Origin of the sequence: Teredinibacter sp. KSP-S5-2 (assembly GCF_032773895.1) — a bacterium.
In the GTDB taxonomy this organism is placed as follows: domain Bacteria; phylum Pseudomonadota; class Gammaproteobacteria; order Pseudomonadales; family Cellvibrionaceae.
The window spans coordinates 2,965,221-3,022,891 of record NZ_CP120416.1 but is presented as its reverse complement, the minus strand read 5'-3'; the positions used below and the strand labels follow the sequence as shown (position 1 = coordinate 3,022,891).

At 43.0% G+C, this 57,671-nt stretch carries 55 protein-coding genes and 4 pseudogenes (2 of these 59 cut by a window edge); 51 read left to right on the top strand and 8 right to left on the bottom strand.

Annotated features, from left to right (window positions below; genetic code table 11):
• The 13 genes from P5V12_RS13000 to P5V12_RS12940 form a co-directional block, all read left to right on the top strand.
• Nucleotides 1–360 carry the end of a MinD/ParA family protein gene (locus tag P5V12_RS13000; protein WP_316953511.1) on the top strand. Its footprint begins 477 nt before the window's first position, so the window shows 360 of its 837 coding nt (coding positions 478–837); its start codon lies off the left edge, out of view; its stop codon occupies nucleotides 358–360.
• 13 nt (nucleotides 361–373) lie between these two features.
• A complete protein-coding gene (locus P5V12_RS12995; RefSeq protein WP_410483293.1) occupies nucleotides 374–1,129 on the top strand; it encodes an RNA polymerase sigma factor FliA in 756 nt (251 codons plus the stop codon).
• A 178-nt stretch (nucleotides 1,130–1,307) separates the two neighbouring features.
• Nucleotides 1,308–1,694, top strand: coding sequence for a chemotaxis response regulator CheY (gene cheY / locus P5V12_RS12990; RefSeq protein WP_316953510.1), 387 nt, complete (start codon nucleotides 1,308–1,310; stop codon nucleotides 1,692–1,694).
• A 20-nt stretch (nucleotides 1,695–1,714) separates the two neighbouring features.
• Nucleotides 1,715–2,500, top strand: a complete 786-nt coding sequence (locus P5V12_RS12985; protein WP_316953509.1) for a protein phosphatase CheZ — start codon at nucleotides 1,715–1,717, stop codon at nucleotides 2,498–2,500.
• 10 nt (nucleotides 2,501–2,510) lie between these two features.
• Nucleotides 2,511–4,805 carry a chemotaxis protein CheA gene (locus P5V12_RS12980; RefSeq protein ID WP_316953508.1) on the top strand — a complete coding sequence of 765 codons (2,295 nt, stop codon included), beginning with the start codon at nucleotides 2,511–2,513 and terminating at the stop codon, nucleotides 4,803–4,805.
• A gap of 45 nt (nucleotides 4,806–4,850) precedes the next feature.
• Nucleotides 4,851–5,963 carry a chemotaxis response regulator protein-glutamate methylesterase gene (locus tag P5V12_RS12975; RefSeq protein WP_316953507.1) on the top strand — a complete coding sequence of 371 codons (1,113 nt, stop codon included), beginning with the start codon at nucleotides 4,851–4,853 and terminating at the stop codon, nucleotides 5,961–5,963.
• A 16-nt stretch (nucleotides 5,964–5,979) separates the two neighbouring features.
• A complete protein-coding gene (locus P5V12_RS12970) occupies nucleotides 5,980–6,720 on the top strand; it encodes a flagellar motor protein (protein WP_316953506.1) in 741 nt (246 codons plus the stop codon).
• A gap of 29 nt (nucleotides 6,721–6,749) precedes the next feature.
• Nucleotides 6,750–7,649, top strand: coding sequence for a flagellar motor protein MotB (locus tag P5V12_RS12965; protein ID WP_316953505.1), 900 nt, complete (start codon nucleotides 6,750–6,752; stop codon nucleotides 7,647–7,649).
• Between the two features lie 150 nt (nucleotides 7,650–7,799).
• Nucleotides 7,800–8,561, top strand: coding sequence for a ParA family protein (locus P5V12_RS12960; protein WP_316953504.1), 762 nt, complete (start codon nucleotides 7,800–7,802; stop codon nucleotides 8,559–8,561).
• A gap of 25 nt (nucleotides 8,562–8,586) precedes the next feature.
• Nucleotides 8,587–9,462, top strand: a complete 876-nt coding sequence (locus P5V12_RS12955; RefSeq protein ID WP_316953503.1) for a chemotaxis protein CheW — start codon at nucleotides 8,587–8,589, stop codon at nucleotides 9,460–9,462.
• Between the two features lie 159 nt (nucleotides 9,463–9,621).
• On the top strand, nucleotides 9,622–10,107 hold the full coding sequence (locus P5V12_RS12950; RefSeq protein WP_410483292.1) for a chemotaxis protein CheW: 486 nt from the start codon (nucleotides 9,622–9,624) through the stop codon (nucleotides 10,105–10,107).
• A 3-nt stretch (nucleotides 10,108–10,110) separates the two neighbouring features.
• Nucleotides 10,111–10,542: a DUF2802 domain-containing protein gene (locus tag P5V12_RS12945; protein ID WP_316953502.1), complete on the top strand. Its 432-nt coding sequence runs from the start codon at nucleotides 10,111–10,113 to the stop codon at nucleotides 10,540–10,542.
• A gap of 27 nt (nucleotides 10,543–10,569) precedes the next feature.
• Entirely contained in the window at nucleotides 10,570–11,130 is a 561-nt protein-coding gene (locus tag P5V12_RS12940; protein WP_316953501.1) for a hypothetical protein, read from the top strand.
• A gap of 6 nt (nucleotides 11,131–11,136) precedes the next feature.
• Here P5V12_RS12940 and P5V12_RS12935 read toward each other — a convergent pair whose 3' ends face one another.
• Genes P5V12_RS12935 through P5V12_RS12920 form a run of 4 tightly spaced genes read right to left on the bottom strand, consistent with a single transcriptional unit; the run spans nucleotide 11,137 to nucleotide 14,691 of the window.
• A complete protein-coding gene (locus tag P5V12_RS12935) occupies nucleotides 11,137–11,910 on the bottom strand; it encodes a YciK family oxidoreductase (RefSeq protein ID WP_316953500.1) in 774 nt (257 codons plus the stop codon).
• 10 nt (nucleotides 11,911–11,920) lie between these two features.
• Complete coding sequence (locus tag P5V12_RS12930; RefSeq protein ID WP_316953499.1) at nucleotides 11,921–12,592, bottom strand: HAD-IA family hydrolase; 672 nt, start codon at nucleotides 12,590–12,592, stop codon at nucleotides 11,921–11,923.
• 29 nt (nucleotides 12,593–12,621) lie between these two features.
• Nucleotides 12,622–13,338, bottom strand: coding sequence for a bifunctional 2-polyprenyl-6-hydroxyphenol methylase/3-demethylubiquinol 3-O-methyltransferase UbiG (gene ubiG, locus P5V12_RS12925; protein WP_316953498.1), 717 nt, complete (start codon nucleotides 13,336–13,338; stop codon nucleotides 12,622–12,624).
• 27 nt (nucleotides 13,339–13,365) lie between these two features.
• Entirely contained in the window at nucleotides 13,366–14,691 is a 1,326-nt protein-coding gene (locus P5V12_RS12920) for a TRZ/ATZ family hydrolase (protein WP_316953497.1), read from the bottom strand.
• A gap of 289 nt (nucleotides 14,692–14,980) precedes the next feature.
• Here P5V12_RS12920 and gyrA point away from each other — a divergent pair, with 289 nt between their 5' ends.
• The 37 genes from gyrA to P5V12_RS12735 all read left to right on the top strand — a co-directional run bounded on the left by gyrA (nucleotide 14,981) and on the right by P5V12_RS12735 (nucleotide 55,140).
• Nucleotides 14,981–17,557: a DNA gyrase subunit A gene (gene gyrA, locus P5V12_RS12915; RefSeq protein WP_316953496.1), complete on the top strand. Its 2,577-nt coding sequence runs from the start codon at nucleotides 14,981–14,983 to the stop codon at nucleotides 17,555–17,557.
• Between the two features lie 22 nt (nucleotides 17,558–17,579).
• Nucleotides 17,580–18,683: a prephenate dehydratase gene (gene pheA / locus P5V12_RS12910; RefSeq protein ID WP_316953495.1), complete on the top strand. Its 1,104-nt coding sequence runs from the start codon at nucleotides 17,580–17,582 to the stop codon at nucleotides 18,681–18,683.
• A gap of 3 nt (nucleotides 18,684–18,686) precedes the next feature.
• Entirely contained in the window at nucleotides 18,687–19,280 is a 594-nt protein-coding gene (gene cysC / locus P5V12_RS12905; RefSeq protein WP_316953494.1) for an adenylyl-sulfate kinase, read from the top strand.
• A gap of 23 nt (nucleotides 19,281–19,303) precedes the next feature.
• Nucleotides 19,304–21,535, top strand: a complete 2,232-nt coding sequence (locus tag P5V12_RS12900; RefSeq protein WP_316953493.1) for a bifunctional prephenate dehydrogenase/3-phosphoshikimate 1-carboxyvinyltransferase — start codon at nucleotides 19,304–19,306, stop codon at nucleotides 21,533–21,535.
• Between the two features lie 113 nt (nucleotides 21,536–21,648).
• Nucleotides 21,649–22,542, top strand: a complete 894-nt coding sequence (cysD, locus tag P5V12_RS12895) for a sulfate adenylyltransferase subunit CysD (protein WP_410483291.1) — start codon at nucleotides 21,649–21,651, stop codon at nucleotides 22,540–22,542.
• A 213-nt stretch (nucleotides 22,543–22,755) separates the two neighbouring features.
• Entirely contained in the window at nucleotides 22,756–24,174 is a 1,419-nt protein-coding gene (cysN, locus tag P5V12_RS12890) for a sulfate adenylyltransferase subunit CysN (RefSeq protein ID WP_316953491.1), read from the top strand.
• Between the two features lie 130 nt (nucleotides 24,175–24,304).
• Nucleotides 24,305–24,655, top strand: coding sequence for a ComEA family DNA-binding protein (locus tag P5V12_RS12885; protein ID WP_316953490.1), 351 nt, complete (start codon nucleotides 24,305–24,307; stop codon nucleotides 24,653–24,655).
• A 139-nt stretch (nucleotides 24,656–24,794) separates the two neighbouring features.
• Nucleotides 24,795–25,505: an orotidine-5'-phosphate decarboxylase gene (gene pyrF / locus P5V12_RS12880; protein ID WP_410483290.1), complete on the top strand. Its 711-nt coding sequence runs from the start codon at nucleotides 24,795–24,797 to the stop codon at nucleotides 25,503–25,505.
• Nucleotides 25,505–26,194 (top strand): (d)CMP kinase, encoded by a 690-nt coding sequence (gene cmk / locus P5V12_RS12875; RefSeq protein WP_316957429.1) that lies wholly within the window; start codon nucleotides 25,505–25,507, stop codon nucleotides 26,192–26,194. The genes pyrF and cmk overlap by 1 nt, the downstream gene beginning before the upstream one ends.
• Nucleotides 26,195–26,500 carry a hypothetical protein gene (locus P5V12_RS12870; protein WP_316953489.1) on the top strand — a complete coding sequence of 102 codons (306 nt, stop codon included), beginning with the start codon at nucleotides 26,195–26,197 and terminating at the stop codon, nucleotides 26,498–26,500.
• A gap of 3 nt (nucleotides 26,501–26,503) precedes the next feature.
• Nucleotides 26,504–27,679 carry a lipopolysaccharide assembly protein LapB gene (gene lapB / locus P5V12_RS12865; protein WP_316953488.1) on the top strand — a complete coding sequence of 392 codons (1,176 nt, stop codon included), beginning with the start codon at nucleotides 26,504–26,506 and terminating at the stop codon, nucleotides 27,677–27,679.
• 198 nt (nucleotides 27,680–27,877) lie between these two features.
• Complete coding sequence (gene rpsA, locus P5V12_RS12860) at nucleotides 27,878–29,563, top strand: 30S ribosomal protein S1 (RefSeq protein ID WP_316953487.1); 1,686 nt, start codon at nucleotides 27,878–27,880, stop codon at nucleotides 29,561–29,563.
• A 210-nt stretch (nucleotides 29,564–29,773) separates the two neighbouring features.
• Nucleotides 29,774–31,048, top strand: coding sequence for a Vi polysaccharide biosynthesis UDP-N-acetylglucosamine C-6 dehydrogenase TviB (tviB, locus tag P5V12_RS12855; protein WP_316953486.1), 1,275 nt, complete (start codon nucleotides 29,774–29,776; stop codon nucleotides 31,046–31,048).
• A 13-nt stretch (nucleotides 31,049–31,061) separates the two neighbouring features.
• Nucleotides 31,062–32,081: an NAD-dependent epimerase/dehydratase family protein gene (locus P5V12_RS12850; protein WP_316953485.1), complete on the top strand. Its 1,020-nt coding sequence runs from the start codon at nucleotides 31,062–31,064 to the stop codon at nucleotides 32,079–32,081.
• Between the two features lie 57 nt (nucleotides 32,082–32,138).
• Nucleotides 32,139–33,566, top strand: coding sequence for a mannose-1-phosphate guanylyltransferase/mannose-6-phosphate isomerase (locus P5V12_RS12845; protein WP_316953484.1), 1,428 nt, complete (start codon nucleotides 32,139–32,141; stop codon nucleotides 33,564–33,566).
• 48 nt (nucleotides 33,567–33,614) lie between these two features.
• Complete coding sequence (wecB, locus tag P5V12_RS12840) at nucleotides 33,615–34,739, top strand: non-hydrolyzing UDP-N-acetylglucosamine 2-epimerase (protein WP_316957428.1); 1,125 nt, start codon at nucleotides 33,615–33,617, stop codon at nucleotides 34,737–34,739.
• 42 nt (nucleotides 34,740–34,781) lie between these two features.
• Nucleotides 34,782–35,075, top strand: a complete 294-nt coding sequence (ihfB, locus tag P5V12_RS12835; RefSeq protein WP_316957427.1) for an integration host factor subunit beta — start codon at nucleotides 34,782–34,784, stop codon at nucleotides 35,073–35,075.
• Nucleotides 35,076–35,212: 137 nt separating this feature from the next.
• Nucleotides 35,213–36,217, top strand: a complete 1,005-nt coding sequence (locus P5V12_RS12830) for an undecaprenyl/decaprenyl-phosphate alpha-N-acetylglucosaminyl 1-phosphate transferase (protein WP_316953483.1) — start codon at nucleotides 35,213–35,215, stop codon at nucleotides 36,215–36,217.
• A gap of 124 nt (nucleotides 36,218–36,341) precedes the next feature.
• The gene (locus P5V12_RS12825; RefSeq protein WP_316953482.1) at nucleotides 36,342–37,346 is read left to right on the top strand and encodes a Wzz/FepE/Etk N-terminal domain-containing protein; all 1,005 of its coding nucleotides are present in this window, start codon (nucleotides 36,342–36,344) and stop codon (nucleotides 37,344–37,346) included.
• Nucleotides 37,347–37,385: 39 nt separating this feature from the next.
• Nucleotides 37,386–39,086 (top strand): capsule biosynthesis protein, encoded by a 1,701-nt coding sequence (locus tag P5V12_RS12820; RefSeq protein WP_316953481.1) that lies wholly within the window; start codon nucleotides 37,386–37,388, stop codon nucleotides 39,084–39,086.
• Nucleotides 39,087–39,101: 15 nt separating this feature from the next.
• Nucleotides 39,102–39,797, top strand: coding sequence for an acylneuraminate cytidylyltransferase family protein (locus P5V12_RS12815; protein WP_316953480.1), 696 nt, complete (start codon nucleotides 39,102–39,104; stop codon nucleotides 39,795–39,797).
• Nucleotides 39,766–40,038, top strand: a complete 273-nt coding sequence (locus P5V12_RS12810; RefSeq protein WP_316953479.1) for a UxaA family hydrolase — start codon at nucleotides 39,766–39,768, stop codon at nucleotides 40,036–40,038. The genes P5V12_RS12815 and P5V12_RS12810 overlap by 32 nt, the downstream gene beginning before the upstream one ends.
• A gap of 16 nt (nucleotides 40,039–40,054) precedes the next feature.
• On the top strand, nucleotides 40,055–41,221 hold the full coding sequence (locus tag P5V12_RS12805; protein WP_316953478.1) for a UxaA family hydrolase: 1,167 nt from the start codon (nucleotides 40,055–40,057) through the stop codon (nucleotides 41,219–41,221).
• Nucleotides 41,222–41,232: 11 nt separating this feature from the next.
• Nucleotides 41,233–41,979, top strand: a complete 747-nt coding sequence (locus P5V12_RS12800; protein ID WP_316953477.1) for an NAD(P)-dependent oxidoreductase — start codon at nucleotides 41,233–41,235, stop codon at nucleotides 41,977–41,979.
• Entirely contained in the window at nucleotides 41,976–43,286 is a 1,311-nt protein-coding gene (locus tag P5V12_RS12795; RefSeq protein WP_316953476.1) for a glycosyltransferase, read from the top strand. Before P5V12_RS12800 ends, P5V12_RS12795 begins: the two co-directional genes overlap by 4 nt.
• A 36-nt stretch (nucleotides 43,287–43,322) precedes the next feature.
• On the top strand, nucleotides 43,323–44,525 hold the full coding sequence (locus P5V12_RS12790; protein WP_316953475.1) for a hypothetical protein: 1,203 nt from the start codon (nucleotides 43,323–43,325) through the stop codon (nucleotides 44,523–44,525).
• On the top strand, nucleotides 44,491–45,333 hold the full coding sequence (locus P5V12_RS12785) for an FkbM family methyltransferase (protein WP_316953474.1): 843 nt from the start codon (nucleotides 44,491–44,493) through the stop codon (nucleotides 45,331–45,333). The genes P5V12_RS12790 and P5V12_RS12785 overlap by 35 nt, the downstream gene beginning before the upstream one ends.
• A gap of 121 nt (nucleotides 45,334–45,454) precedes the next feature.
• Nucleotides 45,455–46,246, top strand: coding sequence for a hypothetical protein (locus P5V12_RS12780; RefSeq protein ID WP_316953473.1), 792 nt, complete (start codon nucleotides 45,455–45,457; stop codon nucleotides 46,244–46,246).
• Nucleotides 46,247–46,370: 124 nt separating this feature from the next.
• Nucleotides 46,371–47,282: a hypothetical protein gene (locus P5V12_RS12775; RefSeq protein ID WP_316953472.1), complete on the top strand. Its 912-nt coding sequence runs from the start codon at nucleotides 46,371–46,373 to the stop codon at nucleotides 47,280–47,282.
• A gap of 19 nt (nucleotides 47,283–47,301) precedes the next feature.
• Nucleotides 47,302–48,195: a hypothetical protein gene (locus P5V12_RS12770; protein ID WP_316953471.1), complete on the top strand. Its 894-nt coding sequence runs from the start codon at nucleotides 47,302–47,304 to the stop codon at nucleotides 48,193–48,195.
• Between the two features lie 85 nt (nucleotides 48,196–48,280).
• Nucleotides 48,281–48,946, top strand: a complete 666-nt coding sequence (locus P5V12_RS12765) for a WecB/TagA/CpsF family glycosyltransferase (RefSeq protein WP_316953470.1) — start codon at nucleotides 48,281–48,283, stop codon at nucleotides 48,944–48,946.
• Complete coding sequence (locus tag P5V12_RS12760; protein ID WP_316953469.1) at nucleotides 48,943–50,061, top strand: glycosyltransferase family 4 protein; 1,119 nt, start codon at nucleotides 48,943–48,945, stop codon at nucleotides 50,059–50,061. Before P5V12_RS12765 ends, P5V12_RS12760 begins: the two co-directional genes overlap by 4 nt.
• 167 nt (nucleotides 50,062–50,228) lie before the next feature.
• The gene (gmd, locus tag P5V12_RS12755; RefSeq protein ID WP_316957426.1) at nucleotides 50,229–51,347 is read left to right on the top strand and encodes a GDP-mannose 4,6-dehydratase; all 1,119 of its coding nucleotides are present in this window, start codon (nucleotides 50,229–50,231) and stop codon (nucleotides 51,345–51,347) included.
• Between the two features lie 43 nt (nucleotides 51,348–51,390).
• Complete coding sequence (locus P5V12_RS12750) at nucleotides 51,391–52,359, top strand: GDP-L-fucose synthase (protein WP_316953468.1); 969 nt, start codon at nucleotides 51,391–51,393, stop codon at nucleotides 52,357–52,359.
• 124 nt (nucleotides 52,360–52,483) lie between these two features.
• Nucleotides 52,484–53,464, top strand: coding sequence for an SDR family NAD(P)-dependent oxidoreductase (locus P5V12_RS12745; RefSeq protein WP_316953467.1), 981 nt, complete (start codon nucleotides 52,484–52,486; stop codon nucleotides 53,462–53,464).
• A gap of 15 nt (nucleotides 53,465–53,479) precedes the next feature.
• On the top strand, nucleotides 53,480–54,208 hold the full coding sequence (locus P5V12_RS12740) for a sugar phosphate nucleotidyltransferase (protein ID WP_316953466.1): 729 nt from the start codon (nucleotides 53,480–53,482) through the stop codon (nucleotides 54,206–54,208).
• Nucleotides 54,199–55,140: an NAD(P)-dependent oxidoreductase gene (locus tag P5V12_RS12735; RefSeq protein WP_316953465.1), complete on the top strand. Its 942-nt coding sequence runs from the start codon at nucleotides 54,199–54,201 to the stop codon at nucleotides 55,138–55,140. Before P5V12_RS12740 ends, P5V12_RS12735 begins: the two co-directional genes overlap by 10 nt.
• Before the next feature lie 94 nt (nucleotides 55,141–55,234).
• Here the strand turns inward: P5V12_RS12735 and P5V12_RS12730 are convergent.
• Nucleotides 55,235–55,491, bottom strand: a pseudogene (locus P5V12_RS12730) (IS481 family transposase); the annotation flags it as partial.
• Between the two features lie 73 nt (nucleotides 55,492–55,564).
• On the opposite strand from P5V12_RS12730, the pseudogene P5V12_RS21785 reads away from it, so the two are divergent.
• Nucleotides 55,565–56,216, top strand: a pseudogene (locus tag P5V12_RS21785) (transposase); the annotation flags it as partial.
• 12 nt (nucleotides 56,217–56,228) lie between these two features.
• Here the strand turns inward: P5V12_RS21785 and P5V12_RS12715 are convergent.
• The 3 genes and pseudogenes from P5V12_RS12715 to P5V12_RS12705 all read right to left on the bottom strand — a co-directional run.
• Nucleotides 56,229–57,330, bottom strand: a pseudogene (locus tag P5V12_RS12715) (IS3 family transposase).
• Nucleotides 57,331–57,378: 48 nt separating this feature from the next.
• Nucleotides 57,379–57,501, bottom strand: coding sequence for a transposase (locus P5V12_RS12710; protein WP_316953463.1), 123 nt, complete (start codon nucleotides 57,499–57,501; stop codon nucleotides 57,379–57,381).
• A gap of 71 nt (nucleotides 57,502–57,572) precedes the next feature.
• Nucleotides 57,573–57,671 (bottom strand): annotated as a pseudogene (locus P5V12_RS12705) (IS481 family transposase) (its annotated part continues 54 nt past the right edge of the window); the annotation flags it as partial.

Below are 57,671 nucleotides of genomic sequence, written 5' to 3'. Positions count from 1 at the left end.
TTGATAAAACTGCTCAATAAAGAGCACGGCCTGTATCGCTTTCGAGTGGTGGCGAACATGACACGTACCTCCCAGGAAGGTATGAACCTGTTTAATAAACTCAATACCGTGTGTGACCGGTTTCTGGATGCATCACTCCACTATATTGGTGCAGTTCCTTTTGATGAGAACGTGAGAAAGGCGGTACAAAAACGCAAAGCCCTTTTGGAATACGCGCCAAGAGCGAAAGCGGCATCCGCAATTCGAGTCATTGCACAAAAAATTGATCAGTGGCCGGTACAAACCGGAGCACGAGGACACCTGGAATTTTTTATAGAGCAACTCCTGCAAGCGCAAACAGCAAACGTGAGCGGGATATGAAAGTAGCACGAGCATGTCGGTATCCGTGGCAGAGAACTTAATGGCATACGAACAGGCAGCGGACGCAAGTAACAACGTCAAGGTTGAGGATTACGCATTTTTGGTGAAGCGCATTGCCCACCATATGATGGCGAGGGTCCCGTCTTGTGTGCAGGTTGAAGACTTGATTCAGGCGGGCATGATTGGGTTGTTAGAAGCCGCACAAAAATATGATGGCAGTAAAGGTGCGAGTTTTGAAACCTACGCCGGCATTCGTATTCGGGGCGCGATTGTTGACGAAATGCGCCGAGGGGATTGGGCACCGCGTTCTGTTCATCGCAATGCCCGACGTGTTGCCGAGGCAATCAATACCGTCGAATCGCGATTGGGACGTGACGCCAAAGATTATGAAATTGCGGAAGAGCTGGGAATTGAACTGGACGAATATCATGAAATTGTGAAGGACAGTGCTTCTACCCGACTATTCAGTTACGAAGATACTTTCGAAGAAGACGAATCCAAAATTGCACCTTCCGTGAGCGGTGTTTCAATCCGAGGCCCGTCCGAAGTTGTGCACAAGGCTGCGCTGCAAAAAGCACTAGCGGAAGCGATTAGACACCTTCCAGAAAGAGAGCAGCTCGTCTTGTCATTGTATTACGAGCAAGAATTGAATTTAAAAGAGATTGGCCAGGTACTTGGGGTGTCCGAGTCGAGAGTGAGTCAAATTCACAGCCAGGCGGCCTTAAGGCTTAAGTCCCGATTGTCTGACTGGGAGTCGCCGGCTGTATAAATAAGTGTCGCATTGGTTAAAAGTTCAGCATGCTTTATAGCAAGTGGTTTTGGCGGCTTCTCAAGAAGTCATAAAAACTGGCTGACTGAGATCAACCGACTAGACTAGATATGAAGGGACAGAGAATTATACCTGTTACTTAGATGTTCTAATCCTGTATTGGGATGCGGAGGTTGCATTGGATAAAAACATGAAAATCTTGATTGTCGACGATTTCTCGACGATGAGGCGCATAATAAAAAATCTGTTGCGAGACCTGGGGTTTACCAACACCCAAGAGGCCGATGACGGCTCAACGGCGTTACCGATGCTAAAAAACGGCGACTTTGATTTTCTGGTTACTGACTGGAATATGCCGGGCATGACCGGAATTGATTTATTAAAAGAATGTCGAGCGGATGCGAAATTGGCTTCGCTTCCGATTTTGATGGTGACCGCAGAAGCGAAACGAGATCAGATTATTGAAGCCGCCCAGGCTGGCGTTAATGGATACGTGGTTAAACCATTCACTGCTCAGGTGCTCAAGGAAAAAATAGACAAGATATTTGAGCGCGTAGACGGGTAATTATCCATTAAGGTTATTCGATGGACAGTCAAGTTCCTCTTCATGAGAATCAACAATTTCAACTTGAGCTTCAGCTATGCGCTAAGCAACTGGTTGATACGCTGCAAAACGATAATTTTGAAAAAGCCTCCCAGCTAATTCATGATTTAATCGAAGCAAGAGATAGCCATATTTTTAATTCGGTAGGTCAACTTACCCGAGCATTACACAGTGCTATTGTCAATTTCCACGTCGATGCCGTTCTTGAAGAGCCACCGGAAAAAAATTCGGATATCCGGGATGCTTCTGATCGTTTGCACTACGTTATTTCGCTGACTCAAAAAGCCGCAGACCAAACCATGGATAAAGTGGAAGCCTGTGCGCCCATCGCCATGAATTTAGGCCTGGAAGCGGAAAAATTAAAGGAAGATTGGAGCAAGTTGAGACGGCGGGAAATGAGCAAGGATGAATTTAAAGAACTTTATACCCGTGTCGATGACTTTCTGGAGCAGCTAAGTGGTGGAACCAGTTTGTTGAACCAAAACCTTCAGGAGATCATTCTCGAGCAAGGGTTTCAGGATCTTACCGGGCAAGTGTTGAAAAAAGTCATCGGACTGATTACTGACGTAGAAAAAGAGTTGGTGAGTTTGATGCGTATTGCGGATCAGGTCGAAAAAGTTACCGGCTTGACGGGCGATGATCAAGAAGCTCTGGATACCGCCGATAACGTTACTGCAGAGGGCCCACAAATTCATGCAGAAAAACGAGAGGATGTGGTGAAAAGTCAGGATGACGTTGACGATTTATTATCTAGTTTAGGGTTTTGAGGAGTATTGAATGGCGTTCGGGGATGACGAAGATATTCTTCAGGATTTCCTTGTAGAAGCCGGAGAAATCATTGAACAATTGTCTGAGCAACTGGTCGATCTTGAACAGAGGCCCGATGACAGAGATCTTCTCAATGCAATTTTTAGAGGCTTTCACACTGTAAAAGGTGGTGCCGGTTTTTTGCAACTCAATGCAATGGTCGATTGTTGCCACGTTACGGAAAATTTATTCGATATTCTTCGCAATGGTGAGCGGGAAGTCACCGCCGAATTAATGGACGTAGTCCTACAGGCGTTGGATACCGTTAATTCTCAGTTTGCACAAGTTTCCAGTCGGGAAGAACCTTCACCCGCAGCGCCGGAGTTAATTGCGGCACTTGAACGTTTGGTTTCATGCCAGGATTTATCAGAAACCGCAGATGATTCCGCTGTTACGGAATATATCGAAGAAGTTTCTGTTGATGGCGCTAACGCAGTAGACACGCCATCCAATCAAATTGATATTACCGATGATGAGTTTGAAGGTTTCCTCGATGCAATTACCGATGAGACTGCTGCACCAATGGAAACTGCAGAAGACAGTGCCGCGGATATTTTAACCGGGCAGGACACGGATGAAATAACTGAAGAAGAGTTTGAGCAGCTTCTGGATAAGTTACACGGCCAGGGTAAAGGTCCGGGTATGCTGAAAGCGGCGGCTTCGAGTCCTTCTCCTTCAGTAGGTAAAGCTTCAGAGGAGATTTCTGAAGACGAGTTTGAAGACTTATTGGATCAGCTTCATGGTGTGGGAAAAGGTCCGGGAGCACCGGGAGCAAAAGCTGAAAGCAGTTCAAGCGTTACATCAGCAAAACCCTCGTCACCTCCACCGCCTTCTTCTCCAGGTAAAAGTGCAGATTTAATTTCTGACGATGAGTTTGAAGATCTACTCGATCAGTTGCATGGAAAAGGCAAAGGGCCGACGATTGCAGGAAAACCGGAACCTGTTCAAGAAATTTCGGTGGAACCGCAAAAAACTTCTGCGTCACCCTCGCCAGCTCAGGCAAAACCTGCTGCACCCAGTCAGGCGAAACCAGCAGCACCAAAACCACGGGAAAACAATGCCGGTGGTGGGGGTGGTGGAGCGTCTCCTGTCAGTGGTGAAACCACCGTTCGGGTTGATACTCAACGTCTGGACGACATCATGAATATGGTTGGGGAGTTGGTGTTAGTACGTAACCGTCTGGTACGGTTAGGGAATGAATCCTCAGACGAACAAATGCAGAAAGCGGTTGCTAATTTGGATGTGGTCACAGCAGATTTGCAATCGTCTGTAATGAAAACCCGAATGCAGCCAATTAAAAAAGTGTTCGGTCGTTTCCCACGAGTTGTTCGTGACTTGGCGAGAAATCTGAAGAAAGAAATTAACTTGGAATTACTTGGTGAAGAAACGGATCTTGATAAAAACTTGGTGGAAGCTTTGGCTGACCCGCTGGTTCACTTGGTAAGAAATTCGGTAGATCATGGTATTGAGTTGCCTTCTGATAGAGAGGCAAAAGGTAAGCCCAGAGTTGGAAAGGTGATTCTTGCTGCAGAGCAGGAAGGAGATCATATCTTGCTTTCTATCAGTGATGACGGTGGTGGTATGGATGCGGACCGTTTGCGCAGTATTGCCGTGGAAAAAGGCATATTGGATACGGATGCAGCACAACGTCTTTCGGATAGTGAGGCATTTAATTTAATTTTTGCACCAGGCTTCTCCACCAAAAAAGAAATTTCTGACGTGTCTGGCCGTGGTGTTGGCATGGATGTGGTTAAAACAAAAATCACTCAGCTTAACGGTTCGATCGATATCGAATCCAAATTGGGTGAAGGCACAAAAATTGTGATTAAAGTGCCGTTGACTTTGGCCATTATGCCAACTCTGATGATTATGGTTGGTGAGCAAGCCTTTGCTTTGCCTCTGGTCAGTGTCAATGAAATTTTCCATATGGACCTTACCCGTACCAATATCGTGGATGGTCAGGAATGCATCACTATTCGAGAAAAGGCAATTCCAATTTTCCATCTTAAACGCTGGTTGATTCGCAACGGCTATTCACATTCTGATCCGAAAGAAGGACATGTAGTGATTGTCACTGTGGGTACTCAGCGTGTTGGTTTTGTGGTTGACCAATTAATTGGCCAGGAAGAAGTGGTAATTAAGCCTTTGGGAAAAATGTTGCATGGTACTCCAGGTATGGCGGGTGCAACTATTACCGGAGACGGTACCATCGCGTTGATATTGGATGTCCCCAGTATGTTAAAACGTTACGCCGGAGCGGCTTAAATACATTAAGTCTCTGCGCATGAATGATAATAAATCGGAGGGGTCGTGCCCTACAAAGTTCTTGTCGTAGATGATTCTAGTTTCTTTCAAATGCGCTTGAAAGAAATCATCAGTGAACATCAGGATTTACAAGTCGTCGGTATTGCATCAAATGGACAGGAGGCTATTGAGCTTGAGGAAGAGTTACGTCCCGATATTATTACCATGGACTACGAAATGCCATTTATGGATGGTGTATCTGCTGTTCGTGCCATTATGGCTAAACGGAAAATTCCGATATTGATGTTGTCCTCAATGACCTATGAGGGCGCGCGTATTACCCTGGAAGCATTGGATGCTGGTGCTGTGGATTTTATGCCGAAAAATTTTGCGGAGGTATCAAAAAGCTCCGAAGGATTAAAAAAACGGCTCCACGAAAAATTGTTAACCTTTCTTAAAGGAAGCTCATTTCAGCCTGCCGCGACGAGTGTGAGGCCAAAGCCTGCTGTTGATACACGTCCATCGTTAAGGTCCACACCTTCTGCCGCTCCATTATCTCGGGGTGGGGCAGATGCTGCACCTGTTGCACCGAGCAAGTCGTCGGCTCGGTTTAAAGGAAAACTGAAGATAGTTGTCATTGGCGCTTCGACAGGAGGGCCAGTCGCTATTACGGATATTATTACCAAGCTACCGGCAAATTTCCCTGTACCTATCGTTATTGTGCAGCATATGCCGGAGAACTTTACCAAGGCATTTTCCGAGCGGTTGGATCGGCAATCACAGTTATCAGTTGTGGAAGCCGAAAATTCCATGCGCATCGAGTGTGGTAAAGTGTATGTCGCTCCCGGTGGAAAGCAGTTAATGTTTGACCGAAACGGCAGTTCAATAAAAATTGTTCCCGGCGATGAACGTGTTAATTACAAACCATCCGTGGACATTGCTTATGCTTCCGCAGCCAATGTTTTCCGTAACAGCGTGCTGGGTATTGTTCTGACCGGAATGGGAGCCGACGGATGCGAAGGTGCCCGCTTGTTAAAACAGAGTGGTTCCTATATTTGGGGGCAGGATCAGGCGTCCAGTGTTGTTTATGGCATGCCGGCTGCTGTTGCAAATGCGCGATTAACGGATGCTGTGATTCCGTTGTCTTCAATCGCGGAAAAAATGATTTCCGACGTCTAGAGGCATTTATTCTTATATGGATGTTTTAAGCGTTATTGGTGTCATTGTTGGTTTTGCCGCATTGCTTGGTGGGAACTTCCTGGAAGGGGGAACCCTGCATTCGCTGGCAAACGGACCCGCTGCGATTATTGTTATTGGTGGCACCGTCGGTGCTGCAATGTTGCAAACTCCCCATAGTTCACTCAAACGAGCACTGTCGTTGTTTCGTTGGATATTTCATCCCCCGCGAAGTCAATTTCAGGTCGGTATTGATCAAGTCGTCAAGTGGGCGGTATCTGCTCGAAGAGACGGTTTGCTGGGGTTAGAAAATATTTCCGAGTCGGAGCCGGATAAATTTTCAAGGAAAGGCTTACAGCTGTTAGTCGATGGCAGTGAACCGGATGTGATTCGCCATGTATTGGAAACAGATTTAATTATTATGGAGCAACGTGATCATGACGCTGTTCAGTTTTACGAAAGTATGGGCGGTTATGCTCCTACAATAGGCATCATTGGTGCAGTGATGGGGCTAATTCATGTTATGCGACATTTAGCCGAACCGTCTGAACTGGGCGCGGGTATCGCCGTTGCCTTCGTTGCCACTATTTATGGCGTTGCGTTTGCCAACTTATTTTTACTGCCTGTGGCAAATAAACTAAAAGCGTGCATTAAAGATCAATCTCAATATCGAGAGCTTATTATCGAAGGTATTATTGCTATCGCAGATGGTGAAAACCCGAAAGCAATCGAAATGAAGCTTTCCGGCTATTTACACTAGTCGACCAGTTTCGTATTAAAGGTGTTTAAATGATCAAACGACCTTCGATTGAGACCAAAATCAACCATGAGCGCTGGTTAGTTTCTTACTCTGATTTTATTACTCTGCTCTTTGCCTTTTTTGTGGTGATGTATTCCGTCTCCCAAGTGAATGAGCAGAAGTATCAGCAGTTGTCCGAAACCTTGTCTGAAACTTTCAAAACCGAAGATCGTATCAGACCAAATGAAAGCCAGAATGCTCAACAGGTTTCCCGCGCAGCAGATTTAAAAAAGATGGCAGCAGAATTGTCTGACGTATTGGCGGATCTAATAAAAGACAACAAAGTGACCGTCGAAGGCAACGAACAATGGGTGGAAATCGATGTTAACGCCAACCTGATTTTTTCATCCGGTAGTGCCGACCCGAGCCAGGAAGCGGAACAGGTTTTTACGGATGTGGCTAAGGTTCTCTCTGATTACGATAATCGTATTTCTGTTGCTGGGCATACTGATAATGTTCCAATCAAGAATGCACAGTTCCAGGATAACTGGGCGCTGTCAGCTGCGCGTTCTGTTTCTGTTGTCAATCTTCTTGCTCGTCATGGCGTAGCGCAAAACCGACTTTCTGCAGTTGGCTATGGAGAACATCAGCCTGTGGCCGATAATACTTCTGAAGAAGGGAAGGCTCGGAATCGTCGGGTGGTATTGCGCGTAGCCCAAACCTTGGCTCCACCGCAGGTACAGTCCGTCGATACTCTGCAAACAGAGGAAAAACCGCTATCGGAATCAGAGATTAGCCAAGAGCTAGAGAATGATTCCTCCAGCGATGGGGTCGAAGAAGCCGATGAACAAGCTATTCAGCCGTATAAATTAAAGGATGGTGGTTTGTTGTTTACCAGTGATCCTGATTCCCCCAGGCTTCAAAGCGAAGAAAATCGAGAGTCGAAATAATTGGCGCGAGATTTGCCTCTGTTTATATTGGAATAGATTTTTCTGCCGGTGCGGCAACAATACCTATTAGTTTGTTTATATATTCGTCAATCAATAGGAAGGTTTTCACCGCACGGCAATAAACCATTATGAGGCGCGTAGGTTAGTTTTTTGATTACTTGGACTGTAGCAAATCAGAAAGGTGGTGTGGGTAAGACCACAACAACTGTTGCTCTTGGTGGGTTAGCTACTGAGCAGGGCAAGCGGGTGTTGTTAGTCGATATGGACCCACACGGCTCTCTGACATGCTATTTTCGGTTAAACCCTGAAAATATCGAAGCCAGTGTTTTTACCTTGTTCGAGCAGCGTTCTCAATTATCTGAAGCACTTGTTGGGCAAATTCTGACTCCAACTCCCTATGCCAATTTGTGTTTATTGCCCGCTTCTATGGCTCTGGCAACTCTTGAGCGTAAAGCTATTGGTGATGGCATGGGGCTAGTGTTGCTGAATACCCTTGCGCAGATAAAGGACAGTTTTGACTTGGTTATCATTGACTGCCCCCCGCAATTGGGTGTGTTGATGATCAATGCGTTAGCGGCCTGCAATCAATTGCTCATTCCGGTACAAACGGAGTTTCTCGCTTTAAAAGGTTTGGATCGAATGTTACATACCTTGACTATGCTGGGTAAATCTCGCAAGCAAGAACTGAAGTACTGTGTGGTGCCAACCATGTTTGATCGACGAACTCAGGCTTCAGTATCCAGTTTGAGAACGCTGAGAAATGACTATAGTAATGTTGTATGGCCAGGAAAAATTCCGGTGGATACCAAGTTAAGGGATGCTAGTAAAGCCGGCGTGCCGCCCAATTTGTTTGATCCAGAGGGGCGAGCGATGGAAGCATACAAGTCGTTGTATAAATATATGCAGGAATAAATGATATTTGGTGTGGTAATGGTTTATGTCTGGAGATAGTGCAAAAACAGCGTTAGAAGATTACTTCGCGGATTTATTACGTGAGGATGATCCTGCTGCACAGTCGCAAGAGCTATCTCCGAAACCTTCGTTAGCTGAACACACCCCACCAGCGGAGATCAGTTCTCAGCAGGTAGTGCCGTCTGCCAAGTTGGCACCGAAGGTTTCCCCCAAGCCTCAGGCTGAAGTTGAGATAAAACCTGTTCAGGAAAAGCTGGAGAGGGAAAAGCGTGAGCAATTACAGGCGCTACTGAATACCCGGCCGTTGCAAATAAAGCCTCGGGTCGAGACAAAAATTAAAACAGAAGTTGTTGTTGAACCGGTTGTTGAAAAAATAACGGAAACGGTACTTGATGACCTCCACCATGTGAACCAAATGCTTGAGTGGGGTGAGAATGGACGCCCCATGTGGGCTCAGGGACGGTTCGATGCGCTGTTGTTTCAGGTTTCAGGCTTAACATTGGCGGTGCCCTTGATTGCGTTAGGCCAGATTCAGCCTTTAACCGATGAGCTGACGCCAATTTTTGGTCAGTCTGACTGGTTTATGGGGATCCTGCCGACACCCATTGGACAAATCAAAACGGTCAATACTGCATTGTTTGTGATGCCAGAAAAATACAACGATTCTTTTTTAAAAACGGCTAAATATGTTATGACCATTGATGGTTTACCCTGGGGATTGGCGGTGGATTCTGTCAATCAGCCGATCACGTTAAATACTGAAGATGTTAATTGGCGTACCCAGCGAACCAAGCGTCCATGGTTGGCTGGCACGGTGAAATCTGCCATGTGTGCCTTAATCGATATTCCTCAAATGGGTAAGCTTTTATCGGATTCCGAAAAGTCCAGAAAGCCCCATTGATCTTCCTTGTTTATATCAAATAGCCCGGTAAATTCCCTATTGGAGCTGGCATAAAATCTGCTCTTAACTATATTAATGATATATAAACTGCAGAAGAGTGGCTGATTTTTGACACGCCCCTGATCTGAATGAATGTGAGACTGTTGTGAGGACTCCTCTATGGCTGGAAATATGGCAAACAACGCCGCAAGTGATGACCCCGTATTGCAGTGGGTTACCTTTAAGTTGGCAGGGGAGACCTATGGAATCAACGTGATGCAGGTTCAGGAAGTGCTTCGTTACTCCGAAATAGCACCTGTTCCCGGTGCGCCGCATTACGTTTTAGGGATTATAAACCTGCGTGGAAACGTCGTTACAGTAATAGATACTCGTCATAGGTTTGGCATTGAACCTGGCGAAATTACAGACAATACACGCATTGTTATCATAGAAGCTGACAAACATGTCGTCGGAATACTGGTCGATAGCGTGGCAGAGGTAGTATACTTGCGCCAGTCTGAAATTGAGACGGCGCCCAATGTTGGTAATGAAGAAAGTGCCAAGTTTATACAGGGTGTATGTCACAAGAATGACGAACTGCTTATTCTTATCGAACTAGATAAATTGCTCACGGATGACGAGTGGGCAGAACTTGAGGGTGTTTAATTAATGATTCCAACGGTAAATCTTGATCCGGCCTCTTTGGTTCCTCTTCTTTCTATTATGGGTTGCTTTGTAATGCTATTTATACAAATGTACTCTTCTCGTAAGAATGAGGATGCTGTGGAGCGCTTGGAAAAGCTTGAGAAACAGCTCAACATCATTACTTCTGGCTCATTGGGAATGGGTCAACGTATGGTGGCTTTGGAAAACCGTCTCAGTGAATTAAAAAAACAACAAGAACAAATTTCACACAGCGACTCCGATTTTTCCTATACCCAGGCGCAAAAGCTATTAGCCCAGGGCGTATCTTTGGAAGCTATCGCTGCCAATAGCGGTTTATCCCATTCGGAAGTGAGTTTGATGGAGCTATTGCACCGTCACACACAAAAACAGGCGAATGGTTCTTCCAACGTTATGCCGATTAAACAAGGAATGTAATCGTGTTCGGAGGCGTATAAAGTCGTTATGTCTCCAGTCAAAACATTGCTTTATTCCTTTTTTGTAGTCAGCGTTATCGCTGGCTGCACAGTTTCTGATCGTGCCGAATTTACGGATAGTGAAGCTGAAATATCTGACGATTTCTTTGATCGCATACAAGAAAATGTGACGACTAAGCACTGGATTGTTTCTCAGTTGGGTGAGCCCTTCAGGGTGATTGAAGGTGATGATAATCAAGAAATCTATACCTATGAATTTACCAAGGCTTATTATCGCCGCGCAACGTTACTCATATTATTAAGGTATAGCGGTGTCAGTCGCGACGAATCCTATTTCCATGTGTTATTTCAAAAGAATGTGGTGAAAAAACATTGGCACTCGAAAGAGCCGGTTGCGGATGTCGGTCGCTTCTTGGTCAGTTCAAATGAAGATACTGTGGAAGGTGAGGTATCGTCAGAGCCGGCTTCGAAGCCAGATAATAAGAGTGCTGGGCCTTCTTCCACTGAAGGTGAAGGAAGCAAGGATTTGCCCCCTCCTGTTGATGAGGCAAAGCCCCAGTCCCAGCCAACCTCTACACCGATGATCTGACGTGTGTTATCTGGGTTGAGCGTCGAACTGTTGACCGTTGATAAGCTGACTGTCTTTACCCATCAAAAATAAATATCTATTCATAATATCTTCTGGTGTGGTCACTGTTGAAGGGTCTTCCGCAGGGTAGGCTGTTGCACGCATTTTGGTTCGTGTGGCCCCGGGGTTAATGGAGTTAACACGAATATTGGATGTTCCGTCCAGCTCGTCGGCAAGTACCTGAACCAGGTTTTCTATTGCCGCCTTTGATACGGCGTAGGCTCCCCAGTAGGCTTTTCCTTTTAAGCCAACACTGGATCCAGTAAATATGATGCTCGCGTCTTGGGATTTCTCCAGTAATGGCAGGAGAGATTTTGTCATCATAAAAGGAGCGGTGACATTTACATGCAGTATTTTTTCCCACTCTTCAACTTTGTAGTTGGCGATGGGGGTTCTTGCACCCAGTTCGCTCGCGTTGTGCAATATGCCGTCTAGTACACCAATTTCATTTTCTATGGCATCTCGCAGGGCGTCATAGTCATGCGCGGTAGCACCTTCGAAGTTCATCGGGAAAATAGCTGGCTGGGCACCACCTGCTGCTTCAATTTCATCGTAAACTGATTCCAGCTTGGAGAGTGTGCGACCAATGAGTATGACGGTTGCACCGTATTTGGCATATGTCAGGGCTGCTGCTCGGCCGATACCGTCGCCAGCACCAGTTACTATGATGTTTTTGCCCTTGAGTAGATCTTTTTTGGCCTGATATTGGGTTAAAAATTCAGAGTCAATGGTGGTGGTCACTGAGCATTCCTCAACTTGCTTGCACATATTTATTTATTATTGGCCATAGCTGGCTGGCGTGCTCAACACTGTGTGTTGCCCCCCAGCGTGTATGGTCTTGTTCATTACTTATATAGCCGTAACCGACTGAAATTGTACTGGTTCCGGCATTGGTGCCACATTCGATATCACGTAAATGGTCGCCAATATAAATGGCCTCTGATGGCTGACATCCGCTCTGTTCGCAGGCCAGTAATAGCGAGTCTGGCGCTGGCTTTTTGTGGCGAACATGATCCGGGCAGACGATAGTGCGTGGGCGACTGGCAAAATCGAACCTTTCTATTAACGGTTCGGTATATGCCCATGGTTTGTTGGTTACAATGCCCCAATCAATATTGCTATAGGTTAATTCTGAGATCAGCTCTTCTATTCCTGGATAAGGGCGGGTATGGGTCGAAAGATCTTCCAGATATAAATCGAGTAGTTGCTGGCGCAGTTCGGCAAAATTTTCGTCTTTGGGTGTGACATTAAATGCCAGTTTGAGCATGGCGTTGGCACCATCAGAAACGATTTCAGTAATCTTTTCCACTGGCAGAACGTCTATGCCTTTTTGATGTAGCAAACGATTGAGTGCGTGTGCTAGATCAGGTGCAGTGTCCAGAAGTGTTCCGTCGAGGTCAAAAAATACGGCTCGCAAACTCATAAGCTTTATCGTGTCGTTTTTGGGGAATTTTATAACGGCTTTCTTACATGAATAAGATAATTCACGTCCACGTCATCTGGGTTTAGCCGGTAACGTTTTGTTAAAGGGTTATAGGTAATGCCGGATACATCGTGAAGCTCGAGGCCTGCTAGCCTTACCCAAGACGCAAGCTCAGAAGGGCGAATAAATTTTTTATATTCATGGGTTCCTTTGGGGAGTAGCTTCAGCAGGTATTCCGCTCCAACAACCGCCATACCATAGGATTTAATATTTCTGTTGATGGTGGAGAAAAACAGGTGTGCGCCTGGTTTTGCCAGTTGGGCGCAGGCGTATACGACTTGAGCAGGGTCTGGAACGTGTTCCAGCATCTCCAGACAGGTCACTATATTGAAGCTCTCTGGTTGTTCTTCGGCTAATTGTTCAACGGTTTTTTGTTGATAATCGACCGTCACGCCAGATTCAAGGCTGTGCAATTTGGCCACTTCCAATGGGGCGGCCCCCATATCAATGCCTGTTACCATTGCGCCGCGTTGTGCCATGGCTTCGCAAAAAATGCCACCGCCACAGCCAATATCGACCAGTCTCTGCTCGGCTACTGGTGATCTGGCATCAACGTAATTGGCCCGAATTGGGTTGATTTCGTGCAGAGGTTTAAATTCGCCATTTAAATCCCACCAGCGATTGGCCATACGCTCAAACTTGCTGATCTCTGATGGGTCGACGTTAAGTACTTTTTCCTGGCTCATATCAGATGTTGTCTTGGTCGTGGGAACTTATTTCCGGTTAATTCTGCTATGCCAGAGTTGGGCTTTTTCGCGCAGACCGGCTTTAGATATCTTACTAAAACCGGTATTTTGATATAGCAATTTACCTGCAACCCAGGTGTGGCTAACTTGAGTACTTTTGGCTGCATATACCAACTGACTAAGTATGTTGTACATGGGCAAAGTGTTTATGGCTGACATGTCTACCGCGATCATATCCGCTTGTTTACCTGGAGTCAGTGATCCAATCAGCGATTCCATGCCTAAGGCTTTGGCACCGTTGATAGTGGCCATTTCCAGTACTGTTGTTGCGTCCACAGCAGAAGGGTTGTTTGCTTGTAGTTTACCGATAAGTGCAGTAGTGCGCATTTCTCCAAATAGATCGAGATCGTTGTTACTGGCAGCGCCGTCGGTTCCCAGGCAGACATTAATTTCCGCATCGATAAGTTGTTGGGTTGAGCAAATACCATTGTTGAGTTTCAGGTTGGACTCTGGGCAATGGATTATGTGACTGCCTGAGGCCTTTAATAGTTCGATGTCTTGTTCGTTGCTTTGGGTGAAGTGAACACATTGGGTATTTGGTGTCAGCAGTCCCAAGTCATATATCCTCTCAATAGGGCGCTTGCCATAGCGTTCGACTGACTCGTTTATTTCATGGGCGGTTTCGTGAAGATGAATTTGAATCGGAGCTTGTAGTTCCTCCGCACAAACTGCGACACGTGATAATGCTTCATCGGAAACGGAGTAGGGAGCATGGGGGCCAAAGCCAACGTTAATCAGGTCGTTACTTCGGTAATCATCATGGAGTTTCAACCCCTTGTGAATATAGTCGTCAGCTGTTTGCGCCCAGTTTGAAGGGAAATCCAGAATTGGAAAGCAGAATTGCGCTCGCATCCCCATTTCTTTAGTAACCGCAGCGGCTTCTTCCGGGAAAAAATACATGTCTGAGAAACAGGTGGTGCCACTGGATAGCATTTCTGCAATGGCCAGTTGTGTGCCGTCGCGAACAAATTCTTCACTTACCCACTGTTTCTCTGCTGGCCATATATGGTCTTGCAGCCAGGGTTCCAGTGCCAGATCATCGGCATAGCCACGCAATAGGCTCATAGCTAGGTGGCCATGCACATTAATTAGACCTGGAAGCAATGCGTGGCCTTTGAGTTCTATATGCTCTTTGGCTTGATATTTTTTTTCAACTTCATGGGTGGGGCAGATTGATTGAATAACCCCTTGATCAACAATGAGGCTACAGCCCTCTATGATTCTGCCGCGAGGGACGATTGGCACAATCCAGCGTGGACTGATGATAAGTTGAACAATTTGCCTGGATTCCATCTGGAGAGTCTGTACCTTTTTATGTCTGTGACGGTTTAATGCGCGAGTATACCCGCTTATAAGTCCCAGCAATACCGCCTTGCAGAGGGGGGCAGAGTCGGAATTACAAAGTATCGCTATCTAATTGATAAATTTGTTCTTTTTCAAGCCAAAGCCTATGTCTTTTTTGTGGTATGATTCGCTGTTTGTCGAAAAGCGGCCTTGGGGGTCTAACTGGCTGTTGTTTCGATGCTACCCGTAATTTTGTTTTACATCACCTTGACCGAAAAATAAGGATTGCCTTGATCTTATGGGCGACATAGCAAAAGAAATTTATCCAGTAAATATCGAAGACGAGCTCAAACAGTCCTACCTTGATTATGCGATGAGCGTAATCGTTGGGCGGGCTCTCCCCGATGTCAGAGACGGTTTAAAGCCTGTGCATCGTCGAGTTTTATTCGCTATGAGTGAACTCAACAATGATTGGAATAAGCCGTACAAAAAGTCTGCCCGTGTAGTGGGGGACGTAATCGGTAAATACCATCCGCACGGCGATTCTGCTGTTTACGATACGATTGTTCGTATGGCTCAGCCTTTCTCACTTCGCTATACCTTGGTGGATGGTCAAGGAAACTTCGGTTCTATTGACGGTGATGGTGCAGCGGCCATGCGTTATACCGAAATTCGGATGGAGAAGATTGCTCACGATCTTCTCGCGGATTTGGATAAGGAAACCGTTGATTTTGTACCTAACTATGACGGTACAGAGCTGATTCCTGAAGTGTTGCCAACGCGGGTTCCTAATCTGTTGGTTAATGGTTCTTCGGGGATCGCTGTGGGGATGGCGACCAATATTCCCCCTCACAACCTGCGAGAAGTTGTAAAAGGTTGTATTACTCTCATCGATAATCCGGCGATAACCATTGATGAGTTGATCGAGGTGATCCCAGGCCCTGATTTCCCCACCGGGGGGATTATTAATGGTCGTGCAGGTATTCTTCAGGCCTATCGCACTGGCCGCGGACGAATTTACGTTCGAGCAAAGGCCGATATTGAGACCGATGAGAAAACCCACCGTGACACCATTATTATTAACGAAATCCCCTATCAGGTTAACAAGGCTCGATTAATTGAAAAAATTGCTGAGCTGGTAAAAGAAAAGAAAATCGAGGGTATTTCTGAGATCCGAGACGAATCGGATAAAGATGGTTTGCGTGTTGTTATCGAATTGAAGCGTGGTGAGCAAGGCGATGTGGTGCTCAACAACCTATACGCACAAACCCAGTTACAAAGTGTTTTCGGCATCAATGTTGTGGCATTGGTGGATGGTCAGCCGAAGCTACTTAATCTGAAGCAATTACTGGAGTACTTTGTTCAGCATCGCCAGGAAGTGGTGACTCGCCGTACTGTTTATCTATTGCGCAAGGCTCGTGAGCGAGGCCATGTATTGGAAGGCCAAGCGGTTGCCATTGCCAATATTGATGAGGTGATTGCTGTGATTAAAGCATCACCAACACCTGCAGAAGCAAAAGAGGCGTTGTTGTCTCGCGGTTGGCCTGTCGGTGCTGTCAGTCAGTTCCTGGAAAGGGCTGGCGCCGACGCCTGTCGACCCGATGATATTGGCCCTGAATTCGGTTTGCAAGATGGTGGGCAGTACTACTTGTCGCCTGTTCAGGTTCAAGCCATTCTTGATTTGCGACTACACCGCCTCACCGGGATGGAGCACGATAAATTATTGGCTGAGTACGAAGAAAAGCTCGCACAAATCGCCGATTTTCTCGATATCTTAGGCCATACCTCCCGTCTTATGTCCGTAATCCGTGGTGAGTTGGAAGAGGTTGTTGAAGCCTACGGCGACGAGCGACGTACAGATATTCAAGAGTCCATGCAGGATTTAACCGTTGAAGATTTAATCAACGAAGAAGACCGAGTGGTGACGATCTCCCATGGCGGTTACGCCAAAACCCAGCCGTTAGATGCCTACCAGGCACAGCGTCGAGGCGGAATGGGTAAAGCTGCAACCTCGGTCAAAGATGAAGATTTTGTTGAACATCTTCTGATTGCCAATACCCACGACTATATCTTGTGCTTTACCAATGCCGGTAAGGTGTATTGGCTTAAGGTATATCAGATTCCTGTTGCGGGAAGGCAGTCTCGTGGACGGCCTATCGTCAACTTATTACAGCTGGAAGAGGGTGAGCGTATTACCTCTATTCTTCCGGTAAAAGAATTTGATGATCAACACTTTATTTTCATGGCAACTTCTCAGGGTACTGTGAAGAAAACGCCATTGTCCCAGTTTTCCCGCCCAAGAAGTTCAGGGCTGCGTGCCATTGAGTTGGTTGACGGGGATCACTTGGTTGGTACTGCCGTAACCGATGGTAAGCAGGATATTGTGCTCTTCTCTTCTTCTGGTAAAGCAGCGCGCTTTGCGGAAGAGCAAGTTCGTTCGATGGGGCGAGCCTCGCGAGGAGTACGCGGTATTCGGTTGAATGAAGATCAAAAAGTGATTTCGATGGTTGTGCCCGTCGAAAATGGCAAGGTATTGACTGTCAGTGAAAATGGTTACGGTAAACGTACTGATGTTGTTGATTTCCCCACTAAAGGTCGTGGATCTCAAGGGGTTATCGCTATGCAGTGTTCTGAACGAAACGGTGCTTTAGTTGGCGCAGTGCAAGTCCTTGATGGTGAAGAAATTATGATGATTTCTGATCAGGGAACACTGGTTCGAACTCGTGTGGAAGAGGTTTCGGTATTGAGCAGAAATACGCAAGGCGTTCGTCTGATTAAAGTAAGAGAAGGCGAGCATATTGTTGGTATTGAGCGCATCGAAGAGCCAGAAGAAAGTGAAGATGGCGACGACGGTGATGCACCAGTCGAAGATTAATTAATTCTCTTGTGGGACTACTGTGACAGACCAAAACGACAATATTTCTCTTGTTTCATTGCGTGATCAAATTGATGAAATTGATCAGCAAATCGGAGATCTCATTAGTGCCAGGGCACAATGTGCAATAAAAGTCGCTGAAGTTAAAAAGCGTGAGTCGGGCGGCCAGCCGATTAATTTTTATCGCCCGGAACGTGAAGCCCAGGTTTTGCGTAAAGCGATGGAGCGAAATCAGGGGCCCTTAAGTGATGAAGAATTTGCGCGGTTGTTTCGGGAAATTATGTCCGCATGCCTGGCCTTGGAAAACCCAATTAAGGTTGCCTATTTAGGGCCGGAAGGCACATACACTCAGCAGGCAGCATTAAAACATTTTGGTCACTCGGCAGTAGCTGTCGCTTTATCCGCTATTGATGAAGTGTTTCGTGAGGTGGAATCTGGTGCTGCACAATATGGTGTGGTGCCGGTGGAAAATTCTTCCGAGGGTGTGGTCTCCCATACTTTAGACAATTTTGTAAACAGTAACGTCAAAATTTGTGGCGAAGTGGTGTTGCGTATTCATCACCACTTGCTTGTGTCTGATGTAACCAAAACTGATAGCATCTCCCGCATTTACTCTCACTCCCAATCCTTGGGGCAATGCCGAAAATGGCTGGACTCTCATTTTCCAAAAGCAGAACGTGTTGCGGTAAGCAGTAATGCTGAAGCGGCGAGACGGGTAAAAGGCGAATGGAATTCTGCAGCTATTGCCGGGCAAATGGCGGCAGAGTTGTATGGCCTTACCAGTTACGCACAAAATATCGAAGACCAACCCGACAACTCCACTCGTTTCTTAATTATTGGCACTGAAGGTGTTGGGCCGAGTAATGCTGATAAAACATCGATTGTCGTATCGACTCGTAATGAGCCGGGTGCGTTGTACCATTTGCTCGAACCTTTCCATCAGCACAACATTGATTTAACTCGCGTGGAAACACGCCCATCCGCAAGTGGAACCTGGAATTACGTGTTCTTTATCGACTTTAAAGGGCATGCGGATGACGAACAGGTAAAAAGCGCTTTGGCTGAGGTAAGTGCTAACGCATCTGATATAAAAATCTTGGGCTCTTATCCTATAGGCGTTCTGTAATTCATGAATAATATTGTCTGGCATAATCATAGTGTCACTAAAGAGATGCATGCTGAGCTCAATGCTCAACGGCCATGCCTTTTGTGGTTTACCGGGTTGAGTGGTTCTGGAAAGTCCACAATTGCGAATGCTCTGGAGTTGGAATTACATAAGCTTCAGCAAAGAACGTATTTACTTGATGGTGATAACGTTCGCCATGGTTTGAATAAGGATTTAGGTTTTAGTGACGAGGATAGAGTGGAAAATATCCGTCGGGTTGGCGAGGTTTCTCGTTTATTTGTCGATGCGGGTTTAATTGTTTTAAGTGCTTTTATTTCTCCATTTCGTTCTGATCGACAAATTGCCAGAGATTTTTTCCCTGAGGGTGAATTTATTGAGGTCTACGTGAGTACGCCGTTAGCGGTGTGTGAAGAACGAGACCCGAAAGGTTTATACCAAAAAGCGAGGGAAGGAGTGATAAAGCAGTTTACTGGAATTGATTCACCCTACGAAGAGCCAGAAGCCGCAGAGTTAGTACTAGATACCAGTGTATTGTCGGTACGGGATTCGGTTGAGCACATTATTTCCTATCTTAGATCTCAGGGTCGCATAAGCTAATTTCACGCTTACATACAAACATTATGAATTTAACAACACCGCACATAAATCGCCTTGTTGTCATTGGTCTTGGGTTAATTGGCGGCAGCCTTGCAGCGGCTGCAAAAAAAAGAAATTTATGCAATCAAGTCATTGGTCTTGCCCGCAGAGAGTCCGTTTGTCAAAAGGCGGTGCAACTTGATGTCGTTGACAGTGCGTATTTGAGTATCGATAAAATTACGCCACCGTTGGGTAAAGGTGACTTGATATTTATCGCTGTGCCAACGTTATCCGTAAAAAGAATACTGCAAGATTTAAAGGGTAAAGTTTCTGATGATGTGGTGATCACCGATGGTGCCAGTGTTAAAGGTTCTGTTCGGGATAACGTTATCGATGTCTTTGGCCAGGAGATGCCAAATATTGTTTTAGGGCATCCTATTGCGGGTTCAGAACAAAGCGGTGTGGAAGCTTCAAATCCTGAGTTGTACGAACAGCACAGGGTCATACTGACTCCTCACGCAGGGAATACGCAATACGCCGTTGAATTAACCCGTGATCTTTGGCTTAAGGTGGGTGCTGAAGTATTGACTATGGGGGTGGATGATCATGACGCGATATTGGCGGCAACCAGTCATCTACCTCATGTTATTGCTTTTTCTTTGGTGGATACTCTGGCGCATGACAGTCAGAACGAAAATATATTTCGTTATGCCGCGGGTGGTTTTCGAGACTTTACCCGAATTGCTTCAAGCGATGCGATTATGTGGCGGGATATCATGCTCGCCAATAAAAAGTCAGTCCTAGATTCTATCGATCTTTTTACGGCAAACTTACAGCGTCTCAGGTCGTATATTGCGGAAGAGAATGAGAAAGAAATTACAGGTGTTTTTACTCGTGCCAAAGTGGCGCGGGATCGTTTTACAAAAATGTTATCGAATCAGGCATACAGCAAGACAATGAGTGAAAAAAATATAATATATAAAGTCGCCCCGGGCGGCAGTGTTAAAGGGCAAATTCGTGTGCCTGGAGATAAATCCATTTCCCATCGATCCATTATGCTTGGTTCTCTTGCGGAAGGTGTGACCCACGTCGAAGGCTTTCTGGAAGGTGAGGATGCGCTTGCAACGTTGCAGGCATTTCGTGATATGGGTGTGGTGATAGAAGGTCCGGTTGAAGGGCGCGTTACCATTAATGGTGTTGGACTCAAAGGTTTGGAAAAACCTGCCGGTGCACTTTATGTCGGTAATTCAGGCACATCTATGCGTTTGTTGGCTGGCATTTTGGCTGGGCAGGATTTTGATGCAGAGCTAACTGGAGATATTTCTTTAAGCAATCGCCCAATGAATCGTGTGGCTAACCCTCTGAGAGAAATGGGGGTAATTGTTGAAACAGAAGAAAATGGTCGCCCCCCGTTAAAAATAAAACGCGGTTCTGCAATTAAAGCGATTGATTACCAGATGCCTATGGCCAGTGCTCAAGTAAAATCCTGTATTTTGTTGGCGGGGCTTTATGCAGATGGTGAAACAAAAGTTTCTGAGCCAGCGCCAACGCGTGATCATACCGAAAGAATGCTTCGAGGTTTTGGTTACGATGTTAAACGTGAAGGCGATACAATTTCGCTTACCTCCGGTGGTAAATTGACCGCAACCAATATTGATATTCCGGCAGATATATCTTCTGCAACATTTTTTATGGTGGCCGCTGCCATTGCGCCAGGTTCGGATATTACATTGACTCACGTAGGTATTAACCCTACTCGTATTGGAGTTATTAATATCTTGCGCTTAATGGGTGCGGACATAACACTCAGTAACGAGCGTGAGGTTGGTGGAGAACCGGTTGCCGATATCCGCGTGCAATATGCGCCGTTAAAAGGCATCAACATTCCTGAAGATCAAGTACCTTTGGCGATTGATGAATTTCCAGCATTATTTGTCGCAGCAGCCTGTGCAGAAGGTAAAACGGTGTTAACTGGTGCCGAAGAGCTGCGAGTAAAAGAAACAGATCGTATTCAGGCTATGGCCGACGGTTTAACTACTTTGGGTATTCAGTGTGAGCCAACACCTGATGGTATTGTGGTGACTGGTGGTGAAATGAATGGCGGGACAGTGGAAAGTTTCCATGATCACAGAATAGCTATGTCGTTTACCGTAGCCGCACTGCGAGCCAATGCACCGATCACGGTGAATAACTGTGCAAATGTTGCTACTTCGTTCCCTAATTTTACCGAGCTAGCCAAATCAGTTGGAATAAGCTTAGAAGTCAACATTTCTTAGCATTTGAGTAAATCCCGAATATAATGCCGCCCGTTTGTGTCCTTACAAAGGTCGCAAACGGATTGTTTAACACAAAATGACAGGTTGGTTTGAATATGACAAATGAGTATTCAATGACTCATCTAAAGCAGCTGGAAGCTGAGAGCATTCACATTATCCGTGAAGTAGCTGCAGAGTTTGATAACCCCGTAATGCTTTACTCCATAGGTAAAGATTCCGCGGTAATGATGCACTTGGCAATGAAAGCCTTTGCCCCTGGTAAACCACCATTTCCGCTAATGCATGTTGATACTACCTGGAAATTTAAAGAGATGATCGAGTTCCGTGAGCAGAGAATTCGTGATCTGGGATGGGATCTGATTGTACATATCAACCAGGAAGGTGTAGCTCAGGGTATTAGCCCATTTGTACATGGTAGTGCCAAGCATACGGATATTATGAAAACCCAATCCCTTAAACAGGCGTTAGACAAATACGGTTTTGATGCTGCTTTTGGTGGCGCTCGTCGGGATGAAGAAAAATCACGAGCAAAAGAGCGCGTGTATTCTTTCCGTGATAAAAATCACCGCTGGGACCCAAAAAACCAACGTCCAGAGTTGTGGAATCTATACAACAGTAAAGTGGACAAAGGGGAGAGCATCCGAGTATTTCCGCTTTCTAACTGGACCGAATTAGATATCTGGCAATATATTCACTTGGAAAGTATTCCTATTGTTCCTTTATATTTTGCGGACAAACGCCCGGTTGTTGAGCGCGATGGCGTGCTTATTATGGTCGATGATGACCGTATGCCTATCGAAGAAGGTGAAGAAATTCAGGAAAAAATGGTGCGTTTCAGAACACTTGGCTGTTACCCGTTAACAGGTGCGGTGGAATCCGAAGCGACAACCTTGCCAGAAATTATTCAGGAAATGCTGTTGACCAAAACCTCTGAGCGTCAGGGGCGTGTTATCGATCATGATAGTGCGGGGTCGATGGAGAAGAAGAAGCAAGAAGGTTACTTCTAGGAGTTGGTTTACTTGCTCTGATGGCGTTGAATTTCGTTTCGGAATGCTCATTTATACTGGAATTAACTCCACTTGTTCAACGAAATTCGCCTAATCAGATCTGCGCCACCACACTCCTAAATACGAGATTTTATCTTCACTTGCTCTTTCAAAAACTGAAGCGAGTGTTAACAAGAAGATTCGAAAGAGTTTACTAACGAAAAGAATTTAATTATGTCTCATCAATCAGAACTGATCGAAAAAGATATTGATGCCTATTTGGCAGAACATGAGCAGAAGGAATTGTTACGTTTTTTGACCTGCGGTAGTGTGGATGATGGTAAGTCAACATTGATTGGCCGTTTGCTGCACGATTCAAAAATGATTTATGAAGACCAGTTGCAGGCGATTGAATCCGATTCCGCTAAGCACGGTACAACCGGTGAAAAAGTGGATTTGGCTTTGTTGGTTGACGGTTTGCAAGCTGAGCGTGAGCAGGGCATTACTATTGATGTTGCCTATCGTTATTTTTCCACCTCAAAGCGTAAATTTATTATTGCCGATACCCCTGGGCATGAGCAGTACACGCGAAATATGGCGACCGGAGCATCGACCAGTGATTTAGCGATTATTTTGATTGATGCTCGACATGGTGTTATGACACAAACTCGTCGTCATTCATTTATCACCTCGTTGTTGGGTATTCGTCATATTGTTGTTGCGATTAATAAAATGGATTTGGTGAATTTTGATGAAGCCAAATTTGAGTCTATCAAAAATGACTATCAGCAACTGTCTGAAACCTTAAATCAAAAAGACGTGTACTTCGTTCCTATTTCTGCCTTGGATGGCGACAATGTTGTGAACAAAAGTGAAAATATGCCTTGGTACCAAGGCCAGTCTCTGATGGAAATTTTGGAAAGCGTCGAGATTGCCGGCGACAAAAATGTAACCGATTTTCGCTTCCCTGTGCAGTATGTGAATCGGCCTCATCTGAATTTCCGCGGTTTCTGCGGTACGGTGGCATCTGGTGTTGTCAGTGTTGGCGATGAGATTAAGGTATTGCCTTCAGGAAAAACCAGCAAAATTAAAGAAATTGTTACTTATGATGGCAATTTGGAAAACGCCTTTGTTGGGCAAGCTGTTACCTTAACCACAGAAAATGAAGTGGATATCAGTCGTGGCGATATGATTGTGCATGTGAATGATAAAGTTTCACTGACGAATCATGTTAAGGCAAACATTGTGTGGATGTCGGAAGATCCAATGCAGCCTGGAAAGCAATACTTCTTTAAGTTCGCCAGTAAAGTGACCCCCGGAGTATTTGAACAGATTGATTATCGAATTGACGTAAATACCTTCGAACATTCGTCGGTCAGTAATATGCAGTTGAATGATATTGCTGTTGCCAATGCTCAGCTTGAGCAAGATGTCGCTGTTGATGTTTACGAGAAAAACCGTGCAACGGGCGCCTTTATTGTTATCGATCGCTTAACCAATATCACGGTTGGTGCGGGCATGGTGACAGAGGCGCTTGAAGAAGCATCCTATACGGCGGGTCAGTATTCTGAATTTGAAGTGGAGCTGAATGCGTTAATTCGCAAGCATTTCCCTCACTGGGATGCGAAGGACCTTTCCAAGCTGCTTAAGTAAATTTGTAGGATAAATCTCACAAGACGAATTAATGTATTCGTCTTTTTATCCGTTTCTTTTTTATGACAGAATTATCTCACTGGCATCGGATATGTCAGTGGGATAAATAATAAATAAAAAGGAAACAATTATGGATAATTTCAAATCAAACTTTTCATTTTTTCAAATCTCAAAAAAACTGCTGCAAACGCTAACGGCATTTTCCGTTGCTCTATTATTATTTGCTGGTTCAGATGCTTTGGCTGCAGGTAAACCCAAGAGCAGCTCTCCTGCTGAGATTTCAATCCAAAAAGTCAGCATTAATAAAGCGGATGCAGAAACACTTGCTGCTTCGCTTAAGGGGATTGGTCTCAAAAAGGCTCAGGCGATCGTAGAGTGGCGAGAAGCGAATGGTAAGTTCACGTCTATTGATCAGCTTACTGAAGTGAAGGGTATTGGTGAGTCGACTATTAAAAAGAATCGAGCGTTGATCACTCTTTAGTCTACTTCTGTGGTTTCTTTCACGGTATTGTCCGAGAAAGATAAATGCTAAACTCTCTGAAACGATTGCCGGGGCTTCTGGCAGTCGTTATTTAGTCATTTATGGCTATACAACAGTTTAAATGTGTTCAGAGATATCTATGACAAACCTTTCTCATGGCTCCCGATTATTGGTAGCTCTAGACTTCGATTGCGAAAAGTCCTGTCTTCAATTAGTCGATCAACTTGATCCAAGTACCTGCCGCTTAAAGGTGGGAAAAGAGCTCTTTGTTTCCTGTGGTCCTCAACTGGTGGAAAAGCTGCAAGGGAAGGGGTTCGATATTTTTTTGGATCTGAAATTCCACGATATCCCCAATACGGTTGCGAAAGCGGTTAAAGCTGCGGCGGAGTTGGGTGTCTGGATGGTCAATGTCCATGCTTCTGGCGGTGAAAGAATGATGCTTGCTGCCAGGGAAGCAATCGAACAATCCACTCATAAGCCCCTGCTTATTGCGGTGACAGTGCTGACAAGCATGGATGCAAGCGATTTGGCTGGTGTGGGATTAACTATCGAACCGCGTGATCAGGTAAAGCGTTTGTCTATGTTGGCTAAGCAATCGGGGTTGGATGGCGTGGTTTGTTCTGCTCAGGAATTGGAGCTGATAAAGGCGCATTGTGGCATGGATTTTCTTTGTATCACTCCAGGAATTCGACCTCAGGGTGCTGATATTGGTGATCAGAAACGAATCATGACTCCAGAGCAGGCGATTCAATCCGGCAGTGACTACATCGTGGTCGGAAGACCTATTACTCAGGCGACTGTTCCAGCGGAAGTTTGTCTGCAAATTAGCCAATCAATTCAAGGTTTATGATGCATCCAGTTATTACAATTGATGGTCCCAGTGGTGCTGGAAAAGGCACTATCGCCAGATTGGTCGCAGAGCGGACAGGGTTTCATATACTCGATAGTGGTTCTCTATATCGACTCACGGGTTTAGCCGCGTTGGGTGCAGGTGTTGATCTTGGGAACGAAGTCGAGGTGGCGGTTATCGCAGCGAACCTGGATGTTGAATTTATTATCCAGCAGCAAGAGTTGGTTATTTTGTTGGGTGGTGAGGACGTTACTCAAGCCATTCGACAAGAACGAATTGGAATGGCTGCATCCAAGGTTGCGGCACATAACTCGGTGCGTGATGCCCTATTAGAGCGACAGAGAGCTTTTGCTATGGCGCAAGGGTTAGTGGCAGATGGTCGAGACATGGGAACGGTTGTTTTTCCCAATGCCCAAGTTAAAGTCTTTCTAACGGCAACTGCTGCAGAGCGAGCTAAAAGGCGCGTTCTACAATTGGAAGAGTCTGGTGCGAAGGATGTCGATTACAAGAAGATTTTGTCCGACATTGAACAAAGAGATTATCAGGATGCAAATCGCGCAGTTGCTCCGTTAAAGCCGGCGGTCGATGCGGTGACGATTGACTCAACAGAATTGAGTATTGAGCAGGTTTGTCAGCAAATAATGGCTCTGGCTAATAGGGCATTTGATTCCAGTTCTGTGAGGGGATAGATGATAAGAAAACTGATCAAAATGATCCGGGCTTTCTTGATGGTTTTATGGTGCATCGCCATGCTTTTGTTGGGAGGCTTTGTTGCCGTTGAAAATCCCGGCGATGTGGCGCCTCAGATGTTGGGCATACCATTGCCTGAGCTGAGTTTGGGCTCCTACCTAGCTGTGTTTTTGAGTCTTGGGCTTATGTTGGGTTTTTTAACCAGTTTTTTCGCTGATCAGGCTAAAGGGTGGCGTAAAAGTAATGCACTTAGAAAAGCGCAGAAAGAAGTGGCCTTATTAAAGCAGAGCCAGGCTAAGGGATAACTCGTGCAGGATTTGGGGCTGTTCATTTTAATTTTGATCGGTATCGCTGCGGGTTTTCAGTTTGGCCGCTATTACCAGCGTAAAAAAATGAAACGCTTGTCAGCCAAGATCGCCGCATACCATTGGCCGCAAAAACGTTATTACCAAGGTTTAACTCAGCTTCTTAATGATCAGCCTGATGCGGCTATCGACACTTTTATTTCAGCCCTGGAAGTCAATGCCGATACTTTGGAAACGCATTTGGCTCTGGGCAATTTGCTTCGACGTCGTGGTGAAGTGGATCGGGCAATCCGGGTGCATCAGAACTTATTGGCACGTCCAAGCCTTTCCAAAAAGCAATCATTGGAAGCGCAGATGGAGCTTGCTGTTGATTACATGCGCTCAGGTCTTCTGGATCGGGCGGAATCCCTATTCAAAGAGTTGGCCGCGCAAAATGGTGCCAGCAAGCAGTTGCGTGATAAGGCATTAAAAAATCTTCTGGAAGTCTATCAGGATATGCGCGAGTGGCTGTCGGCCATTGATGTGGCGGATCAGTTAACCACGCGTAAGTTTTCGGCAAAAACCGATCTCTGGCGCGAGCGGCAGGCGCAGTATAGTTGTGAGATTGCCGAAGAGGCTATGGCGCATAATGATTGGCAGCAGGCGAGACGTTGGTTGCGTAATGCTGAACGATATGACAAACGCTGTGCCAGGGCATTGTTGCTGCAGGCAAAGCTATATTATGTTGATCAAGATTACGCGAACTCGGTTGCAACGTTAAAACGTGTGCCCGAAATTGATGATCGATACTTGCCGGAAGCGCTGGCCCAGTTTGTTGAGTCCTATCGCAAGCTGCAACTTAAAAAGACGCTTTTGAATGCGTTGATCGACTTGTATAAAGAGTATTCGCATTTGGCGTTATTGCGAGAAATTATTGCTCTGTCGCTGTTGGATGATGTTGATTTTGACAGTTTGCAGTTTGATGTGTTTGAGCAATTGAACAATCATCAGCAACTTCTTACTCATAAGAACCTGCTTTCTATCATTTCTCAATACCCCACAAGAGAAACCCTGGAGGCGATCCAGGCTCTACTGGATTCTGTTCTTCACTATCAGTGCATTCGTTGTGGTTTTTCGGGCGAGGTCATGCATTGGCAGTGTCCGAGCTGTAAGAATTGGGGAACCGTTTTTCAGGTTTAACTAAGTCTATTCGTTTGTCCGTTTTTAATTGCTTTACTCTCCTGTTTCTGGTAGCCTCGCCAGCCTTTCAAGCGGTCGTATATGTTTTAACCCCTTGGATTCGCTAAAAAGGGTGATTTTAGCCAGCTCGACGCCATTTTTAGTAACGTTAACTGACCCGTGCTCTGGCAACACGGACTATATATTACAGGTAAACAAATGAGCGAAAGCTTTGCAGAACTCTTTGAAGAAAGTTTAAAAACCGTCGATATGGTTCCTGGAACCATTGTTACAGGCGTTGTTATCGATGTAGACCAGGACTGGGTTACAGTTCACGCAGGTCTGAAATCTGAGGGTGTTATTCCCGCCTCCCAATTCCTTAACGAAAAAGGTGAACTAAGCCTAAATGTAGGTGATGAAGTTCAGGTTGCATTGGAAACTGTTGAAGATGGTTTCGGTGAAACTCGCCTTTCTCGTGAAAAAGCTAAGCGTGCAGAAGCTTGGAAAGTTCTTGAAGCTGCTCATGAAGCTGAAGAAGTTGTTACCGGCCTTATCAATGGTAAGGTTAAAGGTGGTTTCACTGTTGACGTTGCAGGCATTCGTGCCTTCCTACCAGGTTCTCTGGTTGATGTGCGTCCAGTTCGTGAGACTGTTCACCTTGAAGGCAAAGAGCTTGAGTTTAAAGTTATTAAGCTTGATCAGAAGCGTAATAATGTTGTTGTATCTCGTCGTGCTGTTATGGAGCAATCCAACTCCGAAGAGCGTGAAGAGTTGTTGGCTAGCCTGCAAGAAGGTATGGCTGTTAAAGGCGTGGTTAAAAACCTTACTGACTACGGTGCCTTCGTTGATCTTGGTGGTGTTGATGGTCTTCTTCATATCACTGACATGGCTTGGAAGCGTATTAAGCACCCAAGTGAAATCGTTAATGTTGGCGATGAAATCGACGTTAAAGTGCTTAAGTTTGACCGTGACCGTAACCGCGTATCCCTAGGCTTGAAACAGCTTGGTGAAGATCCATGGGCGTCTATCACTAGTCGTTACCCAGAAGGTGCGAAAGTTAAAGCTAAGATCACTAATCTTACCGATTACGGCTGCTTTGCTGAAATCGAAGAAGGCGTTGAAGGTCTTGTTCACGTATCTGAAATGGATTGGACTAACAAAAACATTCACCCATCCAAGGTTGTTAACCTAGGTGATGAGGTTGAGGTTATGATCCTGGATATCGACGAAGAGCGTCGTCGTATTTCTCTTGGTATCAAGCAATGTCAAGAAAATCCATGGGATTCATTCTCTTCCCAGTACAGCAAAGGTGACAAGATCTCTGGTAAGATCAAGTCTATTACTGACTTCGGTATCTTCATTGGTCTTGAGGGTGGTATCGACGGTCTAGTTCACTTGTCCGATATTTCTTGGAACGAAGCCGGTGAAGAAGCGGTTCGCAAATTCAAGAAAGGTGATGAGCTTGAAACGGTTGTTCTTGCCATCGATCCAGAGCGTGAGCGTATCTCTCTAGGCGTTAAACAGCTTGAAGAAGATCCTTTCTCTGCTTATGTTGCTGAAAACGACAAGGGCGCTATCGTTAAGGGTATCGTTAAGTCTGTTGATGCGAAAGAAGCTGTTATCACTTTAGCTGATGACGTTGAAGCAACGTTGAAAGCGTCTGATTTGAGTCGTGATAAGGTGGAAGACGCCCGTAACGTACTTAAAGAAGGTGACGAAGTTGAAGCCAAGATTACTAACGTTGATCGCAAAAACCGTGCACTTATCTTGAGTGTTAAAGCGAAAGATGTTGATGAAGAGAAGGCTGCGATTAAAGAGCATTCAGCTAAGCAGGCTGAGCAAGCTGCTCCAGCAACGATTGGTGACCTGATTAAGGCGCAAATCGATAGCCAGGAAAATCAATAATTTGGTGGTTTTCTAAGCTGTATGCCTATGTAAATCAAGAAAAGCGGCTACCTAAGCCGCTTTTTTTATGAGTTTTGCGCACGAAACTGTGATTCTTAAAACTTATTGCGTTTAGTTGTGTAAAATGGCGAACTCAAACGATATCAAACACTTAGCGACCTAGCTCTGGTGTTCTCATTCAAAACTGTTTTGACTATGTAAGGAAAAGTGATGGACTTTGCTAATCCAGTGATTGCTGTTATTGGTATGGGCTATGTGGGCCTGCCTTTGGCTGTTGAATTTGGGAAAAAGTATCAAACGATAGGCTTTGATATTAATCCGGCTAGACTTAAGGAGCTCAATGATGGGCATGACAGTACGCTAGAAGTAAGTGATGAAGAGCTGGCTGAAGCAGAAAAATTGAGTTACACAGCTGAACTTGATGATCTTAAAGCAGCGAATGTGTACATTGTAACTGTGCCAACACCGATTAATGAGCATCGACAACCAGACCTAACACCTTTGATTAAAGCCAGTGAATCCATTGGTAAAGTGTTGAGTAAAGGCGATGTAGTGATATATGAATCCACGGTTTACCCTGGAGCAACAGAAGAAGACTGCGTGCCGGTTCTTGAGCGGGTATCGGGTCTTAAGTTCAATGAAGATTTCTTCTGCGGTTATAGCCCTGAGCGAATCAATCCGGGTGACAAAGAGCATCGTGTTACCAATATTTTGAAAGTGACTTCAGGTTCAACCCCAGAGGTGGCAGAGGGTGTCGACACTCTATATCGTTCTATCATTACAGCGGGCACCCATAAAGCCTCATCGATTAAAGTTGCTGAAGCGGCAAAAGTGATTGAAAACACGCAGCGTGACGTTAATATCGGTTTGATTAACGAGTTGGCGGTTATCTTCAATAAACTGGGCATTGATACCGAAGAGGTTTTGAAGGCAGCTGGAACTAAGTGGAATTTCTTGCCGTTCCGTCCCGGTCTTGTTGGCGGCCATTGTATTGGTGTTGATCCTTACTATCTTACACATAAAGCTCAATCGATCGGTTATAACCCGGAGATCATTCTTTCAGGGCGCCGTCTAAACGATAATATGGGTAAATATGTCGTTAGCGAGCTGGTGAAAACGATGCTTAAGCGTCGAATTCATGTGGCTGGGGCTAAAGTATTGTTGCTTGGTTTGACTTTTAAGGAAAACTGCCCGGATATCCGTAACACCAAAGTGGTGGATATCGTTGCAGAGCTACAAGACTATGGTGTTGACGTTGATGTCTGTGACCCGTGGGTGGATGCAGCAGAAGCGCAGCATGAGTATGGTATTACGCCAATAAGTGAACCCGCAAAAGGTGATTATGATGCGGTAATCCTTGCGGTTGCGCATAAACAATTTGCTGAGATGGGGGCTGATGCTATTCGTGCGTATGGTAAGGCTGAGCATGTTTTATACGATTTGAAATATGTGCTACCTTCAGACGCCGCTGATATTCGACTTTAAGTAAGGGATTATTGTGAGTAAGTATTCAGAACTTCAAGCAACTTTGCTTGAGTCTTCTAAAGTGTGGCTGGTCACCGGTGTGGCCGGCTTTATTGGTTCAAATTTGCTGGAAACCCTGTTGAAGTTGAATCAAACCGTAGTGGGGTTGGATAACTTCGCTACCGGCCACCAAAAAAATCTGGATGAAGTGCAATCGCTTGTATCATCGGAGCAATGGTCTCGTTTTCGTTTTATTGAGGGCGATATTCGTAACCTGGATACCTGTAAGCAAGCGTGTTCTGGCGTGGATTATGTATTGCATCAGGCGGCGCTTGGGTCAGTACCTCGTTCTATCAATGACCCGATAACCTCAAATGAAACCAATATTTCTGGTTTTTTGAATATGTTGGTTGCGGCCAGAGATGCAGAAGTAAAAAGCTTCACATACGCAGCATCAAGTTCAACTTATGGCGATCACCCCGCATTGCCCAAAGTGGAAGAGAATATTGGTAGGCCTCTTTCCCCGTATGCCGTTACTAAGTATGTGAATGAGTTGTATGCAGATGTCTTCGCGAAAACATACAACTTCAAAACTGTGGGTTTACGTTACTTTAACGTATTTGGTAAACGTCAGGACCCAAACGGAGCTTATGCTGCTGTAATCCCCAAGTGGACTGCGGCTATGATTGCGGGTGAAGAGGTTTTTATTAACGGTGATGGGGAAACAAGTCGGGATTTTTGCTTTATTGAAAACGCCGTGCAAGCCAACCTCTTGGCGGCTACCGCTTCAGATGAGGCAAAAAATGAAGTCTATAATGTTGCTGTTGGCGACAGAACAACGCTAAATGTGCTGTTCGATAGCCTTAAGGCTTCTCTAGCTAAATTAGATGTTGTTTATGGACTTGACCAAGTATATCGTGACTTCCGAGCAGGTGATGTACGACATTCCCAGGCTGATGTGTCAAAAGCGGCGCGTTTACTTGGATATCAACCAAGTCATAGAATTGCCGAAGGTATTGAAGAGGCAATGCCTTGGTACATTGCAAACGTTTAATTGAACTCTAAAGATAATTCTAAGCGGTCGATGACCGCTTTTTTAATTGGGGTGTAGATGTCCGTGTCTTTTGATAAGCAAAGCTCAAAAGTTATTCCTGTTATTCTTTCCGGCGGAAGTGGAACCCGCTTATGGCCTAAATCAAGAAAGGCATATCCCAAACAGCTTCATAAGTTGTATGGCGAATACACGATGTTGCAGCATACCGTAAAAAGAGTTGGGCATTTATCTGCTCCTATAGTTATATGTAATGATTCCCAGCGTTTTATGGTTGCTGATCAGTTAAGTCATGTATGTGTTGAAAAGCCGACTATATTGCTAGAGCCAGTCGGAAGAAATACTGCGCCAGCTATTGCTCTGGCTGCCTTTGCGGCCATAGATCAAGATCCTGGGGCAATTTTGTGTGTGTTTCCTGCGGATCACATGATTAAAGACGTAGAAAGCTTTAATTGTGCATTGAGTGCGGCGGTAGAGGTTGCCAGAGAAGAAAAAATAGTTACATTCGGTGTAATCCCTAGTAGTCCTGAGATCGGGTATGGGTATATTAGGTCTGAGAAATTGGATGTTAATGTCCATAAAGTGCTTGAATTCAAGGAAAAGCCTGATCGAGAAAAGGCGTGCGAGTACGTCAAAAGTGGGGAATATGCATGGAACAGCGGGATGTTTGTTGTAAAAGCAAAGTGTTACCTTGACCAGTTAAAAAAATATCACCCTGAAATAGTTGATCACGCCCATTCGTCTTATAGCAAAGCTGAATGTGATCTTGATTTTGTAAGGGTACCTTTCGATGAGTTTTCTCGATGCGAGGATATATCCATTGACTATGCGATCATGGAGAAGACTGATGAAGCATACCTTGTTCCGTTAGACTGTGGATGGAGTGATTTGGGGGATTGGAATGCTATGTGGCAAGTCTCGGAAAAGAGTGGCGATGGTGTCGCTAGTTTGGGCGATGTGATCTCTTTGGATTGTAGTGATTCTTTTCTTCACGCTGAAAAGAAACTCTTAGTCGCTATAGGTGTAAAAGATCTTGTGGTTGTGGATACAGATGATGCTCTTTTGATTGCTAATAGGGGAGATACCCAAAGAGTTAAAGAGGTGGTTGATAAGTTGGGGGCGGGCAATAGATCGGAGCTTGCTTCTCATCGAAAAGTTCACCGTCCCTGGGGAAGTTATGACTCTATTGATTCTGGTGATCGATATCAGGTCAAGTGCATAGAGGTAAAGCCTGGAGAGAGTCTTTCGTTACAGATGCATCACCATAGGGCTGAGCATTGGATTGTGGTTACAGGGACTGCGCTCGTACAAAAAGGAGACAAAGAGGTTCTTTTAACTGAGAACCAATCTATATATATTCCACTGGGCGAAAAACATCGCTTGTCTAACCCGGGTAAATTGCCTCTTCAGCTGATTGAAGTGCAAAGTGGGAGCTATTTAGGTGAGGACGATATTGTAAGGTATGAGGATGGCTATGGCAGAGTTTAAGTTGCATGATAAAAAAGTACTAACTTTTATAAGAGAGAACGACTTTTGATGAGAAGGATTAACAAGATTCTCATAGTCTTTGGTACTCGCCCAGAAGCAATAAAAATGGCTCCTGTGGTTAAACAGTTGGTCAGAGTTGAAAATGTTGATGTAAGAATCTGCGTAACAGCTCAGCATCGGGAAATGTTGGATCAAGTGCTAAATCTTTTTGATATTGTGCCTCATTATGATCTTGACCTAATGACCAGTAAACAAACGCTTAATCAAATAGTTTCAAAGGTTCTTTGTGGAATCGAAGAGGTGATTGCTGAGTTTAATCCTGATTTGATGCTTGTGCACGGGGATACAACAACAACCTTTTCGGCATCATTGGCCGCCTATCACTCAAAGGTTGATGTTGGGCACGTAGAAGCGGGTTTAAGAACAGGTGATATTTATTCCCCTTGGCCTGAAGAAATAAATAGAAAACTAACTAGCTCTATTGCGAAATACCATTTTGCTCCGACTGATTTTGCGAAGGAGAACTTGATTCGAGAAGGGGTGGCGGAGAGTTCAATCTGTGTAACAGGGAATACTGTTATTGATGCATTGTTTTATACTCTCGATTACTGTGCTGATGATAAGCGATTTGAAGATACTCTCCACGAAAAGTACAAAATTGACTTTAGCAAGAAGTTAATTTTGGTTACGGGTCATCGTCGAGAGAATTTTGGTGAAGGTTTTCAAAATATATGCAAAGCAATAGGGGATATTGCAATTAGGAACCCTGATGTTCAACTAGTTTATCCTGTTCATTTAAATCCAAATGTTCAAGAGCCTGTAAAAAGGGTTCTGGAAGGGTTGCAAAATGTATTATTAATACCTCCGTTGGATTATCGTAAGTTTGTATTTCTAATGTCCAAGGCATATTTGATTCTTACTGATTCAGGAGGAATTCAAGAGGAGGCCCCCTCGTTAAACAAGCCTGTTCTTGTTATGCGGGATACAACAGAGAGACCTGAAGCGGTTGAATCAGGAGCCGTTAAAATTGTGGGGAATCAAACTAAATCGATAGTATCAGGAGTTGAGATGTTGATACAGAATGCTGAAAAATATAGGGAAATGAGTTCTGCTGTTAACCCGTACGGGAGTGGGGATGCATCTCAAAAGATTGTTGATTATTTATTTGGTTAAATTTTTAGTCTAATGGCATATAAAATTCAGAAGGTGGCTATGATGACGAAATCAGAATTGATTGAACGAATTGCTGAGTCGCAAGACCAGCTTTCAGCAAAGGATATAGAGCTTGCTGTTAAGCTGGTTCTAGAATATATGTCTCAAAGTCTCGCTACAGGTGATCGTATTGAAATAAGGGGGTTTGGTAGTTTTTCCTTACATTACAGAGCCCCAAGAACAGGGAGAAACCCTAAAACTGGTGAATCAGTTTGTCTGCCAGGAAAGTTTGTGCCGCATTTCAAGCCCGGTAAGGAACTGAGGGATAGGGTGAATGAGAAATTATCAGGTGCATGATTGCATTTCTCTTGGTCGTACCATTGTTTTTCCTTTAAATTATGTCTTTTGGATATGAACTGTTGGGATACTCAAAAGTGATATATTTGGGTTCGGTTTTAATACTGTCATGCTTGCTCTGCTTTTTGATGATTAGAATGTTGTCTCCTATTTCAGTATTAATTAATCTGGTAGATAAACCTGGAGGCAGAAAACTTCATTCTGGAAATGTACCTCTGATAGGTGGTTTGTGCATTTATCTATCAGTAGGTTTGATCGCAGTCCTTTTTGTAGAAAGTGTCTTATTCACCCGAATATTTGTTGTTGTTGGTGGGTTGATAGTTTTAATGGGGATGCTTGATGATAAGTACCATTTAAGTCCAGGTTATAGATTGGTCGCGCAATTGCTTATTAGTTGTATCTTTGTATATGGCTTGGAAATACACATAAAATCTTTGGGAGCGATATTTGAGTGGGGCGAGATACAGTTAGGGATACTTGGATATCCTGTTGCTGTCTTGTCATTAATGGGGGTGTCAAATGCAATGAATATGATGGATGGTGTTGATGGTCTTGTAGGTGGTATTTCGATTGTTTCTTTTTTGGGAATGCTTTTTTTGTTTGGCCTATCTGGCGCAAAAGTTGATTATTTGATCTGTACATCATTTATAGGAGCTTTGTTTGCGTTCCTATATTTTAACTTGGTTGCAATAGGGGCAAGTACAAAAAAAATCTTTATGGGTGATGCAGGTAGTATGTTTTTAGGGCTCTCGATTGGAGTTTTTTGTATTAGAGGGTCCCAAGGGGAGGGGGCGTCATTTCCTCCGGTGGTTGCTCTTTGGTTAGTATTTCTTCCCTTTCTTGATATGGTGACCATAATTTACAGGCGACTTGTACGAGGTAGCTCTCCACTTTCACCTGATAGAACACATTTGCACCATATTCTTCTAAGGGCTGGCTATAGCCCAAGAGAGGTGCTTTGTATTATTTTGATTGTTCATGCATTACTCGTTACTTTTTCGATCATTTTGTTGATGCTTGGTGTGAGCGAAATGGTTAGTTTAGTGGCTCTCTTATTGGCCGGTGTTATTTATCAAGTTTTTATGTCCCGGCTTTGGTTTTTCTTTCGATTGCACAAGGCAAGAAGAAGAGCTCATGCATAGCCTTAACCGGAAGTTTTGCTAACTGGATCGTTTAGATATAGCCGAGTTTTCGAATAAATATTTGGGAGTTGTGGCAATAAATTTGATTTCAATGGCAAGCTGTTAATATTGGTACAATTTGATAATGGATAAAAATGAGAACCAAGTAAGTAGTGTGGGTGCAGTCTGTCATTCAAACGCTAGTTCAACAAGCAGCGCTATGTTTGAGGAAAATATTGATCTAATCAATGTTGATTTAATAGATATTGTTTCTTTATTGTGGGGAAACAAATACACAATTCTGATTTCAACTTTTTTGATTGTGGTATTAGTGGCTTTGTACTCAATTTATATTCCAAATGTGTATAAATCAGATGCGCTCTTGGCCCCTGCTGATACCGGGGATGGTTCAGGAATTGCTGGCCTGGCAGGTAATCTAGGGGGGCTTGCGAGCTTTGCAGGGATAAATATTTCAGGTAGTGGGGATCATAGAACTAGATACGCAATCGAAAAAATGGTTTCCAGAGATTTTATCGTTCGCTTCATAAAAAAACATCAGATTGGCGTCGATTTAATTGCTTCTAAATCGTGGGATAAAGACAATGATAGATTGATTTTGGATTCAAGTATATTCAACAAAGAAGGAAATAAATGGATTTCTAAGCCTCCAACAGATGAAGAGTTATATAAGGCATTTGTAGATAGACTTTCTGTTGACAAGAATTCGAAAACGGGGTACGTCTATGTGTCACTTGAGTTCTATTCCCCAGCACATGCTCAACGTTGGTTGACAATGCTTATTCAAGATATAAATACGCATGTCCGGGAAAAGGAGGTTCTAGAGGCTACAAGAAGCATTGAATATCTTTCAAGCCAACTGAGTAATACATCCGTTGCTGAATTAAGAGCTGCTTTTTATCAGCTAATTGAAGAGCAAACAAAAAAAATAATGTTGTCTGAGGTTCGAGAGCAATTTGTTTTTGATATGGTCGATCCGCCTAACACTCCAGACAATAAATTTAAACCCCGTAGAGCAGTTATGGTAGTGGTGGCTGCGTTGTTGGCTAGTATCCTCACTTCTTTTGGTTTGATTATTTTTTTTATGATTAAAGTAAAGCTTACTGGGAAGGTGCGCGATACTTTTCGGTGAGTTTAATAATGTCGTGACTTGTAGATAAGGATCTCAGAGTTGAGAAAGGTTAAGAATTATATTTTAAAAAAAATACCAAAAAAAATTAAGTATCGCCTAAAGGCCGATTTAGGGTTGTCCGGCTATCCAAGTTGGGCGAAAATAATTTCAAATTCTAGTTTGGAATGGGATAAGCTTGTTTTTGATGTTGAGAAAAGTGGCAGTAAAAGAATTTTAATTGCCACTAGTTCTGGCGGTCATAGAGCTGGAAATATTACAGAGAGTGCTATAGCTGCTAGTTTGATACAGCGTGGTGTTGCTGTAGATGTTCTCTTGTGTGATGCCGCTTTACCTGGTTGTATTATTTCTGAATACCAATACGTAAAAAATGAACTGGATGTTTTTTTTAGAGAGGGGCCCAATGGAGTAGGGCTGTGCTACGGTTGTCACAAGCAGGCTGCAAAGATGTGGTCAGAACTTGGGGTGAATGTTCTTAATTATAGTGACTACATTAGTGATGCTGATAGAGGTATATATGAGACTCTATCTAGAGAGTTAAGCTTTAGTGATATTCTGGAGTATAGGGATGATAATGGCTATTTTATAGGAGAACATGCTAAAAGTGGTGCTTTACGGTTTTTATGTAAAGGCGAGCTTCAAGAGGGAGATTATCAATCAGAGCAGGCTCTAAGGAAGTACTTTGTTTCTTCTCTGGTGGTGGCGCATGTTATGAAGACTGTTCTCGGAGAAAGAAAATATGAGGCGATGGTGTGTTTTCATGGAATTTATGTGCCCCATGGAGTTATTGGAGAGGTGTGCCGTAAAGAAAGTGTCAGGGTAGTTAATTGGAATACTTCATATAGAAAAAGAAGGTTTATTTTTTCTCACGGAGATACATATCATAAGACGATGATCTCTGAGCCTGAAGTCGATTGGAAACACTTCGAATTTACTGATAGCAAAAAGCAAGAGATTACTGATTATCTTGTGAGCAGAGAAAAGGGTACGGGTGATTGGCAGCAGTTTAACGAAAACCCAGAAGAATCTATTACGTCATCTGCTCAACTTAGTTCATTAGATTTTTCAAAGCCAATAGTTACTCTCCTACCTAATGTAGTGTGGGACGCTCAGTTGCATTATTCATCCAATGTCTTTGAAAGTTTAATTGAGTGGGCTTTGTATACTGTTGAGTATTTTCAGAAAAGGAGGGATGTTCAGCTTATTGTTAGAGTTCATCCAGCTGAGATTAAAAGGCATAGCCCCTCGCGGCAACCACTTGAACAAGAGATTAGAAATCGTTTTCCAGTTTTGTCGAGCAATATATTTATTGTGCCGGCAGACGATAAGGTTAGTACATATAGGCTAGCAGAGGTGAGCGATACTACGTTAATTTACGGCACGAAGACTGGGATTGAGCTAACTTCGAGAAGTCAAAATGTTGTTGTTTGTGGGGAGGCCTGGATTAAGGGAAAAGGTTTTACGACTGATCCTGTAACTCCAGAGGAGTATGAAAAAATACTTGATCAAATTCCGTTTGGTCGAAAGCTGTCGCCGGGTCAAACAAATGATGCGCTTAGGTTTGCGTACCATTTTTTTAATCGGCGCGCTATTTATCTTGACTTCCTTAAAGAGACAAAAGACTCGATGGCTTTTAACCTGAATATCAATGACCTGGAGGAGCTTTCTCAAGGGAGAAATAAAGGACTTGATGCTATTTGTGATGGTATAGTTAACGGAAGAAAATTTATTGTCGATGATTAACTTTATGGGGGTGAAATGAGCGACATTACTGCTATTATTCCTGCAAGAGGCGGGTCTAAGGGAATTAAGAAAAAAAATCTTTCGCCATTTGGTGGTGGTTCGTTATTGTCAGAGGCAATTGAAGAAGCAAGGAAAAGTCGATTTATTAGTAGGTTAATTGTAAATACAGACGATGATGATATCCAGAAAGAAGCGGAGAGAGTCGGTGCGGATGTGATACGGAGGCCTGAGGATATGGGGTCGGATATTGCAGAGGTAGACCCTTTGTTAAAGTGGACTTATAACCAGTTAGATGTAAAGCCGAATATAATGGTTCTATTATACTGCACTGCACCTCTGCGGACTTTTGAAGACATTGATTCCACTATTGAGCTGGTACAAAGTGGAAGTTATGATTCCGCACTTACCTTAGTTGAAGATCATTCTTACTTGTGGAAAAAAGTGGGTGATATTTTCGTTCCTCAGAATTATATACCAAAAAATAGGGCTGCTAGGCAGACTGAAAGCTGGAATCAGTTTGTAGAAAACAAAGCTGTATATGCATTTAAGGCCGAGGGTTTTATTGAAAATGACTGCAGGCTTTATGGACGAGTAGGGGCTGCTATGATGCCTGCATTCCGTTCGATAGACGTAGATGATATAGAAGATCTTAATTTGGCTAGAATGATCAGGCAGTGTTATGGCGAAAGTGCTGAAAATAAGTCCACTTGATAATGTAGGGGTTGCACTTGGTTCAATTAGCCAGGGTGAAGAGTTGATTATTGAGGGTGGGCATGTGAGTGCCAAACTGTTTTCAATATCGGAGGTTCCTGAAGGTCATAAAATTGCGCTACAGACTATTAATAAAGGAGGCTCCATTATCAAAATGGGTATTGATATTGGTTTGGCTTCAGTCCAGATTGAAACTGGCGTTCATGTTCACCACCATAACCTAAGTTCCAGATTTATCTAAAGCTGAGAATTATATTATGAATGTGTCGCTATATAGTTCTCCCGCGGATGCGAGATTATTTGGGTATAGACGTTTGCATGGGGGAGTGGGGTTTAGAAATTTGTTTCTTGTTGTTGCCGTAGCTCCTTGTGTGGAAGGGTATCTAAGGAAGCTAACATATAGCACTACTGTCAAGTTTATCTCTCATAGGGAGCAATGTACGAGTTCTCCAGAGTTTGTTAGTCAACTTGGTGGAATGCTTTCATCGGGGAACGTAATGGGCCTACACTTAGTTTCGATGGGGTGCGAAAGTATTGAAATCGACAAACTAGAGGGCATTGCATTAGCTCTTGGTATTGATGTACAGCGGAGCTCTGTTCAATCGTCTGGAAGTGTTGATCAGTTAATATTTGGAATAAGTAAACATATTCATTCCTTTGAAAGGTCTATCCAGAAATTGGAGAGAGAAGCAGTCGAATGGGGTGATGTGGTGCTAGGTATTAATTGTGGAGGCTCAGATTATACGAATAGTATTGTGTCTAACCCTTTTTTAGGGCGAGTGGTAGAAGCTATTATTAATCTGGGGGCGAGGGTAATTGCTAGTGAGCCAGTTGAGTTGATTGGTTTGGAGTCTCAGATCAAAGAAAAATGCTCTAACGATAAGGTATTTAAAAAAATTTTTAGTAAAATTCAGCAAGAACAGGAAGATCTTTTATTGAGTGGTCAACTGAACTCTGTAATGGTGGAAGGTAATTTTTCTGGTGGGTTGACAACAATCGAAGAAAAGGCTGCTGGTTCTTACTCAAAATTTTCGTCGTCAATTATCGTAGATGCTTTGTCTGTTGAAAGAGGTTACGCCGAAAAGGTCGGTAACAAACCTGGGGTTTATTTTCAATTGGGGACGCACCAGGAACCTCAAGTAATTACCTTAATGTCTGCCGCCGGGGCTCAAGGAGTATTGTTTTCTACTGGTCGAGGTGGTGTTTTTAATCATCCATTTTGTCCAGTATTTTCATTTTGTGGGAACAAAGAAACCTGTAAAAGTATGAAGGGAATGTTTGATTTTCCAGTAGTCTTCGAGGATTTGCATTCGACTGAGTCTTTAGATCGAGCTATAGGTATGATTGCAGAATGGTTGTCAGGGATCGAATCAATATCTGAGTCAAACTGCTTAGATAGTTTTGACTTTTATTATAAACGGTAAAGGTAGGCTGAATGATTCTCATTACGGGAGCCGCTGGGGTTTGCGGGGAAATTTTGCAAGAGGAGTTTCCCAGAGCTCGATATACTGACGCTTCAGATTTTATACTATTGTCCAGCAGTTCAGAGAAATATGTTGGGGATCTGTCTTGTAAGAAGTTTAGGAAGCTAGTTTTGGGGGGAGTAAAGATTCTTATTCATTTAGCTGGCGCGTCTAAAACCAACAGTAGTTGGGAAGATGTATATAAAAATAATATTGAGGTTTGTTCAGGGTTGTTTCTTGATGCGGTTTCTGAAGGAGTTGAGAAGATTATATTTGCAAGTTCGAACCATGTTGTAGGTCAATTTGAACTCAAGAATTCTCCTGATATCTACTTCGAAGATGTTGGTGTTTCGTTAAAAGGCCTGGAGCAGCCATGTCCAGACTCATATTATGGTGTGAGTAAGAGTTTTGGTGAATCTCTGCTGTCTTATCTGTCTTTTGAATTTGGAATCCAATCCATAGGCCTACGGATTGGTGCGGTGTTACCAAAAAGTGAAGACAGGGATACTGCGTATGCAGAGCGTTATACTAAAGATACTGAATGCCCTTCTTCAAATAGAATCAGAGAGTTGGAAAAAAGATTAAGTTGTTTAAGAGTTAGTAATGATCGCTGGAGGGCGGGCATTCGTAGTTTGATTGAGTCTGAATGGAAGGGTTATGTCACAAAAAACTGGGTTGGAGACGGATATTCATGGATGGAAAATGAGGTAAATGCATGAAGAACGTATCAGTTATTGTCAGAACAAAAAATGAAGAAGAGTGGGTATCTCTATGCCTTAAGGGGATTAAGGATCAAACTACAGAAAGAGAGATAGAGGTTGTTCTTGTCGATAATTTAAGTACGGATGCGACTGTGAAAAAGGCTGTTAGTGCGTGGCCTGGTTTAACTTATGTCGAAATCGATCAGTATAAGCCTGGAGATTCTTTAAATCGTGGTATCGCTAAGGCTAAAAATGAAATCATAGTCTGTATTTCTGCACACTGTATTCCTGCTAATAAATATTGGTTGGAAGCTCTGTGTTGCGAGCTGGAATTAGAGGGGGTTTGTGGGGTATATGGAAGACAGATTCCATTAGAGTCAACCGAAAAGAGTGACGCTAGAGATATGTGGATTACATTTGGATTGGATCGAAGGGTTCAAATCAAAGACCCATTTTTTCACAACGCTAATTCAGCCTTCTATAAATCTACATGGGAAGAATTGCCCTTTGATGCTCAGCTTACTAATCTTGAGGACAGGGTTTGGGGTAAAATGCAAATAGACAAGGGGAATAGAATTATTTATACCCCTGAGGCAGTTGTCTTTCATCATCATGGGATACATCAAAACGGAAACAATAAGAGATGTGACGGAGTTGTTGACGTAATGATGAATCTACACTCCAATGATGCTGAGTTTAATGGTTTTGAAAATCCTTACAAATATCAGAAGTCATTAATAGTTGTCCCTATATCAAAGAGATACGGTGTTGTTGATAAACTAGGTTTAGAGCAGGCCGCCCCAAAGTTGAAAGAGGAAAAGGGCTTCGACATTCTAGTGCTCCCTGATTCTGATAATGTTGCTGAATTCGCACAGAGTCAAGGGTTTTATGTGCCATATACCAGGAAGTACACCGATCCAGCAGTTGTTCCTCCGTTAATAGATGATTTAGCAAAATTACTTGAGCACTTGGAGTCAATGAACAAGTTTTACGACTATATTGCTGTTGCAGAGATGATCTATCCAAATAGGAGGGTTAAACTATTCACAGAAATGAGAAATCAGTTACGAAAAATCGGAGCCGATTCTATCGTGGCCGCTTGGCCGGAAAAAAGACCTATAATGGTTGAAAGTTCGACAGGGTTGAACCAGCGTTATGATGATTATAAGCATTCATACATGTCTAGGAGACCTGTGTATATAGGTGTTCCTGGATTGGGTGTAATTACTAAACCTCAATTGATCCGCGAAGGGCGCTTAATTTCTGAAGAGACAGCAATTTTTGAAGTTCAGAGTTGGTCAGAAATAAAAGAGAAGAAAAAGTAGTCAGATCTTGGTGCTTTTATTAAATTAGGAATTCAATTGAGTAGTGTATTAATTGTCCGCATTCTTGCGACTGGTGGCATTCAAATACTGAAGCTGGTAACTTTCTTGTTGTTGCTTAAGGCGCTTAGTAGTAGAGAATTTGAGTATTTTTATTCCACATTAAGCTTGCTTAGTATTGTTCAGCTACATGCTATTGGTTTTCCTGTGTATGCAAAAGATCTTTATTTAAAAAGAAAGTTAGAGTTGGACTCCTTAAAGCTAGGGCTATGCACAATATCTTTGATGATTGTTATCTTGAGTTTTTTGCTACTTAGCTTTGTGGAGCGCGAGTTTCCATACCTGGCAGTTGTTGCATTGCTATTGTTTGTTATGAGGGTTGTTGCTGGATATGTGGAGCTATTTTTAAATGTAACCCATCAATATGGTAAGTCTTTAGTTTTTTCTTTCTGTGTTGAGCTGATATTTTTATTTTTCGTGTTGAAAGTTAAAAGCTGGAGTGATATTCCGGGTTTTTTCTTTGGGTACAGTTATTTCGTGGCTTTATTAATATGTCTCTATTTTTGCGCTGTTTGGGTTCTAGTACATGTCTTAAGGAAGTTTCCAGTATTCCTCGATAATATTTGGAACTTGGCAAAGTTCTCGGTGATTGAGGTGTCAAGCGTTATCGCTTTTGGATTGGATTTGTTTTTCGCAAGCATAGTTTTTGATGATAGCGGCTTTATAGTTTATGCAACGATTGTCAGATTGTTTTCTCCAATTCCACAATTTCAGGGTATGGTAAGTCGGTATCTTTGGGCAGCGGGCTATAACAGAAATCTTGGTTGGGCGTCTTTAAACTATCAAAGTCTTATATCTACATTAATAAGTGTGGTTGGACTCATTTTGTCTGTGTTGTTGGCAAAGTACATTTTTGGTTGGTTTGATATTGAAGTCGATTTGGTTGATAACATTCCATTGGTGGTGGTTGTTTGTTTAACATATTTTTTTATTGTTTTAAGTCGGCATGCGAAAAATCTAGCAAACTCTAGAGGAATAACTCATCAGATATGGATGCCTTATAGTATTGGGGTAAGTCTTTTTGCTGTGGTTCCTGTGATATTATATTTTATAGAATTTGATGGTGCAGAGCTGGTTTACTTAATTGCTCGGGCTTTATTATTTGGATGGATATCATTGTTTATTTTTAATTTGGTGCGGAACAATAATGAGAAAAATTCTGGCGAAAAGGCTATTAGCTAATTCAAAGTTAAGCGTTGTGGATGTAGGTTGTGCTTTTGGTCCGTCTCACAAGTTTAATAAGGTACTTGAATATGTCGATTTTGTTGGGTTTGATCCGTTTTCAGATAACAGTAGGTTGGAGTGGAAAGGCAAAGAAAAGCTGAATTCCGTTAGAATTGTAGAAACAGCGTTGTGGCGAGAAGAGTCTAGACAGCCATTCTATGTAACCAGTAAGTCGGCCTGCTCGTCACTTCTAATGCCGAATGAGAGTATTGTTAATGAACTGGGTATGGGCAAGCAGTTTAAAATAGAAAAAACTCTGGATGTGAATACTCAGAGGCTAGATCAGGTTTGTAGTAGCTATGATTTCTTGAAAGTTGACGTGCAGGGTGGTGCGCTAGAAGTTTTACAAGGAGCAGAAGAGACTCTCTCTTCAGCTCTTGTTATTGAGGTGGAATCCGAATTTTATGAACTTTACAAGAATCAACCTAAAGTTGGAGATGTAGTGGCTTGGTTGAAAGAGCGTTCATTTTGGTTGATATCTTTTTGTGATTTAAAGCATTTGCCTGCTAGTGGTGGTAGTTTTAAGAGTTTGGCTTATGGTGATCTACTTTTTTTAAACAAAAAAAAGCTTGCTGACGGAGAAATTAATTCCCTGAAAAAGGCAATGATGTTGGGTATTATTGTTAATTCGCCAGAGCTGGTGTTAATTGCGGCAGATAGGTATAGAGAAGTTCATAGTGATACCCCCTTAGATGCTAGCGTTCGATTTTATTTAAGCTGGTTGGCGATGAAAGAAAAATTAATTAGATATGCTAAGTTGCTATAAGCCTAGTAATTTCTATACGCTGATTATATTGCTTTGTACTTTTTTGAGTGCTCTTAGTAGCCGTATTCTTATTACTTACGGGCGAATTACGGAGGATTTACAATATTACATCGATGTTGAGGTGGGCGAGCAATTTACTAGGTTGGGGTTGGATAAGTCCTATGTGTTTTATTTTTTGAAATTGTTTGATCGGCCTGAGGATCGAGTTGCAGTTCTTGTCGTTTTGTTAAGTTTTTCATTCTCTCTTGCGTATGCATTAGTGAAGGAAAAGTACAACGATAAGGCTTTTTTTGAACATTTGGTTTGGGGGGTGATGCTTGGTGCCTTTGTGTATTTTGCTCAGATAGATACTCATTTGGTAAGACAGCAGCTTTCAATTTATTTTGGATTTGTTGCAATACTTCTTGGTCTGCGTAACTGGTTTGTGAGTATTCCTGTAGCGATTCTTTCTTTGATGTTTCATGAAATCGCAATTGCTCTTTACTTGTCGTTGCTTACTATTCGTTTTCTCAAGCCTAAGCGGAAGTGGTTGTACGTTTTTAGTTTCTTTCTATTTCTTTCGTCACTATACGTGATGTTAAATAATCCCACGGGATATACCTATGTTCTGGTTGGGGTGGCAGGATGTAATTCCATACTGTGGGGGCGATCAGACCCTACAGTTGATTCAAGATATTCTGATGTCGTACTCTTTTTTATGCTCGTTTCTATAGCTTTGGCACTGGTGACAAGCGGAAATGCTGTAACTTTGGAGCGTTTTACTGTTCTCTCCACGGTATTGTTTTTATGGTTATTTATGGCGGTTAGAAACTGTTATATATTTAATATGATCCGGATTAATGTATCAGTACTATTACCGCTAATGTTGTTGGCAAGTATTTATTATTTTTTATATTTCTATGCGTATATTTGAATTACATACAACGTTGCGCCCATGTTTAAGTAACGATGCTGATCTTGAAGAGATGAACCCTTTACTTAAATCTGTTCCCAAGGGGTTTAGTGTCTGTATATATAATAGACCAGATGATTTGCCAATGGGTAGTAAATACCTTGGTAGTTTGGTGCAAGGGTTTGATAAGAAACGACCGAATCTGGGTGATTACATTAAGCGCGGTGGTAAAATCATTGCAATTGCTAACAGTGATATTGTTATTCCAGTTGATTTTTATTCAGCACTTGTAGAGTTTGAAGAGACTGATGCAATACTGGCTGGAACTCAGAGGTATGATGTTCCTGAAGAGCTGTTTGATGACCAGTTACTCAAGAATCAAGTGTTAGTTGGGCGTTATTTTAAACTTCAGTCAAAGAGAACAGTTGATCTATTTGCAATCCGAACTGAATTTTTTCATGAGCTTTCAGATACTTCACCTGGCACTGTCGGCTTTGATAGTGGATTATTGGCACATGCGTATAGTACCGGTGGTAAGGTGTTAGATATGTCCCGCAGATTTAAAGTGTATCATAAGCATCATGAAGACTTTCGAGTTCCATTTAGTAACAATTTTATTGTTGAGTTGAATGATCAGGCAGATTTCTCTGAAGGCAGAAAAGCAGAATATTCTAAACGCTGGTATGGTGGGTGCTTGAGTCGAGCTGACTATATGTTAAATGCTCAGCGAGGTAGATTAAAAAAGCGCCACTTTCCACATATTAGGCTTAAGCTCGAATCCCTAAAGATACGAACAGTAAATTATATTGATAGAGTATTGTTTTCCTTGAATAGAAGTATTGTGAGATTTTTTTTACGGTTTTCTACTTTATCTTCCAGGCCAGTTCAGTTAACCATTTTGTCGCTATTTAGGTATCGTTTTGTGTTACCTTCTTTATTTAATGCTCGGGGAGTTGAAATTACACCTGATAGCGGGGTTGAAGACTTAATGCGTAGTGTGGCAGCTTGTGAACTTAAATCCGTTGTAAGTGAAATTCGTCAAGTCAATCGAATCTGATAAGTTACTGAGTTTTTAAATGAGTACTTTTTCACCAATAATGGTTTTCGCATATAATAGGCCAGATCATTTAAAAAAGACTTTGTCTGCTTTAACGTTATGCCTAGATATAGAGCAAACGGAAGTTATTGTAGTGGTAGATGGCGAAAAAGGGGAGGTGGATAAGCATAAGGTGGCAGAAGTTCGGGATGTTGTAGAGCTATTCTCCAGTAAGTTCAGTAAATTTAGTTCAGTGATTAAACGATCAAATATGGGATTGGCACAATCGATAAGATCTAGTTTAAATTCTGTATTTGAAGATGTTGATTCGGTTATTGTCCTCGAGGATGATTTGCTTGTTTCGGAGGACTTTATACTTTATATGAACTCCGCACTTAAAACTTATTCTAATAACCCTCTTGTAGGCTCAGTGTCTGCGTACTGCCCCAAATTAACGATAAACTCAAAATACGATAATTTTTTTCATCCGCGACCAACGTCTTGGGGATGGGCTACATGGAAGGATCGGTGGAGCCGAGGTATATGGGAAATAGAGGAGAAAGGAGTGTTGTCTCGATTATTATTGAGGTATGGGTTAAATAAGGGAGGCCAGGATTTATATCGAATGTTGCAACAGCAGGAAAAAGGAATCATTAATAGCTGGGCTATTCTATGGGCATATACTCATTACAGGCATGAGTGGCTAGTTAGCTATCCATACTATTCCCGGATTCAAAACGTTGGTTTTGGAGAAGGGGCTACCCACTGTAAAAGTGAAAAAAATCCTTACCCGATAAGAATGGTGGATGCCTCACAAGTAAGAGATATATATGAGCTTAGATCGAGGGTCTGCAAGCAGGGAAATGAAGTAAGAAATGTAAATTGGTATTTTAGCAATGCTTTCAAGGTTTTAAGCAAACTTGGTTTTTTCTAATATGGCATATGAATTACTGGGTTACAAGGTCTCACGATCTTCTGTCGCGGACATCACTCAGATCGCATTGAATCAGCATGACTGTATGGTAATCAATACCATAAATCCTCATTCGTATGCTGTTTCGAAGCATGACCATGAATTTCAAATTGCATTAAATGAGAGTGATATCCTTATTCCCGATGGTATTGGGATTGTGCTAGCTGTGAGATGGTTGTGGCGTGATCGGATTGACCGTATAACAGGGTATGATTTATTTATTGAAATGGTTTCCACGCTGAACGGGTGTGGAAGTGGGAGAGTATTGTTTGTTGGTTCTACGCTTGATGTATTAGGGGCAATACAAAAAAAACTTTCCTCTGATTTTTCTAATATAACTCCTTACATATATTCGCCCCCTTACAAGGAATCCTTTAATAGCGATGATATTGAGAATATTCGAAATGAAATCGCAAAAGTTCGGCCTGATATAGTCTTCTACGGTTTGACAGCTCCAAAACAAGAAAAAATGATTAACGCTGTTGGTAAAGTAGATGGCGTTAAAGTTATGTCTGGAATTGGAGCTGTGTTTGATTTCTATGCTGGAAAGGTGGGAAGGCCGGCAGATTTTTGGTGTGCATTAGGTATTGAATGGCTCGTACGTTTGCTAGGAGAACCTAAAAGGCTATGGAAGCGAACTCTTGTTTCAGCCCCTGTCTTTATGTTTGATCTTGTCCGGGAAGTTTTTTCAAAAAGAGTGCTAGAACGATGAATGTGCTATTTTTAGGTCATCGTACTCCTCCCAGGCATGGCGCGGCTCTTGTCGGTGATTTTGTATATGCGTTGTTGGTGAAGTTTGGCTATAACGTTCGATGTTCGAATGTTTCTTTATCTGATGAGGTTGCGGACATAGGTGGGTTTTCAATAAAAAAAGTACTTAAGATTTTTGTGCTTTCTATCGGTCTTATACGGAGCTTTTATTCAGCCTCCCCCGATGTGGTTTACTTAACCCCATCTGTAGCGGGAGCGGCGATATTAAGAGATTTCGTTTTGGTTTTCCTAATAAAAGCTTTATCTTTTTCTGGAAGATCTAAACCCAAGGTTGTATGCCACATTCATATGAGGCCGAACCTCATATCAAGTTGGCTTGTTCAACGAATGTGCAAATTTGTTCTAAATGAGTCTAGAATTCTTGTGGCCGATAAGTCTCTTATTTCGGATTTGAAAAAGCTCGGTGTACAAGAAATACAATGCTCAGTGATACCTTACGCTGTTTCCCCCTTGCTCAGTGAAGAAAAGTTTGAGCGTGTGTTAAGGGAAAAATATAAGTCAGCAGACCAACCCAAAAACGTGCTCTATATGGCCCATATGCTCCCGTCAAAGGGATATCGCAGAGCTCTTGAAATTGCGAAAGAATGCTTGAAAGCTAGAAAAGATATTGTTTTCCATTTTGCGGGTGCTGTTGATGAAGTAGAAAGAGCTTTTTTTCAAAATTATATTGATACTCATAGCCTCTCTGAATATGTCCGTATCCATGGTAGGGTTGATGATGATGAAAAGGAGTCACTTTTTTCTAAAGCACATGCAATGATATTACCTTCATATAGCGAAGCATATCCATTAACTATACCTGAATCCCTTTCGGCAGGTGTCCCAGTTATAGGAACTAATACAGGTGCAATTGATTCGATTATTGGAAAGCAGTTCGGAAGAACAATAGATCAAGAGGATGAATGTGCTTACGTCAAGGATTTTGCAAAGTCCTTATTGTTTATAATGGACATCTGGGGGCTGGAGAACTCCTTAGTTGCTAGAGAGTATTATGAAAGTAATTGGACGAGGTCTATTTTTGAGGCGCGATTCCAAAAGTTCATTAAATCAGTGTAGATAAAACGTGGAGATCTTTTAATCGTTTTTAACGATGTATATGTTGAGGTCGTGTACCAAACTCAGATATAAGTCTGGTTGCTTGTTTTTACATGGCTGACAGAAATTCATTGGTTTTCTTTTTTGTTTTGATGGTTTTTTTAAACCGGTACAAGTGGAATATTGACATGACTAGAAGGGCGCTTATTACAGGTATAACTGGGCAGGATGGTTCTTATTTAGCAGAGTTCTTGTTAGGCAAAGGATATGAGGTACATGGAATTAAGAGACGGTCATCTTTGTTTAACACACAGAGAATCGACCATCTTTATGAGGATCCGCACGATGACCCGAGGTTGATACTTCACTATGGGGATTTAACAGATACATCTAATCTGACTCGTCTAATGAGGGAAGTTAAGCCAGATGAGGTGTATAATCTAGGCGCTCAAAGTCATGTTGCAGTGAGCTTCGATGCTCCCGAGTATACTGCAGATGTAGATGCATTGGGTACCTTAAGGCTGTTGGAGTCCATCCGGTTTTTAGGATTAGAGAAGAAAACAAGGTTTTATCAAGCGTCAACCTCAGAGCTCTATGGGCTTGTTCAGGAAACACCTCAAAAGGAAACTACTCCTTTCTACCCGAGATCCCCTTATGCTGTGGCAAAGCTCTATGCGTATTGGATTACTGTAAACTACCGTGAGGCGTATGGAGTTTATGCCTGTAACGGAATCCTGTTCAATCATGAATCTCCACTGAGAGGAGAGACATTTGTAACTAGAAAGATAACCAGAGGCTTGGCAAATATCGCGCAGGGCTTAGAGCAAACTTTGTACTTGGGCAACATGAATGCTTTGAGGGATTGGGGGCATGCTAAAGACTATATTCGTATGCAATGGATGATGTTGCAGCAAGATATCCCTGAGGACTTCGTGATTGCTACTGGGGTGCAAACTTCTGTAAGAGAGTTTGTTCAGATGGCTGCAAGTAATTTGGGAATTACTATCGAATTTAAGGGAGACGGGCTTGAGGAGATAGGAGTTATTGCACACGTGCAGGGCGATAGTGCTCCAGGGGTGACCGTAGGCGATGTAATTGTTCGTGTCGATCCTAGGTACTTTAGGCCTGCGGAAGTTGAAACCTTGCTAGGGGATCCATCTGCTGCGAAGTCAAAGCTAGGTTGGTCACCCGAAGTCTCTGTAGAGGATATGTGCGCAGAAATGGTGTTATCTGATTTGGAGAGCGCAAAACAGAAGGCGCTTCTTCGATCCCATGGGTATAAGGTGTCCGTCTCAAGAGAGCGATAATTTTTTAGCTCTTGATCAGAGAATGAAGTTCGGAGTTCGATAAATGAAAAATAAAAATGTTTTTGTTGCTGGCCATGGTGGGATGGTCGGCTCAGCAATTGTCAAACGACTACAGGGCTTACATGGCATTAACCTTGTGCTAGTCTCTAGAACTGATCTGGATCTAGTTAATCAGCGCTCTGTAGATGATTTTTTTAAAAAAAATGCCATTGAACAGGTGTATTTGGCTGCTGCAAAAGTAGGTGGGATTTGGGCAAACGATACTATGCCTGCGCAATTTATTTATGAAAACTTGCAGATTGCTAGTAATGTTATCCACGCTGCTTATCAAAACAACGTATCAAAGTTGTTGTTTTTAGGTTCTTCTTGTATCTACCCTAAGCTTGCTCCTCAGCCAATGTCTGAGGATAGTTTATTATCTGGGAAACTAGAGCCAACTAATGAGCCATATGCTATTGCGAAAATAGCAGGCATTAAATTATGTGAGTCGTATTGCAGACAGTATGGTTGTGATTTTCGCTCTGTGATGCCGACAAATTTATATGGTCCCAACGATAATTTTGACTTAGAAAACTCACACGTAATTCCAGCTCTACTGCGTAAGTTTCACGATGCGAAGGTTAATAATAGTGAGTCAGTAACTATCTGGGGAAGCGGGAGTCCTAAACGTGAATTTCTCCATGTTGATGATATGGCTGCTGCTTGTATTCACGTGATGAATTTATCTAAGGAAGAATACTCTCAATGTACTGAGGAGAAAGTGTCACATGTAAATGTAGGGACAGGTGTAGACTGCTCAATATTGGAGCTGGCGAATAAAATCTCAAAAGTGGTTGAGTACACAGGCGATATTAGGTTTGATTCAAGTAAGCCTGATGGTGCTCCAAGAAAGTTGCTGAAGGTAGATAGGCTAAAGAACATGGGCTGGGAAAGTAATATTCTATTGGATGAAGGCCTGAGAGATACATATCAATGGTTTCTTTCAAATATGGATAGCTTAAGATTGAAGTAAGTTAATTGTGTTTGCTAGGTTGTGTTGTTAAAGAAGTTTTGTTCCAGGGGCAGACCTCTTTTATAGCAGTAAGAGTTTGTATATTTAGTCTGATTAGATTGTTCAAAACAAAAGAAGGTGAAAAATGTCGAAGAAAGTGCTGGTGACTGGAGCATCGGGTTTTATTGGTAGCCATTTGGTTGAAGAACTTGTTAAAAATGGCCATCAAGTTCGAGCGTTTGTTCACTATAATTCAGCTAATAGCTGGGGAAACTTAGAGCATTTACCCAAGTCTGTCCTTGAGCAGGTTGAAGTTATTCTCGGTGACGTGGCGGATCCGTTCGCTGTGGAAAAGGCTGTATACGGCTGTCAACAGGTGTTTCATTTGGCTGCACTTATCGGGATTCCTTACTCATATATTGCTCCCTCATCGTATGTTACAACAAATATTGTTGGCACAATGAATGTTCTTGAGGCAGGTCGAAAGTATGATGTAGATCGCATTGTACATACATCGACGAGTGAAACATACGGATCTGCTCAATATGTTCCAATAGATGAAAAGCATCCGTTAGTTGGCCAGTCTCCCTATTCAGCTTCTAAAATTGCCGCGGATAAGCTAGCAGAAAGTTATTATCTTAGTTTTAATTCTCCGGTAACTATTGTGCGTCCTTTTAACACTTTTGGGCCTAGACAAAGTATGCGAGCAATCATTCCTACGATAATAGCTCAGGCGTTGACTCGAGATAGTATCGAGCTAGGAAGCTTAGACCCTATTCGAGATCTAACTTTTGCAAAAGATACTGCAAACGGTTTTATTTGTGCTGCAAAAAGTGAGCTCTCATTAGGCAAGACAATTAACTTGGGAGTAGGTTCTGGAGTAAGTATTGGGGAGCTGGTTAATCTTATATGTTCGATTCTAGAAATTGCCCCCAACGTATTACAAGATCCAAATAGGGTGAGGCCGGAGAAGAGTGAGGTTTCAAGACTAATTAGTAATAACAGTATGGCTAAAGAACTTATGGGCTGGGAGCCTAAGGTTTCCTTAGAAGATGGCTTATTGGAGACAGTTAATTTTATAAGAGCTAATATAGGTCAATTTAAAACTTCCTCATACGTTGTGTAGTCAATAGGAGATGTGATGAAAGATATCTCGCAAGAAATGGAGGCTGTGCTATTGGCTGGTGGGAAAGGCACGCGATTACGTCCATTGACGTTAACTTTCCCCAAGCCTCTTGTACCCTTGGGGCATAAGCCTATTATCGAGGTCTTACTTAATAAGTTAAAAAACTCTGGAATATTCGATGTAACAATTTCTACGGGGTATCTGCCAGAATTAATTAAAGCCGTATGCGGCAATGGGGATAAATTTGGGTTGAATATCCAATATTCCCATGAACAGCAGCCGTTAGGAACCGCTGGCCCCATAGGTTTAATGGAATTTTCAACAGAACATATCATTGTAATGAATGGGGATTTGTTGACTACGATGAGCTTCAAGAACATCTCTGACCATCACCTCCAAGAAGGTGCCGACGTTACAATCGGTGTTTATCAAAGGGAAGTTAAGATCGACTTTGGTGTGGTTGATATGGACGAAAATAGTAACTTTATAGGTTTTCAAGAGAAGCCTGTATTTAATTATGATGTGAGTATGGGGGTGAATATACTCTCAAAGAGAGCGCGAGATATGATCGTTCCAAATGAACGGCTAGACATGCCTGATCTGATTATGAAGGTGCATAATGCAGGTGGGAAGGTGAGTTGTTATAGGGAAGATTGCTACTGGTTGGATATCGGCCGAATGGATGACTACGCTCAAGCTCAAGAAGACTTCGAGAATAATGAACACCGATTTTTATGCAGTTAATTGATGCGTACAAACCTGTAGTACTAGTTACAGGGGCTACCGGTTTCATTGGGCGTTATTTATGCAAACTGCTTCGATCCAGGTACCCACAATCTCGCATAATCGGGCTTGGGAAATCTCCTTCTACCCAAGCTTCTGATAATGCAAAAACTAAGATATTAGATGAGTTTCATAGCGTTGATTTATGCGATATGCATTCCTCGATGGAAACCCTTTCCGTAGTGCCAGAACCAGATTATGTTTTTCATTTGGCGGGAGCGTTTGGAAATATAGATTTAGTTGACCTCTGGAGATTGAACTTAGGTCTGACAATTAACCTGTTTAGTTGCATGTCTAAAGTTGGCTTTTACAAATCGAAAATTATTGTGGCGGGGTCAGCTGCGGAATATGATTACAAAAAAACGGGAGTATATGATGAATCCGATCCAATAGGTGGTCAGTCGGGATATGGTAAATCTAAAGCGGCTGCTTCTATGGCAGCTTTGTTTTTATCGGCTCAGTATGGATTATCTACCACAATAGCTAGGCCTTTTAATGTAATTGGTTTAGGTATGTCCGATAAGCTTGTATTGGGTAAGCTTTCTAATCAGATACTTAGTGGTTGTAAAGAAATTAGGTTAGGCCGGTTAGACTCAATTCGAGATTTTATAGATGTTGAAGATGTTGCTGAAGCGTTTATACAAATTGCAATTAACGGGTCAACTGGTACGGCATATAATGTTTGCACAGGAAAAGGGATTACAATAGGATGTCTTGCTGAGAAAGTCGTAGATATATCACGTTCTAGAGTTCCAATTTTGTCAGATGTAGGTCCTACCCCCACTGGGGATTCGGATAAGGCCGTTGGTGATAATTCAAAGCTGTTTAATGAGTTAGGCTGGACTCCAAAAATCAGTTTGGTGGATTCAATTCAAAAAATACTACGTGTGTAGTTTTAGTGCGCCAGCCAGATTTATAATAATTTTTTCTTTGAGAGTAAAATGATATAAAAATAGAAAAAACGATAAGTTTATATAGTGAATCAGATTAGATTCGAGCTAAATTCTTTTCGGCCCCAACTGACTTGCTATCAAGCAAAGTTTTCATTGGCGTTTTGCCGCAGGATCTCTTCCCTTAATGAGTTCGTTCATTGGTATAGCATTCCGCCCAATCGTCCAGGTCTTTTGCAACTCCTCCAAACTGCGGCACAACTTCTTTCGGAAAGTGACTTGGTAAAACTCGTTTAGAATCGTTTTATGGATGAGCTGACAGATCCTCCCATTAGCCTGCGGAGACATGGTCTTGTGTCCACTTCCCTTAATATCAGACAGCGTTAATTCGAGTTTTCTGAGATGATGATTTACTCAGGAGGCAATAATGAAGAAATCTCGATTCACAGAAACACAAATTGCATCTATTCTCAAAGAAGCAGATGTGGGTCATGGCATTAGCAATGCCACCTATTACAACTGGAAAAGCAAATACGGTGGAATGGAAGCCTCGGATGTGAAAAGGCTGAAAGAACTTGAGGAAGAAAGCAACAAACTGAAAAAGATGTTTGCTGAGCTTAGCCTTGAAAATGCGGCACTGAAGGATTTGTTTGAAAAAAGGGTTGGTGACAGTAGAATGACGAGAGTCGGCTTTATGGCTTTTTGAATCAGGCTTGTCGAACTGGTAAACTTGGGCGAGCCAGTTACTACCGGGTTCCCAGAGATTGGCGAGCCGTCGATGCTGCAGTCATTGATGCCTTGAATGAACAACTCCAAAACTCCGCTAGAGCGAGGTTCTGGAAGTGTTACAAGCGTATTCGACTTTTAACCATAAACGAGCTTATCGTGTCTATTGTCGAATGGGGCTGAATTTACGCAGAAGAGCGAAACGTGTTCTCCCCAAAATAATAAGGAAGCCATTGGTGGTAAGTCAGTATCCAAATTGCCATTGGGTGCTTGATTTTATGCATGATGCACTGTATTGCGGTAAGCGTTTTCGTGCACTGAATGTGATTGATGAAGGGACGCGTGAATGTGTAAACACCCCATCATTAGTGGCACTTTAAATTAGAGGTTTTCGGCGATTGAGTTTTGGCCAGATATTCCCATGGCGTCAGATCTCCTAGTGAATCATGTGGCCGTTCTTCGTTGTACTCACGCATCCAGTTTTCAGTTAACTCACGAACCTGGTTAAGCGTTTTAAATGCATACCGATTTAAAATCGCTTCGCGGTATGTACGATTAAGCGTTCGATAAATGAATTTTGTGTCGGCGTTCCCGGCTTGATAAATTCCAAGCCAACCTGGTGAGGCTCAGCCCATTCCGCTAATGCACATGAAATAAACTCCGGCCCATTATCCATTCGCAGTTTTGTTGGGTAACCACGCCAAGCAATGATCCGCTCCAACACGCGAATCACTCTTGCCGCAGGCAGGCCCAAATTGACTTCAATGGCCAAAATTTCACGATTGAAATCATCAACCACATTAAAGGTTCTGAATCGACGGCCACACATCAAGGCATCACTCATAAAATCCATTGACCAGCAGTGGTTGGCCTTTATGGGCACCATTAATGGCTCAGGGTTTCTTGTTGGTAAACGCCTTTTTCCCTTGCGCCGTTTGTTTAAATTCAACTCACAATAAATGCGATGCACTCGCTTGTGATTCCAGTGATGCCCATTTGGGCGCAACATTTTCAGTAATTTGCTAAAACCATAAACGGGATAGCGCTCGCTAGCCTCCTGCAATGCAAGGATGACCGGGTCATCACGATGTCTGTCCGGCCGATAGCGATAAACAGAATCACTAATCCCTACGATGTGGCAGGCACGCCGTAAGCGATATCATGCTGTGCTTTGGTGTAATCCACCAGCTCACGCCGCACAGTAGGTGCTACAGCTTTTTTTCAACAATATCCTTCAGAATCTTATGATCCAGGCTCAGCTCGGCATACATTTGTTTTAGTCGGCGATTTTCTTCTTCCAAATCTTTAAGTCGTTTAACGTCAGACGCCTCCATGCCACCGTATTTTGTTTTCCAGTTGTAGTAGGTTGCATCCGAAATACCATGCTCTCGGCAAGCTTCCTTGGCCAACCGACCGCCTTCAACTTCTTTTAACGATCTGGGTTTCTGTAAAACGTAATTTCTTCATTGTGTGCTCTCCGTATGGAACAGTTTAAGCCGGAGAACTCTCTCTATTTTAGGGGATGGTTACATAGGGTTGTCTCTTTAATGGGGAAGTGGATAGCCCCTGTCTACCACTACACTCAGCCGCTTCTAACCGAAACTCCGGGGTAAATGTCCGACGGGTTCTTTTACTCATAGTGCTCACCTTATTATGTCTGAAGTGATAATATCACCTCTAATTAGGTGGCCAAATTCACTATACCACTACACGGCTTTTGTCTTAGTGTGGTCAATGTCATTTATAGCAAGATAAAGCTGGTAATCATGCTGCTCAACACGGCCACAATACTCTGTTCTTCTATCCGT

Bases quoted from the DNA above. Each gene is read 5' to 3' on its own strand.
- wecB (WP_316957428.1), top strand. From the start codon at position 33,615: ATGAGAAGGATTAACAAGATTCTCATAGTCTTTGGTACTCGCCCAGAA.
- P5V12_RS12955 (WP_316953503.1), top strand. From the start codon at position 8,587: ATGTCTGGAGATAGTGCAAAAACAGCGTTAGAAGATTACTTCGCGGAT.
- P5V12_RS12765 (WP_316953470.1), top strand. From the start codon at position 48,281: ATGGTAATCAATACCATAAATCCTCATTCGTATGCTGTTTCGAAGCAT.
- P5V12_RS12735 (WP_316953465.1), top strand. From the start codon at position 54,199: ATGCAGTTAATTGATGCGTACAAACCTGTAGTACTAGTTACAGGGGCT.
- cysC (WP_316953494.1), top strand. From the start codon at position 18,687: ATGAATAATATTGTCTGGCATAATCATAGTGTCACTAAAGAGATGCAT.
- P5V12_RS12950 (WP_410483292.1), top strand. From the start codon at position 9,622: ATGGCTGGAAATATGGCAAACAACGCCGCAAGTGATGACCCCGTATTG.
- P5V12_RS12930 (WP_316953499.1), bottom strand. From the start codon at position 12,592: ATGAGTTTGCGAGCCGTATTTTTTGACCTCGACGGAACACTTCTGGAC.
- P5V12_RS12795 (WP_316953476.1), top strand. From the start codon at position 41,976: ATGAAGAACGTATCAGTTATTGTCAGAACAAAAAATGAAGAAGAGTGG.
- P5V12_RS12870 (WP_316953489.1), top strand. From the start codon at position 26,195: ATGATAAGAAAACTGATCAAAATGATCCGGGCTTTCTTGATGGTTTTA.
- P5V12_RS12885 (WP_316953490.1), top strand. From the start codon at position 24,305: ATGGATAATTTCAAATCAAACTTTTCATTTTTTCAAATCTCAAAAAAA.
- rpsA (WP_316953487.1), top strand. From the start codon at position 27,878: ATGAGCGAAAGCTTTGCAGAACTCTTTGAAGAAAGTTTAAAAACCGTC.
- cmk (WP_316957429.1), top strand. From the start codon at position 25,505: ATGCATCCAGTTATTACAATTGATGGTCCCAGTGGTGCTGGAAAAGGC.
- P5V12_RS12760 (WP_316953469.1), top strand. From the start codon at position 48,943: ATGAATGTGCTATTTTTAGGTCATCGTACTCCTCCCAGGCATGGCGCG.
- P5V12_RS12810 (WP_316953479.1), top strand. From the start codon at position 39,766: ATGGCGAAAGTGCTGAAAATAAGTCCACTTGATAATGTAGGGGTTGCA.
- cysD (WP_410483291.1), top strand. From the start codon at position 21,649: ATGACTCATCTAAAGCAGCTGGAAGCTGAGAGCATTCACATTATCCGT.
- ihfB (WP_316957427.1), top strand. From the start codon at position 34,782: ATGACGAAATCAGAATTGATTGAACGAATTGCTGAGTCGCAAGACCAG.
- ubiG (WP_316953498.1), bottom strand. From the start codon at position 13,338: ATGAGCCAGGAAAAAGTACTTAACGTCGACCCATCAGAGATCAGCAAG.
- P5V12_RS12750 (WP_316953468.1), top strand. From the start codon at position 51,391: ATGAAAAATAAAAATGTTTTTGTTGCTGGCCATGGTGGGATGGTCGGC.
- gyrA (WP_316953496.1), top strand. From the start codon at position 14,981: ATGGGCGACATAGCAAAAGAAATTTATCCAGTAAATATCGAAGACGAG.
- cysN (WP_316953491.1), top strand. From the start codon at position 22,756: ATGTCTCATCAATCAGAACTGATCGAAAAAGATATTGATGCCTATTTG.
- gmd (WP_316957426.1), top strand. From the start codon at position 50,229: ATGACTAGAAGGGCGCTTATTACAGGTATAACTGGGCAGGATGGTTCT.
- P5V12_RS12995 (WP_410483293.1), top strand. From the start codon at position 374: ATGTCGGTATCCGTGGCAGAGAACTTAATGGCATACGAACAGGCAGCG.
- tviB (WP_316953486.1), top strand. From the start codon at position 29,774: ATGGACTTTGCTAATCCAGTGATTGCTGTTATTGGTATGGGCTATGTG.
- P5V12_RS12745 (WP_316953467.1), top strand. From the start codon at position 52,484: ATGTCGAAGAAAGTGCTGGTGACTGGAGCATCGGGTTTTATTGGTAGC.
- P5V12_RS12940 (WP_316953501.1), top strand. From the start codon at position 10,570: ATGTCTCCAGTCAAAACATTGCTTTATTCCTTTTTTGTAGTCAGCGTT.
- P5V12_RS12775 (WP_316953472.1), top strand. From the start codon at position 46,371: ATGGGTAGTAAATACCTTGGTAGTTTGGTGCAAGGGTTTGATAAGAAA.
- P5V12_RS12740 (WP_316953466.1), top strand. From the start codon at position 53,480: ATGAAAGATATCTCGCAAGAAATGGAGGCTGTGCTATTGGCTGGTGGG.
- P5V12_RS12770 (WP_316953471.1), top strand. From the start codon at position 47,302: ATGAGTACTTTTTCACCAATAATGGTTTTCGCATATAATAGGCCAGAT.
- pyrF (WP_410483290.1), top strand. From the start codon at position 24,795: ATGACAAACCTTTCTCATGGCTCCCGATTATTGGTAGCTCTAGACTTC.
- P5V12_RS12945 (WP_316953502.1), top strand. From the start codon at position 10,111: ATGATTCCAACGGTAAATCTTGATCCGGCCTCTTTGGTTCCTCTTCTT.
- P5V12_RS12900 (WP_316953493.1), top strand. From the start codon at position 19,304: ATGAATTTAACAACACCGCACATAAATCGCCTTGTTGTCATTGGTCTT.
- P5V12_RS12980 (WP_316953508.1), top strand. From the start codon at position 2,511: ATGGCGTTCGGGGATGACGAAGATATTCTTCAGGATTTCCTTGTAGAA.
- P5V12_RS12830 (WP_316953483.1), top strand. From the start codon at position 35,213: ATGTTGTCTCCTATTTCAGTATTAATTAATCTGGTAGATAAACCTGGA.
- P5V12_RS12965 (WP_316953505.1), top strand. From the start codon at position 6,750: ATGATCAAACGACCTTCGATTGAGACCAAAATCAACCATGAGCGCTGG.
- P5V12_RS12845 (WP_316953484.1), top strand. From the start codon at position 32,139: ATGTCCGTGTCTTTTGATAAGCAAAGCTCAAAAGTTATTCCTGTTATT.
- P5V12_RS12785 (WP_316953474.1), top strand. From the start codon at position 44,491: ATGAGAAAAATTCTGGCGAAAAGGCTATTAGCTAATTCAAAGTTAAGC.
- P5V12_RS12805 (WP_316953478.1), top strand. From the start codon at position 40,055: ATGAATGTGTCGCTATATAGTTCTCCCGCGGATGCGAGATTATTTGGG.
- P5V12_RS12985 (WP_316953509.1), top strand. From the start codon at position 1,715: ATGGACAGTCAAGTTCCTCTTCATGAGAATCAACAATTTCAACTTGAG.
- P5V12_RS12800 (WP_316953477.1), top strand. From the start codon at position 41,233: ATGATTCTCATTACGGGAGCCGCTGGGGTTTGCGGGGAAATTTTGCAA.
- P5V12_RS12920 (WP_316953497.1), bottom strand. From the start codon at position 14,691: ATGGAATCCAGGCAAATTGTTCAACTTATCATCAGTCCACGCTGGATT.
- P5V12_RS12710 (WP_316953463.1), bottom strand. From the start codon at position 57,501: ATGAGTAAAAGAACCCGTCGGACATTTACCCCGGAGTTTCGGTTAGAA.
- P5V12_RS12815 (WP_316953480.1), top strand. From the start codon at position 39,102: ATGAGCGACATTACTGCTATTATTCCTGCAAGAGGCGGGTCTAAGGGA.
- P5V12_RS12970 (WP_316953506.1), top strand. From the start codon at position 5,980: ATGGATGTTTTAAGCGTTATTGGTGTCATTGTTGGTTTTGCCGCATTG.
- P5V12_RS12825 (WP_316953482.1), top strand. From the start codon at position 36,342: ATGGATAAAAATGAGAACCAAGTAAGTAGTGTGGGTGCAGTCTGTCAT.